We start from the raw sequence: 57,671 nt of genomic DNA, 5'->3' as shown, positions 1-57,671 counted from the left end.
TGATGTCCCCAGGATTTCTTCCATATCCTGGTACTTTATTTCATCAAAATAGCGCATGTTAAAGACCAATCGCTGCTTTTCAGGCAACATGGCAATGGCTTTTTGCAGCCGGTACTGTATTTCGTTGCCGTCAAAATAAGGATCGGTTTGCAAATTTTCAATGAGATAGGCCGTGGTTTCGTCTCCTCCTGTAAAGGTTTTTTTCTTTTTCTGGTTGAGGAAGGTCAGTGCTTCGTTGGTGGCAATTCGGAATAGCCAGGTAAATAAACCGGATTCTTCCCGAAAGCTATCAATGTTACGCCATACTTTTATAAAGGTGTTTTGAAGGACATCATCAGTATCTTCATGACAGAGCAGAATCTTTCGTATATGCCAGTATAGACGCTCTTTGTAGAGGCCTACCAGTTGACGAAAAGCAGCTTGTCGTGTTGCTTCGTCCTTCAATTCAGCGATAATCTGCTGGTCGTTATTCATGAATTACCTGATGGGTTTACTCTGATAGATTCTGTTAATCAGCAAAAGTTTAAAAGGCGCAACATTTTTTAACGTTTTATCCTATTTTCTTTAAAATGTAAAAACTTTATTGTGAGAAAATCAGTCTGTTACGATCTAAAAAAAGAGGAAGAAGTCTGCCTTTGTTAAATTATTACCCTTCCCGAAAAATCAATGACCAAAAATAGTCAAAAAGGATTAACTTTGCCCCTCAATTTTTAAGAAGAAAAAAGAATGGCTTTAAAGTGTGGAATTGTCGGACTTCCTAATGTTGGTAAGTCAACCCTGTTTAATTGTTTATCGAATGCGAAAGCGCAGTCGGCAAACTTTCCTTTTTGTACAATCGAGCCTAATGTTGGGGTAATTACTGTTCCTGACGATCGGTTAATTAAGCTGGAGGAATTAGTGCATCCAGAGCGGGTTTTACCAACAACTGTTGAGATTGTTGACATCGCCGGTTTGGTGAGGGGAGCCAGTAAAGGAGAAGGTTTGGGCAACAAATTCCTGGGAAATATTCGTGAAACCGACGCTATTATTCACGTTTTGCGTTGTTTCGAGAATGAAAATATTACCCACGTTGATACAACCATTGACCCGGTTCGCGACAAGGAAACCATCGATATTGAGTTGCAATTAAAAGATCTGGAAACAGTAGAAAGTCGGATTGCTAAAGTTGAAAAGCAGGCTCGTACTGGAAATGATCCCGAGGCCAAACGCTTGTTTAAAGTCTTGTCGCTTTATAAAGACGTGTTGTTACAAGGAAAATCGGCGCGTACCGTTGAGTTGGATGATACGGACTTGAAAGTAGCGAAGGATTTACAATTGCTGACCAATAAGCCGATTCTTTACATCTGTAATGTGGATGAGCCATCAGTCGTGAAAGGGAATGCGCATGTTGAGGCACTAAAAGAGGCAATCAAGGATGAGAATGCTGAAATGCTGATGATTGCTGCAGCAACAGAAGCTGACATTGCTGAACTGGACGACTTTGAAGAACGTCAAATGTTTCTTGAAGATTTAGGATTGAAAGAATCAGGAGTCAATAAGCTGATTAAATCAGCCTATAAGTTGTTGGAGCTGGAAACTTATTTTACTGCAGGCGTGAAAGAAGTACGGGCCTGGACTTACAAAAAGGGGTTTAAAGCTCCGCAGGCTGCAGGCGTCATTCACTCCGATTTTGAGAAAGGCTTCATTCGTGCTGAAGTAATTAAGTACAATGATTTTGTTACGCTGGGATCAGAACAAGCTTGTAAAGAAGCTGGGAAAATGGCCATCGAGGGGAAAGAGTATATCGTTCAAGATGGCGATATCATGCACTTCCGCTTTAACGTGTAAATACATTCTAAAAATATAGTTGCAAAGAGGCTGTCCATCAGGATGGCCTCTTTTTTTTTGCGATGTTATTTCGTCTGAGGGTGTTTGCTGATAAAAGGTATCTAAAGACATTTTTAAGGTGTCTGGCGCAGGATGTTCAAAAAATAGAATTGTCCGAATAATGAATAACAGGAGGCCTGTCTCTTCCTTTTTAGTGATCTTTTATGAAAATCTCAAAATGTAGGCAAAAAGACAGGTTCGCTGTCTCTTTGTAAAATATTTTACATGATATGTAGAAAAAAGATGTTTAAAATTTTTATTTTTAATCATTAGGTGTATTTTTGTCACAGTATTGAAGATAAATGATAGAAAAAACACTAAAATTTTGGCAATATGTGTGGAATCGTAGGCGTATTTGATTTAAAGACGGAGGCAACAGAGTTGCGTCCGCAGATATTGGAGCAATCAAAAAAAGTAAGACATCGGGGACCAGATTGGTCGGGCATTTATTGCGGAGAGAAAGCAATCATTGCGCACGAACGTTTGGCTATTGTCGATCCTGAGTCAGGAGGACAGCCGCTGTACAGTAGCGATAAAAAGCTTGTTCTTGGAGTGAATGGCGAGATTTATAACCATCGCGAAATTCGGGAACGAACAAAAGATATTTACGACTATCAGACCGGTTCTGATTGTGAAGTTATTTTGGCTTTATACAAAGAAAAAGGACCGGATTTTTTAGATGATTTGAATGGCATTTTTGCGTTTGCTTTGTATGATGTGGAGAATGATGCCTATTTGATTGGTCGGGACCATATTGGGATTATTCCATTGTATACGGGGTGGGACAAATTGGGCAATTTCTATGTAGCCTCTGAGTTGAAAGCTTTGGAAGGTGTTTGTTCCAAGATTGAAGAATTCCCTCCAGGAAGCTATTTGTATAGCAAGGACGGTGAAATTAAACGTTGGTGGACTCGCGATTGGATGGAGTATGAACAAGTGAAAGACAATGCTGCTAGTATCGACGAATTAAGAGAAGCGATGGAAGGAGCTGTTCACCGTCAGTTGATGTCAGATGTGCCTTACGGTGTTTTATTGTCAGGCGGATTGGATTCATCAGTAACTTCGGCTTTGGCTAAAAAGTTTGCCGGCCGTCGCGTGGAAGAAGGAGACCAAAAAGAAGCTTGGTGGCCTCAATTGCACTCCTTTGTGATTGGCCTGGAAGGATCGCCTGATTTAGCTGCCGCGAAAGAAGTGGCTGAGCATATCGGAACTATTCATCATGAAATACATTACACGATTCAGGAAGGCTTGGATGCTATCCGGGATGTGATCTATCATATCGAGACATATGACGTAACAACAATAAGAGCATCAACCCCAATGTATATGCTGGCCCGGGTAATTAAGTCGATGGGAATTAAAATGGTGTTGACCGGAGAAGGTGCTGATGAGATTTTCGGTGGCTACTTGTATTTTCATAAAGCACCGAACGCTGAAGAGTTTCACAAAGAAACGCTACGTAAACTGAGTAAACTGAATCTTTACGATTGCTTGCGGGCAAATAAGTCGTTAGCAGCGTGGGGTGTTGAGGGACGTGTTCCGTTTTTGGACAAAGAGTTTATCGACGTGGCCATGAGGTTAAACCCAGCAGAAAAAATGGCAGGTAATGGACGCATGGAAAAGTGGGTGGTTCGGAAAGCTTTCGAAGATCTCTTGCCTGAGAGTGTTGCCTGGCGACAAAAGGAACAGTTTTCTGATGGCGTGGGCTACGGCTGGATTGACACTTTGAAACAAATTGCTAAAGAGCAGGTTTCGGATGAGATGATGACCAATGCCGGTTACCGGTTCCCGATCAATACACCAATGTCGAAAGAAGAATATTTGTACCGAAGTATTTTTGAAGAACATTTCCCGTCGGATGCAGCGGCTTCTTGTGTGCCTTCGGTACCCTCAATCGCCTGTAGTACTGCAGAAGCGCTGGCCTGGGACGAATCTTTTCAGAACAATGCCGATCCTTCAGGACGTGCTGTTAGTGGCGTACATGAGCAATCAACCGTATTTGAAAAATAGACCTCAAGCTAAATCATTATCAATACGAACATTGCCTGGTAGGCAATGGCACATTTTGCCAAAAATGAGCGAGCCGGTATCGAAAGGTACCGGCTTTTTTTATTGATGTTTTTAATCCTTTTTGCAGATAGCTGCAAAATTTTCAAACAGTTTCGGATTTAAATATTCCGGATGAAACTGGAAAGTGTATAAGGCTTTCTCTTGGTGTTTCATGCCTTGATTGAGGCATTGCGATGATTGTGCGATATGAATGAAGCCATCGGGGAGTGTGACTGAATCATTGTGCATTTGATGAACGGTGAGTTGTTGGGGGAGTCCATGAAAAATGGGATCGTCAACAAGCAGGTCAACAGGCAAATCACCAGATTCGGATTCGAGTCCTCGCAAGTAGCTTCCTCCATAAAGGACAGCAGTGATATGGTGTCCGGCACAAATTCCCAGGATTGGTTTGGGGTAGTTTAAGATCCATTGAAAAAAGGGTTGGTGGTGTTCAACAATGTCGTCCCCTTGCGGGGATCCTGAGATAACAATCCCGTCGTAGGCCAAGAGGTCGGTTTGGAGGCAATCGGCGTATTCAAGAAGAGTACAGGTGACCTCGGAGTCGTTAAAATGTTGTTGAATGTTTAATACAAATTCCCGGATTTCCGGTTCGGCACTATTGATAATTAGAATTTTCATTTGATCTGTTACTTCAATTTTCCCTTCATTCAAATCATGGAGTTTTATGGCTCGAAGATAAATGAATCCGAACCAATAAAAAAAGCGAGACAAGCGGTTTGATCAACGCTGATGCTGTGAATAATTTTTTTATTTTAGCGAACTGAAATTTAGAGAGTTGCTGATTGAGTATGCAATTCTTTTAGATCAAACATTTAAGCAGGAAATAAATTATGGCGGCTTACTGGGGAGAAATAGCAGCATTGTTGACGGCTGTTTTTTGGACGGTGACAAGTATGGCTTTTGAGTCAGCAGGCAAACGTGTTGGTTCCTTGGCGGTGAATCTGATTCGCCTGGTTATCGCTTTCTTTATTTATGCTGTTTATACACAGCTAAGCCGTGGGATGTGGTTTCCTTTTGATGCAACAACTTACCAGTGGTTCTGGTTAGCCTTATCGGGTTTGATCGGTTTTGTTATTGGCGACTTGCTTTTATTTCAGGCTTTTGTTGTCGTTGGTGCCCGCATAGCCATGTTGATCATGGCACTCACTCCTCCTTTTACGGCTTTTATTTCTTATTTCATGTTGGGTGAAGTGCTTTCAGGTATGAACTGGCTGGGGATGGCAGTTACCATATTCGGAATAAGTCTGGTGATTCTGAAACGCGAAAACAGTGCGCAGAAGAATGGGCAAAAAATTAGAAAACGACTAACCTCAGCGTATTCTTTGCCGGGTATTTTGCTTGCCTTGGGCGGTGCTTTGGGACAAGCAACAGGCTTGGTATTGAGTAAAAAAGGAATGGGAACTTATGATGCTTTTGCTGCTTCTCAAATTCGGGTGATGACCGGTATTGTTGGGTTTGCTGTTCTCTTTGTATTTATGAAACGCTACGGAAGAGTGTGGGCTGCACTCAAAAATGGAGCGGCAATGAAGCGAATTACCTTGGGTTCTTTCTTCGGCCCTTTTCTGGGAGTATCTTTTTCCTTGCTGGCTGTTCAGCACACCAAAGCGGGGATTGCAGCAACAATCATGTCGATTGTTCCCGTGTTGATCATTCCTCCGGCAATTATTGTGTTTAAAGAAAAAGTGAATTGGAAAGAAGTGGTTGGAGCAATAATAACGGTATTGGGAGTAGCTATTTTCTTTATTTAACGACTAGTGTGTTGATGTTTTCAACTCTTGGGGATCATAAAGGTTGAGCTTTTTTCTTTGCGCAGCGAATGTTGGCAAGCTTATCGGATTGTTGGATGTTCAAATTTTCAGACAGCTAAGCTGAATGCCGCAGTGCTCGCTGCCTTCTGATTTCCTGCCGGTTTCCCGTCTCCTGTTTCCGATCTTCGCTTAGCTCCATGCCCTCTGCTCTCTGCCCCTTTCCCTGAGCCTGTGCCTACGCCTTTCCTTCCCAATCAGCTAGTTTTTTCTTCTTCAAATTGGTGTACCAGTTGAGCGTATTTGCCTCCTTGTTTGATCAACTCTAGGTGGTTGCCACGCTCAATAATTTCGCCTTCTTCCAAAACCAAAATCAAATCTGAATTTTTAATTGTACTCAATCGGTGGGCTACGGCGATAACCGTTTTCAGCGAGAAAATATTGGCAATGGCTTGCTGGATATACTGTTCGGTAACGGAATCAACGGCACTGGTTGCTTCATCCAAAATAATCAACTCATTATTGCTGCAAATGGCGCGAGCAAAGGAGATTAGCTGTGCCTGCCCTTTCGAAAGGTTGTCGCCATTGTCTTGAACAACAAATTGGTAGCCTCCAGGAAGTTTGTTGATAAAATGATTGGCAAATACAAAGGAGGCGGCTTGCTCTACTGCTTCATGAGTGATTGCTTCTCGTCCTAAAGAGATATTGAATTCAATCGTATTGTTGAACATGAAAATATCTTGTTGCATTACTGAAATTGTCTCCCGAACCTGGGCTAGAGGAAGGTCTGTGAGTTCAATTCCATTAATTTTTATTGAGCCTCGGTAGCCTGTGTATGTTTTGGCCAGCAGCTTGATGATGGTTGATTTGCCGGATCCTGTAGTTCCAACTAAAGCCAGTCGATCGCCTTTTTTGAGGGTGAAGGACACATTTTTAAGAACGTCGGGTGTGTCTTCGGAGTAGCGGAATGAAACGTTGTCAAACACAATTTCCTGCAGCGGAAGAGGTTCCGGAATGGTTTGAGTGTTGGCTTCTTTGGGGGCTTCTACTTCTTGCTCAAAAAGTTCGCTAATGTGTTCCAAGGCTGAAAGTGCTCGTTGGATGGTCGACATTTGCTGAGCAAATTGCTTGACCGGAATAAACAAGCGTTCCAGGGTTGTAATGAAAACGATCAAAACTCCCATGGTAAAACCATCGCTCCAAATCTGGATTGCGCCATACCAAATGACCAAGGCTGTGGCGACCGAGGTAATTCCTTCTACAATTGAGTACAGGGCCGAATCGTATACGTTGCTGTTGTTTTGAGCATCACAGTATTGCTTATTCAACGCATCGTACTTCTGCAGGGCTTCTTCTTCGGCGGCATAAAGTTGAACGGTTTTCATGCCGTTGAGGGCTTCTTGCAGGTAAGCAGCAGATTTAGCCAGGCTACTTCGGGAATTATTGTAGGCAACACGAATTTTCTTTCGCAGAAAACGCATCACCAAAATGATTAAAGGAACGACCAACAGTAGGACTAATGTTAGTTGCCAATTCAGGTAAAAAAGGTAGCCAACCAAGGCCATCGTTTTGATGCTGTCGGCTAGCAGGCCCAAAATCCCTGCCGCAAACGATTCGGAAATGGATTCCATATCGCTGGTCAGTCGTGAAAGGGTGACACCAATCGGTTTTTTATCGAAGTAGCTAAGCGGAAAACGCAATGATTTTGCAAAGAGCTCCTTGCGGATATCGACAATTGCCAAGCCACCGGATTTGCTAAAAGAGTAGCTGTAAAAGCCATCGAAAAGCAAATTGAGAAGAAGCACAGCTGCCAGTAACAGAATTTGAACTTTTAATCCTTCAAAATTTCCCGGCACAATGTAGTTGTCTATAATATTCTCAACTAACCAAAGAAACAAGATTCCGGCAACGGTGGTAATTGGGATTGATGCGATACTAAAGAAGAACCACTTTTTGTGAGGGACAAAATATCGACCAAATCGCTGGAGCAATTGCCAGTCTTTTGTTTTAAATATGTTGTTTATTGCTTTTATCATGAATTATTTGTGTCCTTGTCTGTTTTCTAGTTTTCTTGCTGCAATGTTAATATCTCGCGATAAAAATCCGATTGTTTGATCAATTCCTCGTGAGTGCCTTTTGCTGCGAGACGTCCTTCTTCCAGAACTAGCGTATAGTCCGTTTTTTCGAGCACACTAATCCGGTTTGAGATGATCAGCAAGCTTTTTGCTGAGTGATTTTCAAAAATCTGTTGAATTAAAAAACGTTCGGTATCGGTATCAACAGCCGAAAATACATCATCGAGAATGAGCAGGTCGCAAGGCGTATAAAGAGCTCGTGCCAAGCTAATACGCTGTTTTTGCCCACCGGAAAGCATGATGCCTTTTTCACCTACCAGCGTTTTTTCTTTTTTTGTGAAGCGGCTTAATTCATCGGCAAAAGCACTTTGGTAGACGACTTCTTCAAAAGGATTAACCTGAGTTGCTTTTTTAGATCCAAAAGTGATGTTATTTTCAATGGAGTCAGAAAAAAGAAAAACCTCTTGGCTGACCGTTCGTACAGCCGAACGAATGTCTTCACTTGTTAGTTTATGTGCATCTTGCTTGCCAAAGTAAACCATTCCTGAATCCGGGCGAAGGTAACCGTTCAGGCAGTTGATGAGTGTGGTTTTTCCAGAGCCTACTTGCCCCGTAATGCCAACCACTTGCCCAGGGTTTATTGAAAATGAAATATCGCTTAAAACAGGCTTGTCACCATTGTGATAGGTGAAGTTTAAATTCTTTACCTCAATCCCTTGTTCAAACAACTTCTCTTTTTCATTTTGGTCAATTGCTTGTCTTTTATCGTCGGCTCCTTCTCGGTCCATAATGGTTTGAATACTGCTGATGCCAACAAATCCTTGCTGAAAGATGGTGAGCACCCAGCCCAATCCCATGATTGGTTGGCTCAGCAAGGCAGCATAAGCAATGTATCCGGTCAGCTCTCCAATGGTAAACTGGCCATTGATAACATATAATCCACCTGCAAAAAGAACAACAATTTTCAAGATTTGTCCCAAGTTGGAAAGTAGTGGCATGATGAACGAGCGAATCCAGGTGATACGCATGGTTTCATGAAACAGCGAAAGATTCTCTTTTTGAACTTCGTCTTCGGCCCATTGGTAAATATTGTAGCTTTTGATTACGCTATTACCGGATAAGAATGAAATGGTTTTACCCGACAATTGTTGAAGGGTGTTCATCCTCAGTCGCGTATTTTTAACCATAACAGCCATGCCAATTCGTACAATAACAAAAACAACCACCATCGGAATAACACAGTAAAGTGTTAGTGTAGGCGATAGTTGCCACATCTTGTATGGCGTAAGCGAAAGAGATAGCAGGATATTTCCGATTTGCAGGATTCCAAACCCCGTAATCATCCGAACGCCGTTGATGTCGTTGTTGATACGCGAAATAATTGTTCCCGTGCTGTTTTCATCATAGTAATCCTTGCCAAAAGAACTCAGCTTTTGAAACATCTCTCCTTTGAGCTTTCGCTCAATTAGACGCGCTGGAATAAAAATTAGAATGCGCGAAAGCGTTCGAACAATAATGAGTGCTAAGGCCAGGCCAACGATGATCAGAACATTCTTTTGAAAATCTGATTCATTGCCAAGTTGCCCTAAAGCAATCAGGTCGATACTTTTCTGAATAAACTCGGGAATGGTTACTGACACCCAAACCGTGAGCGCAAGAAACAAGAGTCCGCCGGTATACCACCAGCGGTATTGATGGGTATATTTTAAAAGAAATTTGAGTTTTCCGATCATTCTACTAGTCGATCTTTTGCTTTTAATCGTTTGGGCAACTTTGTAACTGTAAATTTTGCCAGTTGTTCACCAATTTGTTAATATCTTGATTAAAGTCCTGATGATAAATTCGTAAGAGATCTTCAGCCTGCGTTATTCCGCTTGCCGTAATTTCCTTGACCGGATCCAAATAACGAACCTCATCGGATGAGCAACACACTTTCGAGCGTCTGTTGAGGCCTGCACGTGCTATCCCGTAGAGCTGACGTGCTACTTCGCCAACCTGAACCGTCCCAGAACTAGCTTTTAATCCTGCTTTTGGAACTTGAGCTCTGATTTCCTGTATAGTTTGAAGATCCCATTGCGAGATTAATTGAAGGGCTTCGTCCAAGCTGGTGGAATCGTAGAGCAAGCCTACCCAAAATGCCGATAGCGCTGCGATGTGGTGAACACAGCTGGCATCTGCGCCTCGCATTTCAATAAATTGTTTGAGCCGAACGTCTGGAAATACGGTTGAGACGTGCGTTTCCCAATCTTGCATGGTTGGGTGTAGAAAATCGTGTTTTCCATCCATAAAGTCACGGAAGCTAAGTCCTTGAGCAGGGTGGTAGGTTTCACCCCGGTAAATAAAATACATCGGAACATCAAGTAAATAGTCGACCCAACGTTCGAAGCCAAATCCTTCATCAAAAATGAAAGGCAAAAAGCCACAGCGGTCAGGATCGGTATCGTTCCATATCTGTGCCCGGTAGCTCAAATACCCATTAGGCTTTCCGGCAGAAAAAGGCGAGTTGGCAAAAATGGCGGTCGCAATGGGCTGCAAGGCTTGGGCAACCCGCATTTTCTTGATCATATCAGCTTCACTGTCATAATCGAGATTGACCTGGATGGTTGCGGTATTAGTCATCATGTCAAGCCCAAGGTTTCCCTTTGTTGGCATGTAGTCACGCATGAAAGCGTAACGCTCCTTGGGCATCCAGGAGATGTCTGGAACTTGCCAAATAGGATCAACTCCCATGGGCAGACTGAAAAAGCCAATTTGTTGGCAAATTGATCGCAGCTCTTCAAAGTGCTTTTTTGTTTCAACAAATGTCTCATGTATCGTGCTGAAGTTGCGCCCCGAGAGCTCAAATTGACCGCCGGGCTCCAAGGTAATGGAAGCGCCATCTTTCTTCAGGCCAATGCTTTTCCCTTTTTCCAAGATTGGTTGCCAACCATGACCTTCCAAGTGTTTCAGAATCGTTTTTATACCTGGAGTGTTGTCATAAGCTAAACGCTTTAGCGTTCCGGTTTGGTATAGAAATTTTTCATGCTCGGTGCCGATGCCCCATTGTTCCGGAGGTTTACACCCTTGTTCAAAGTAAGCAATGAGTTGCTCCTTTGTAAGTATGGCTTGTTGTTGTTCTGTTTCTGTCATTGTAAAATTCTAAGTTCAAAGTTGTCCGCTCATTTGAGAGTCTGGACATCTATTGTTTAATTGCTTGGCTCTTGGTTCTAATTTTTATTTTGAGTTCAGGATACTATCCAGAACATATTTTTCGACCCGCCTGTTTTTTCCGACGTAAGGAAAATCGTGCATCGAGAGCATGGCCGGAGCATTTAACTCAACAACAATATAACTTTCATCTGAAGGCACTGTGTTGAGGTCGTTGATGATGATATCGATACCCGCAATGTTGAGTTCAGCTGCTTTGGCTGCCCGAACAGCAACTTGCTTGTAGAAATCGGGCATCTCATCTGTTACATCAATGCTGTCGCCACCGGTGCTCAGGTTCGAATTTTGGCGGAGAAAAACCTGCTGGCCAAAATCCAATACCGAGTTTTCATCCAACGACATGGCTTGGAGGTGCCTGCGCACTTCATCATCAATCACAATCTTTAACAAGGGATGACGGTAGTCTGTTCCGCGTCCTTCGTTTTTCCGCTCCACCAGCTGACTAATGGTTTGTTTCCCATCGCCAGTAACATTGGCCGGAACACGGTAAGCAATGGCTCGCACTTGGCCGTCGATAACCAAAAAACGATATTCCTGCCCGCTAAAGAATTGTTCGACAATCACTCTCTTGGCATGTTTAAACGCATTTTCAATGGCTTTGTTTAGTTCTTCCTGATTGGTAATATTTGTGCTAACGGCAATGCCATGGTCTGTATCAACAGGTTTAACCACCGCTGGAAATTTCACCTGCTCCAGCTCTTGCGCCGATGGCCTGTCGGTTAGCAGAAGACCTTGGGCAACACTTAAGCCTTCACGCACCAAAAATTGACGGCTCATCCATTTGTCATTCGAGATCCAATAGGCAATCAGGCTATTGGCATCAGAAATAGTTCCCTCCAGAATGATGTATTGCTTATTGTTGTAGGTAACAGCAATTAAGTTGTTGTTGGAATCAATGATTTCGAAAGGAAGTTTCCGACGAAGGATTTCTGCGATCAGAATTTGGGTTGTTGCTTCGAAATTCTCGTATCCCGGAAGGGGCGTGAAGTTATATGTTGTTTTTTCCATATTCAATTTCTTGATTTTTAGGGAAGAACAAAATTATGAAATTAACTTGTAAATAGCTATGTAGATACTGGACAGATGACAAATGGTATTTTAAGCGTAACAAACACTTGTGGTGCCCAAAAGTTTTCATGAGTGGAACAGGATTTCCGAAAGGGGGCGGAACTTTATAATGAAAATGAAAAGGGTTAGAATGACGAGTCGAAATCCAAAATAAAATGCCTTCATCCAAGAATTTCTGGCTTATTCGTCACAGAAATGGGTAAATACCCAACGGGAAAGCCATTAAACTACGCGGAAAAGCCAAAAACTCGGGCGGATTCGTAAAATCCGGTACGGAACTGTTAAAAACCAGGTGGAAATACGACACAACCTGGTTAAATCCCATTTCTCGTTGGTTTTTGGTATTGCGCTAGGGAAAATCCCTTTTCATGGAACGTTTACTCTAAAACCGCTGAGTTGGAATTCCTTCTCTTGGGATAAAACACCTAAACAGCCAACAGTTTTAACCTAAAAAAAGGATCGCTTCAAAAAAACTTGAAACGATCCTTTTAGCCAGTCGGGATGACTAGATTCGAACTAGCGACCCCACGCCCCCCAGACGTGTACTCTAACCTGGCTGAGCTACATCCCGATTAGTTTCCTTCGCCAGAATTTGATTTCCGTTGAAGTGAGTGCAAAAGTATATAAAGACGCGAATTTTGCAAAATTAATTTGCACTATTGAGGATTTATTTCTGATAGCTTCTCTCTATCGCATCTTCGTTATTATTGATGGAGTAAATGTTGTATATATCTAGATGTTGTGTAATTTTGCTGTTCCAAATTATTAAAAAAAAAGCTAAAAATAATAGTCATGTTTAAATCATTAGATCTTAAGGAAAACGAGAAAACTCAACAGGAGCCAGTAGGTGATGCAGAGCGCGTCAAATGTTTAATTGTTGGATCTGGCCCTGCTGGTTATACCGCAGCTATCTACGCTGCCCGCGCTAATTTAAGCCCGGTGATGTATGAAGGCCTTCAGCCTGGAGGACAACTGACAACTACAACTGAAGTTGAAAACTACCCCGGATATCCGGAAGGAGTAACAGGGCCGGTCATGATGGAAGACTTCAAAAAGCAAGCAGAACGCTTTGGAACAGATGTTCGTTTCGGCTATGCAACAAAAGTTGATTTCTCGGGCGATATTCATAAAGTGTGGATTGACGGGAAAAAATTGATTGAGGCTGAAGCAGTGATTCTGGCGACGGGAGCAACTGCTAAATACCTGGGACTTGAAGATGAAACGAAATATGCCGGTGGTGGTGTTTCGGCTTGTGCCACTTGTGATGGTTTCTTTTACCGTGGGAAAGATGTTGCTGTCGTTGGTGGTGGTGACACTGCTGCAGAAGAAGCACTTTACCTGGCAGGCTTGGCTAACAAAGTGTACTTGATTGTGCGTCGTGATGTGTTGCGCGCTTCACGTGTAATGGCTGACCGCGTTAAGAAAGCTCCGAACATCGAAATTTTGTGGAAACATCAAACAAAAGGGTTGTTTGGCGATGGCGTAGTTGAAGGTGCTACCTTGCTGAAAAATAAAGGCGAAGCGAATGAAGAAGAAGTGAAAATTAAAATTGATGGATTCTTCTTGGCTATCGGGCACAAACCGAACTCCGATTTTGTTGCTGACTTTTTGGAGCGTGACGAAGTTGGTTACATTAAGACAGAGGCCGGATCGTCAAAAACAAATGTACCCGGAGTCTTTGCCTGTGGTGATGTGATGGACAGTATTTATCGTCAGGCGGTTACTGCAGCCGGATCAGGATGTAAAGCAGCCATGGATGTTGAAAGATACTTATCTGAAAAGCATGCTTAAGCAATAAAGCTTAAACAGTTTCTAAGAAGATAATAAAAGATAAAAAAATAGCCATCGATTTTTCGATGGCTATTTTTTTATGTCGTAGCAAGCTTTTATTAAGCCATGTTTGGAACTTCAGCGCCTTTATATGCACCTGATTCCAGCTTATCTCTAACTTGTTTGAATGCTTCGATTGTTTCAGTTACATCTTCCAGCGAGTGCATTGCAGTTGGGATCAAACGAAGAATGATTTCTCCTTTTGGAATAACTGGATAAACAACTACTGAGCAGAAGATGCCAAAGTTTTCGCGAAGATCCATAACCACATGAGTTGCTTCACCTACGCCTCCTTTCATGTAAACAGGAGTAACAGGAGAGTTGGTACGTCCAAGGTCGAAACCAGCTTCTTTCAATCCTGATTGCAGGGCGTTAACAACGGTCCAAAGTTTTTCACGAAGCTCTGGGCTGTTTTTCAACAAGTCCAAACGTTTCATTGCTCCAACAACCATTGGCATTGGCAACGATTTCGCAAAAGTTTGTGAACGCATGTTGTAACGTAAGAAGTTACAGATGTCCGTATCACAAGCGATGAAAGCACCAATCCCGGCCATCGCTTTGGCAAAGGTACAGAAGTGAAGATCCACTTGATCTTGAACACCAAAGTGCTCTGGTGCACCAGCTCCGGTAGGTCCCATTACACCAAATCCATGAGCATCATCAACCAACAAACGGAAGTTGAACTCTTTTTTCAGTGCAACAATTTCATCCAATTTACCAAGGTCTCCCGACATTCCGAAAACACCTTCAGTAATAACTAAGATACCGCCACCTTGTTTTTCGGCAAGTTTTGTTGCACGTCCAAGCTGAATTTTCAGGTTGTCAATATCGTTGTGCGGATACACGTAACGTTTACCCATGTGAAGACGAACACCATCCAAAATACAGGCATGTGATTCACTGTCATAAACAATTACATCATTACGACCACAAACTGCGTCGATGATTGAAACCATCCCTTGGTAGCCGTAGTTTAGAAGGAAAGAGTCAGGCTTACCAACATAAGCTGCCAATTCTTTTTCTAAATTTTCATGCTGGGTAGTTTGTCCCGACATCATTCGAGCCCCCATTGGATAAGCCAATCCCCAATCTTTAGCTGCTTCAGCATCTACTTTGCGCACTTCGGGGTGGTTGGCCAAACCGATGTAATTATTCAAACTCCAGGTTAAAACTTCTTTACCTCTGAATTTCATGCGGGCACTGATTTCCCCTTCTAGTTTTGGGAAGGCAAAATAGCCATGGGCTCTTTCCATGTGCTTTCCAATGTCGCCTCTATTTGATCGAAATTTTTCAAAAATATCCACTTCAAAAAGCTTTAAAAATTAACAATGCAAAAGTAATTTTTTTCCAGAAGTCTACAAATTTGTTAATTTATATTAAACCAGAGAGTAGATAAACAATTCTTGCTTATTTTGGCGTTAGTTTTTTAACTAAAAATGTATCTTTGCGCCATGCTTATAAAAATGAAGAATTTAATCGTATTTGCACTGTTCTTACTTGTTGCTGCAACTTCATGTAGCGATTATAACAAAGTTGTTAAAAGTACAGACTACGAATTCAAGTATAAAAAGGCTCTGGAATATTATGAAGATGAGGAATTTGTTCGCTCTTCTCAACTATTAAGTGAGTTGGTTAATATTTACCGGGGAACAAGTCGTGCCGATGAGGTTTATTATTACTATGCCAAGAGTCATTTTGGTATGGGCGATTACTTAATGGCTGGACATTGGTTCCGTACTTTGGTGAAAGATTTTCCAAAAAGTCAGTATGCCGAGGAGTCTCAATACATGATTGGATACTGTTTTTATAAAGAGTCACCAAAACCTCGTTTAGATCAACAGGTAACTCAAAAGGCAATTGATGCCTTACAGCTTTATGTAAATATTTACCCGGGGAGTGATCGGGTAGAAGAAGCCAACCGCTTGATTATTGAGATGCGCGACAAGTTGGTTTATAAGTCATTTTTGAGCGGAAGATTGTATTATGACCTTGAAAACTATAAGGCAGCAGTGGTGGCACTGAGCAATTCGTTGAAGGATTTTCCAGATACGCAATACCGTGAAGAGCTCATGTATATGCTGTTAAGAGCAAAATACTTGTTGGCAATCAGAAGTATAGAAGAAAAAAAAGAGCAACGTTTGACGGCTGCTTTGGATGAATATTTTACCTTTGTCGATGAATTTCCGGAAAGTGAACATCGGAAAGAGGTTGATAAGTTTTACAAAGAGACCGCAAAATTGCTGAATTATAACGAAGAGGCTAATTTATAAATAGATATGGATTACAAGAAAATCAAAGCAGAAAACACAACAATTCCAAGAGATTTGACTGACTTGGAAGATCAAACCGGTAATGTATACGAAACCGTAATGATTCTTGCGAAACGTTCAAATCAGATTGCTTCAGAAATGAAGGAAGAATTGAACCAGAAATTACAGGAATTTGCGTCGTATTCAGATAACTTGGAAGAAGTATTTGAAAACCGCGAACAAATTGAAATTTCAAAGTATTACGAACGTCTACCTAAACCAACTTTAATTGCATTTGAAGAGTTGAAACAAGGACAGATTTATCATCGTAATCCTGCGAAAGAAAATCGCAAAGGACTATAAAAATATTAGCCTTTTATGAGGCTCAAAGGAAAACATATCATTTTAGGATTGACCGGAAGTATAGCTGCCTACAAGGCAGCTTATCTTTTAAGGGGCCTTGTGAAAGAAGGTGCCGAGGTACAGGTAGTGATGACTCCTGCTGCCAAAGAGTTTATTACTCCGGTCACGATGTCGGCTTTGTCTGGACGTCCGGTTGCATCCGAGTTTTTTGCAGCAAACGATGGAACCTGGCATTCGCATGTTGACATGGGACAGTGGGCTGACCTGATGTTGATTGCTCCGGTAACGGCGGCAACTTTGGGCAAAATGGCTCATGGTATTGCTGATAATTTGTTGGTGACGACCTACATGTCAGCCAAATGTCCGGTTTACTTGGCTCCGGCAATGGACCTGGACATGTTCAAACATCAATCTACTCTGAATAACCTGGAAACTTTACGTTCCTATGGCGATGTCATTTTGGAACCCGGAGAAGGGGAGTTGGCTAGTGGTTTACATGGCAAGGGGCGGATGCAGGAGCCGGAACAGTTAGTTGAAGAAGTGGTTGCTTTTTTCCACTCAAAAAAAAAACTTCTGAATAAAAAGGTGCTGGTGACGGCCGGACCTACCTACGAAAAAATTGATCCCGTAAGGTTTATTGGTAATTATTCTTCTGGCAAAATGGGCTTTGCCCTTGCTGAAGAATTAGCAAAAGAAGGGGCAGAGGTTACTCTGGTGACCGGGCCTGTTCATTTGAAAACTACTCATCCCAATATTCATCGAGTTGATGTAGAGTCAGCTATGGAAATGCACAACGCATGCTTGGAGCATTTTCCAGCAACCGATGCAGCCATTATGTGTGCTGCTGTTGCTGATTATCGTCCAAAAGAACAGGCAGATAGAAAAATCAAGCGAAAAGCCGGTGAAATGAACATTGAGTTGCAAGCAACTGAAGATATTGCTGCTGCTTTAGGACAACTGAAAACACCGAGTCAACGCTTGGTAGGCTTTGCTTTGGAAACGAACGATGAAAAACAGAATGCCTTAGCGAAGATGCAGAAAAAGAATCTGGACTTTATTGTTCTAAATTCCTTGCAGGACAACGGAGCTGGATTTGGGGTGGATACCAATAAAATTACAATCCTGTCGAAAGACAATAATGCTCAGGAATTTGAGTTAAAACAAAAGACAGAAGTTGCGGTGGATATCGTTAAAAAGCTTATTGGTGAATTGACCAATGACTAAGACTTCTGTAGAAATTTGATTACTTTTACTCCACAGCTATTATCGACTTATGAGAAGACTGAGCTTGTTATTTCTGATTGTTTTATGGAGTGTCGTTACAGGTGTAGCGCAAGAGTTAAGGTGCAACGTCAGTGTGTCGGGGCAACAAATTCAAGGAGCTAACCGGAATGTGTTTCGGACTATGCAGGCCGACTTGTACGAATTTATGAACAACCGTAAGTGGACGGATCATGTCTACTCCATGGACGAACGTATTGAATGTAGTATTTACATTCGTCTTACTGAACAAGTATCAGCCAATGAGTTTAAAGGAAGTATTCAGGTGCAGCTACGACGCCCCATTTTTAATTCCGATTATGAGAGTCCTGTGTTGAATATTAAAGACAATGACTTTCATGTGGAATATGTGGAGTATCAAACCATGGAGTTTAATGAAACCTCGAACAGGGATAACCTAACCAATATCATGGCCTATTATGCTTACGTGATTTTGGGAATGGATTACGATTCCTTTTCACCGAATGGAGGTACCGAATATTATCAAAAGGCACAGCAAATTGTTAATAACTCGCAAAATGTTCGCTATTCTGGGTGGAAAGCCTATGAGAGTGAACGAAACCGCTACTGGTTAGTGGAGAACTTGCTGAATAAGTCTTATGCACCTTACCGTGATTGTATCTATCAATACCATCGCTTAGGCTTGGATCAAATGTCGGAACGGATTGAAGAAGGACGTGCTGAAATAGCTGAATCCTTGAAGTCTATCCAGAAAGTTTTTCGCTCCAGACCTTCGCTGTATATTCTGCAAATCTTCTTTGATGCTAAAGCAAATGAGTTAGTCAACGTTTTTTCAAAATCATATCCTGATGAACGAAATCGGATATTGGCTATTTTGAATGAAGTTGATCCTTCTAACGGAAGTAAGTACGATAAGATTAAGGAGGCTGCAGAGGAGTTTTAAAACCTAAAAATTGCTTCTGTGTTACAATCGTTATATATCAAGAACTATGCACTGATCGATCGGTTGTCCATCGATTTTAACTCAGGGTTTAACATTATTACCGGAGAAACGGGGGCAGGGAAGTCTATTTTGTTGGGTGCTTTGGGATTAATCCTGGGGCAGCGGGCTGATCTATCTGTTTTACGCGACAAGAGTAAGAAATGTACGGTTGAAGGAAGTTTTGAGGTGAAAAACTACCAGTTAACTGACTTTTTTGCAGCAAACGAGTTGGACTATGATGATCAGACGATTCTGCGTAGAGAAATAACTCCATCGGGGAAATCGCGGGCTTTTATTAACGATACTCCGGTGAATCTAAAAACAATTCGAGAGTTGGCACTTCGCCTGATTGATATTCACTCGCAACATCAGAATTTGGAGCTTGGAAACCGGCAATTTCAGTTGAACCTGGTTGATCTGGTCGCTCAAAACCAATCCGTTTTGAAGAGTTATCAACAGGCATTCCGCGTTTATACCCAAACCCATAATGAGTACACAGAGCTGCTGGAGAAAGCGGAGCAGGCTAAAAAGGATCTGGATTATTATCAATTTCAGTTTAACCAGCTTGACGAAGCAAAGCTTAAGCCAGAGGAACAAGAAGAGCTGGAAGCTGAGCAGAACCGTTTAGAGCATGCAGAAGATATCAAACTGACTTTTGGACAGTTGGCTGATGATTTAGAGGGAGATGAAGCGGGACTTTTAACTCGGCTGAAGGAGCATGTTAATCGCTTGGGTAAAATGGCTGATTACTTTGATCAGGCCGGAGAGTTGAATCAGCGGTTGGAGTCATGCTATATCGAGTTGCAGGATCTGGCTGGCGAGAGTCAAAGTATTGCCGAGCGCATTGAGCATGATCCGGCGAGAGTTGAATTGGTTGCTGAACGATTGGATCTAATTTATTCGTTACAGCAAAAGTTCCATGCCGATTCCGTCGCAGGCTTGATTGAAATTCGGGAGGACCTGGATCAAAAAATAGGGCAGGTGGCATCTTACGATGAAACACTGACTCAGCTCGAAGTTCAGCTGGCAAAAGAAGAAGCAGTTTTAAATAAAGCTGCCAATGAGCTTACCGAAAGTAGAATGGCTGTAACCGACAAGTTCCAGCAAGCTGTAGTGAGTATGTTGCAAAAGCTGGGAATGGCTAATGCCGTTTTTCAGTTGAGTTTTGCTAAGACCAACCAACGGGGAATGACTGGAGGCGACGAGGTTCGCTTTTTATTCAATGCGAACAAAAATGCAGAAGCTCAGGAGATCTCGAAAATTGCTTCGGGCGGTGAGATGTCGCGTTTGATGTTGGCACTCAAAAGCTTGATAACTGATAGCAAAGCCTTGCCAACGATTATTTTCGATGAGATTGATACCGGAATTTCAGGCGAGATAGCGGTAAAAATGGGGGACATCTTAAAATCGATCTCTGCACGAATGCAGGTGATTAATATTACCCACCTACCTCAGATTGCAGCGAAAGGCGATCATCATTACCAGGTTTACAAGTTTGATGAGGAGGAGCAAACTTTTACGTCCATCCGTAAACTGGAAGAGCATGAACGGGTAGATGAATTAGCTCAGATGCTGAGTGGAGATCGTCATTCAGATACCGCAAGGGAGACTGCTCGTGAGCTATTGGAGTAAAATGAATTGAAAGAAGAAAGGCTCCACTTAATTGTGAAGCTTTCAAATCTATTTTATAAACGATCTTCCAAAATCGCCTGAATTTCTTTTGGGCCGATATCGACTTTTTCTCCAATTTTCATTCCGCGTTCTTCAAAGCGGTTCGTGATTTTTTCAATCGTACTATTCGGAACTTCATAATCAGGGAGGGTTGTTTTTATTCCAACCGACTCAAAAAAGGCAATGGTTTTCTGGATGGTCTGATCAATCCGTTCATCAACGGAGCCTTCCGAAATATTCCAGATGCGTTCACCATATTGTAGAATTTTATCTTGCTTTTCTTTGCGACGAATATGCATCATTCCAGGAAGAACAATGGCCAGTGTTCGGGCGTGATCAATGCCATGGTAAGCGGTTAATTCATGGCCAATCATGTGTGTACCCCAATCTTGAGGAACTCCCATTCCAATTAAGCCGTTCAAAGCCATGGTTGCACTCCACATGAAGTTGGCAGCCGCTTCATAATTTTGGCGGTCGGCCAATACTTTTGGGCCTTCTTCAATTAAGGTGTGTAAAATGCCTTCGGCAAAACGATCTTGTAGTGGAGCATCAGCCGGGAAGGTCAGGTATTGTTCCATCACATGCACAAAAGCGTCAACCACTCCGTTGGCAACTTGCCGGTCGGGAAGAGAGAAAATAACTTCTGGATCAAGGATTGAAAACTGAGGCATGACAGCAGTTGAGCCGAAGGCCAGTTTTTCCTGGGTCGAAACGCGTGTTACCACCGAGTTTCCATTCATTTCAGACCCTGTAGCTGGGAGTGTAATTACGGCTCCGATTGGAAGTGCTTCTGTTACGATGATCTCGCTTCTTTTGGCACAAATATCCCAAGGATCATCTCCCTCATACAGCGCGGCAGCTGCAATAAATTTGGTTCCATCAAGGACCGAACCACCACCAACAGCGAGTAGATAATCGATTTTTTCGTTCTTAACAACTTCTACTGCTTTCATCAGCGTTTCATAATGTGGGTTGGGCTCAATTCCTCCAAACTCCACAATATCCATTCCTTGGGTAGCTGCCTTAACTTGGTCATAAACTCCATTCTTAAAAATACTTCCTCCACCATAGGTTAAAAGGATTTTTTTATTGGCGGGGAGTTCTTTTGAGAGCTTGGTAATTTGCCCTTTCCCAAAGCATATCTTTACGGGATTCTTAAAATCGAAATTATACATGTTTGAAAAATTTTAGGTGAAACATCAAATTTAATAAACCTTACTCACATTTGTTGTTAATAAAGTTTAAAGGTCATGGGCTAAGTCGATATCGAGAACAAAAGTTAGCTGGAAAGCTTTTTCCATTTGTTTCTCCTATTTGTTGAATTATATAGTCTTTCCTTCCCCTGACTAAGGGAACTTTTCTATTTTTGTTTTATGGAAAACATGGAACTAAAAGAACGGATTGGCAATTTGACGGATGAAGCATTGATTGATCTGCTGAGGCAGCGTAATTCCTACGAACCCATTGCAGTACAGTTTGCTATTGAAGAAGCGATCAAGCGGGGAGTGCTGCAATCGAAAGCTGATTTGGACTTAGCGCAATTTGCTGTAAGTGAAAAGTCTACAAAGTCGATCTTCCCTCACCTGACAACAGCTCTGCAATTCTCAAAAGTGTTTTCCAGCTTAACTCGCATGCTTTGCCTGATTGCAGTTGTTCCCTTGGTGCTTGGACTCCTGGAATTGACCGAAAACAATAGCAACGAGGCTGCCTTTTTATTACTAACAGGAGGCAGCTGGCTAACGTTAAGTGTGCTTTTAGCTCGACAAAAGAAAGCTGTTTTTGCCTATGCTCTTATAGGTGTATTAGTTGCTGCTTTGGGATATATGGCTCTGCAAAAAATGACTTTTTCATACCTGCAGCTTGCCGATTGGGTGGTCATTGCAGTGGGAATTCTGTTGATTGCTTATGTGCTGTTCTATTTGGCGGTGCTTGTAAATCGATATCAAGCAAAAAAGTAAGCTGCGCATTACCTTTAGTCGGGATTTTTTATAAGACAGGATGAAGCTGATAGTTTGTAAACCTAAAAGATTCCGACAACTGATCTCTGTTTACCTGTGAAAAATGGGGGTTTATCGAAAAAGTTAGCTCTAAGGGGGGCATTTTATCTACTTTTACCTAAACGATTTTGATTTGACAAGTTCAATGATTGATTGTTTTTCGAACAGATAATACCGTAAAGCAGACCTTATGAAGATAACTCAAATTACAACTTTACTTTTTCTAAGTGTTTTTGTGCTTAGCCCTTTTTTCTCCCTGGCAAATAAGGAATGGGATGATGATGATGTGCGTACCTATGATGTTGAGAACTTTCAACGAGTCGTGCTTGAAGGTGGTTATAAGGTAATTTTGGAGCAATCGGGAAAGCCAGGACTCCGAATTAAAGCCGATGAAGAATCCTTTGAATACATTGATGTTGACAGTGACAATGGGACGCTTCATGTTGAGCTAAAAGAAAAGCATTTCAATTTTGAAAGCATGATCCTCTACATTGAATTTGAGCAACTGGAGTCATTGAAAATTGAAGGAGGCGTTAAGTTAGAAACCAAGGGCTATCTTGATTTGAATGATTTTTACTTGTCGGTTGAGGGGGGAGCGAAAATTGAGATGGAAATGAAAGCCGAAGAAGTTCATTTGCAAGGAGAAGGTGGCGTGAGTTATACTTTTCGGGGAGTTGCCCGCAAGATGGATGTTCGCTTATCGGGAGCTGGACACTTAAATGCAAATGACTTTAAAACCGAAGAAGTGGCGATTGACATTGAAGGTGTTGGAGGGGCATCGGTTTATGCAACGAAATATTTAAAAGCCCAAATCGAGGGCGTTGGGAAAATACGTTATCGAGGAAATCCGCAAATAGACAAGAATATCGAGGGCATTGGTTTTGTTCGCCCTGATTAGTTTTTAGATTAGTTAGTAAATGAAATACAGGATACTGACGGTATTCTGTATTTTTTTGCGCTATAATTGGTTGTTAATGAGAGAATAAAATCGGAGCAGATTGATTTTTGTTTAGTTTTTTAAATCATTATTGTTACTTTTGAGAAACTTCAAAAAAAGAGGGTTGAAAAAGTTAACCGTATTAATTTAATAAAACTGAAAAGCGAATAAATTATGAAGCGATTTTTTTTAGTAATTGTATTTTGCCTGGGAATGGTAGCCGGTTTTGCACAGGATGCAGTGGATGCCGTTCAATTGAAGAATGATGGAAATGATGCTTTGAGAGGCAAAGATTACAAAAAGGCTCTGGAGTTATTTGAGAAATCAATTGCCAATTGGGGCGAAGAGGAAGAGGACAATGCAATGATCTACAATGCAGGTTATTGTGCGTATAAAGTGAAAGCTTATGAAAAGGCTGTCAAGTATTTTGACCAGTCTATTCAAAATAACTACAAAACTTCTACTGCTTACTTGTACAAAGCAAACTCACAACGTAAAGCAAAAGACGAAGAAGGTTTTATTGCGACATTGGAAGCTGGTATTGCAGCTAATCCCAATAGTACAAAGATGAAATCAATGCTTTCAACTTACTACTTGAAAGAAGGTAATGCCTTCTACAAAAAAGGTGCTGCCATTTTGAAACAAGCTGCTGCCGATGTTGCTGCTGGGAAATTCAAAACAACGGATGATCAGTACAAACAAGCAACAACTAAGGCAAAAGAAGAATTCAAAAAATCATTGCCTTTGTTTGATAAAGCTTTGGAGTTAACTCCTAATAATGACACTGCAAAGCAATTGAAAGCTGCAGCAAGTCAGGCGATCAACGGATAGTTATTAAAATGATTATAGTGACAAAAGCTGCTCTTCGGGGCGGCTTTTGTTAGTTTACGCCTTTTACTCGCATTGCTATAGAGTAAACAGAAGTTCGTGCGGTGATAAAGAGCGTTTGTCGATTCTTTCCGCCAAAACAAACATTTGAGGGGCGCTCTGGTACCTCAATTTCTCCAAGTTTATCTCCTTTTGCAGAAAAGACTGAAACGACCGAATTCGTCAGATAAACGTTTCCCTGATTGTCGATTGTCATTCCATCGGAACCCTCAGGTGCAAAAAAGGTCTTCTGAGCTAAGTGACCATCGGCTTCAATCGTATATTTCCAAATCTTCTTTGCGCGTATATCCGAGATGTAAAGTTGTTTTCCATCTGGAGTTCCGATTAGTCCGTTGGGCATTTCAAAACCTTCAGCTACTCGCATAAGATCTCCATTAGGCTTGAAACAATATGCAGCTCGTTGATCTTGCACTTCCTCATGACCTTCGGGCCACCATGGTCGATGGTAATAGCTATCCGAAAAGTAAATGTTTCCATTGGGGTGAATCCACAAATCGTTAGGGCCGTTTAAATGCTTGCCTTGGTATCCTTCGACTAAAACTGTTTTATTCCCTTGTTTGTCTATGCCAATTAACTTGTTGCGGTAGTCAGCACAAGCAATCAACACACTATCGGATAGAAAGTAAAGGCCGTTGGCTCTTTCGCCATCTACTTCCCATTCTGTTATTTGATCAGGCTCTTGCCATCGGTAGATTTTATTATTGGGCTGGTCGGTGAAATAAACTTCTCCTAACGAGTTAACTGCGGGGCCTTCAGTAAATGAAAAGCCTGAGGCAACTTGAGTGATGGAGCCCTTCGTTTTTATCAAATGATCGATGGCGGAAGCCATTTGTGCACGGTTTTCGAAACTGCTTGTTAGGTTTAGAATGAGCAAAATAAGGAGTATTCGCATGGTTAATTAGGTTTCGTGTGAAAGACTAAGATACTTATTTAAACCGAAATTGATTTTGAAAGGCTATCTTTGTCGGCTATTAAAAAAAAGGAGAATACGTTGTGAAACGCTTATTGGGATTGTTTGTTTTGCTTGCTTGCGTAATTTCAAGCCAAGCTCAGGAAGAGAAAAAGTTCTATTTGTGGAATACTTCATGTGTACATCTGAAGCTAAATTCGGATTATAAAATGAAGTTTAGTTCAAAAATTCATTACCTGCCAGAGGAGCATTTTCGGGATATGACTTACCTCGATTTTGCCTTATCTCGGAAAATGAATGATTGGTTTAGCTTGGGATTGGCATTTAGAGGAGCGCAAACTCGCAAGGAGACTGGAGACGTCATGGAGTATCGTCCTCAATTTGTTACAGGACTTCAATTACCAAAATCTAAAATAAAGTGTAAAACAACAAACCGGCTGGAGTATCGCACTTTTAGTGAAGGAGATGCCTATGCCAGGTATTACCACAATATTTTTGTTCGCTTTCCGGGGCAAGGAGCTTGGCCAAAACCCTACCTGGGAGAAGAGTTATTTACCAAGTTAAGTTCAGACGGAACACACTTGGCTCGTATTTACGGTGGGTTGGAAATGTTGAAACTGGACTACTTGCGTATTGATATGTACTATGTTTGGCAGCAAACCAAGCGAAACAGTGATTGGCAGGGGGCAGACGCTGTCGGAATTAACCTTCACTTTTTTATTTAAAATTGGGTGTAGTTTTGGCGACAAACAGCTTTTAAAAGAAGTAGGCGAGTTGTAGTTTCCCATTTAGGTTCCGCGATGCTCCAGGATAGTAATAACGAGGCGCATTTCCGCCAAATGAACTGGCGTTAATTAAGACCATGGAACTGTATTTTTCGTCAGTAAGGTTGTTAAGAGCCAGAAATGCTTTGAGTTGAAAATTGCCCCATTCTCTGGTGTATTGCGCTTGTAAGTTCACTACGCCATAAGCATCGGAGTATATCGAGTTATCATCCCGCAGTGGGATCTCACTGACATGTTTATAGAAAAGCTGCAAGTCAATTTTTCGCTTAAAACTGACAAGGTAACTAGCGTTGACCTGACTGCGAGGACTGCCAGTTAGTTCATTGTTTGAATAGTCGTTTTCGCCATCAACAAAGTCAATAAAAGAGTAAGGCGAATAACTTCCATTTAGTTGAAGTTGGTGGCTCCATGCGCTGGTTGGCAATGATAACTGGTAGCGCAAATCGTACTCCAAACCTGGATGAGCAGTTTTGCCGGCATTAATTCCAAAGTAAGCATCTTCTCCTACTCGCCGGGCGACTAGTAAATTTTTTACAGTCATGTAGTAAGCGGAAATATCGTAGTAAAAGCGGTCGAATAAATAGCCTCGGCTACCGAGTTCAAAATTCCAGCCACTTTCTGGTTTTATCGCGGTATTGCGATCACCATCAGGTAGTAAGGTCTCTTCTAAACTTGGAGGTGAAAAACCATGGCTAACTTGCGCATATATATTTTTTCGTTGGCTTAGTTCATAATTCATTGCCAGGCGTGGCGAGTACATGAGTTTAAAAGTGTGTTTCCCCGACTGATTACCATTCGTCAAAAACTGGTCGGTGTAATTGTACCGGGTTTGGTTGAGGTTTAGCCCTGCTGAAAGGTGCCATTTGCTAGCAAAATGATATTCTAGCTGGGTAAAAATATTGAAGTAATTACGTCGTTCTCGATTATCGGAAAGAGTATCTCTGGGAGCCCGGTCTTCGGTATTTTGGTAGGTTTCCCAATGGTAGGTTTCAAAAAACGTTTCATTACCAAGAAGAAATTTCCAATGTCCTTCGGTTGTTTTAATCATTTTTTCCAAAACCATCCTGGCACCAAGGTAATGGCTACTTTCTTTTAGAAAATTGAAAGGGCGCAACTCATCAGCTTTTCTTCGCTGTCCAAAAAGTCCAATGGTGGAATGCCAGCGGTTTTTCCATTCAGAGTCTATGGAGGCACCGAAAAGGCTCTTTTCTGAATCTTCATACCCTCGGATAGCTGCCCAATTTCCAGCGGCTTCCTGTGGGGAATCTTCAAATGTTTCAATGTTTATTGAGCTCGGAATATAGGCTTTTAAGTCAGTATGATTGGCGATGAAGTGGAGCTGGTGATTATCAATGCGGAGCTGTCCGGCATAGTTTAAGTTTTGACGGTCCGTTTCATTATTTCTCCGAAATCCTGCTGATTGAATGTTTTCCAAGGCAAGAAAATGGCTCTTACTGGAGTCGGATAATGCCATTTGGACATGTTGTTGTTGCGACTGAAAAGAGCCTATTCCATAGTCAAATAGAAATTGGTTTTGGCGTGCTTGTCTTGGCGAAAAAAGGATGGTTCCTCCCAATCCCGAGCCATAAAATCCGGATGCCGGTCCTTTGATGATTTCAGCACTTCCCAATACTGCCAGGTTTAAATCTTCGATACTTGTTTCACCAACCCCGTTGGTCAAGGGAATACCACCATAGTAGGCTCTAATTTTGTTTGACGCATAGGGAGACCGACTGCCAATTCCTCGAATGGTAAGTCGATTGGTTGTCAGACTGGCACTTTGCATGTAAATACCGGGTATCTGATTCAAGGTAAAATCGACGGGCTGGAGCGAGTTGCGTTCCAATTGCAAAGCAGGAATAATTGCGATGGCAGCTGGTGCTTCTTGTAGGCGACTTTCATAATGAAAGGCTTTTACGGTGATTTCATCAATGGCAAAAATGGAGTCTTCCAGGACTGTTTCGTTGTATTCTGACCAGTTATCCTGGGCTTGGAGGCTGTTAACTTGTAACAATAGAAAAACGGTAGCCAAGCCTACTAATAGGTGCTTCATCGCAGCTTATTTGAGTTTTTTGGGTTTGCAGACTTTTCCTTCTTTCTTAACCTTTGCGCCACATTTTTTACAACAATACTTGGGGGTTTCCGACTCCTCAAAATCTTTCTTCTTACAGGCTGTTTTACCCATTTGTTCAATTGTTTTTATCTATTGTCAGAAAAACAACAAAGCTTAGAAATTGTTTGTGGGGAGTGCTGAAATCGACGGAGATTCCGTAGGTTCATTAACAATTATCTCAAGCCGTAGGGTTTGGAGGATTTTGCTGGATTATTTATCGAAGCGTTTTCCCCACCAGGCTTTTAGGCGTTCCAAAATTTTAAGTTCTGAAGCATTGGATTGCGGTTTGTAAAGCCGTTCATTTTTTACCATTTCTGGAAGAAAATCCTGCTCAGCAAAATTTCCTTTATAGGCGTGGGAATACTTATAATCTTTGCCATAGCCCAGTTCTTTCATCAGCTTGGTTGGTGCATTCCGAATTTGAAGCGGAACGGGCAAGTTGCCAGTGCGTTTTACCAGTGCTTGTGCCGAGTTTATTGCCTCGTAGGCCGAGTTACTCTTGGGAGAGGTTGCTAGGTAAATGGTGCATTCCGAGAGGATAATTCGAGATTCGGGGTGCCCGATTTTATGCACGGCATCAAAAGCACTTTGCGCTAATAGTAAGGCGTTGGGATTGGCTAAGCCAATATCTTCGGCCGCTGAAATAATTAGCCGGCGGGCAATAAATTTAACATCTTCACCTCCTTCAATCATCCGGGCAAGCCAGTAGACTGCAGCATCAGGATCACTCCCTCGGATACTTTTGATAAAGGCCGAAATGATGTCGTAATGCATTTCTCCATTCTTATCGTAAATCGCCGGATTACTTTGCAGCCGTTCGGTCACCTTGTCGTTTGTCACCACAACTTTTTCATTTTCCTCCGCTAAAATCACCAATTCAAGAATGTTGAGTAGCTTACGTGCATCGCCTCCTGAAAAACGAAGCAATGATTCATATTCTTTAATGACAATTTCTTTTTGTTTTAGATCGGTGTCTTTGGTAATTGCCAATTCTAAAATGCGCTGCAGGTTAGTTTTGTCAAGATGCTTTAAGACATAGACTTGACAGCGCGATAATAGTGGGCTAATCACCTCGAATGATGGATTTTCAGTGGTGGCACCAATCAGCGTAACGGTTCCTTGTTCAACAGCTCCCAGTAGCGAGTCCTGTTGGGATTTACTGAATCGATGAATTTCATCGATAAATAGGATTGGGTTGGGGTGATTGAAGAATTGTTGCTTGCGGGCTTTCTCAATCACTTCCCGAACGTCTTTTACCCCTGAGTTGATCGCACTAAGGGTATAAAACGGGCGGTCGAGTGTATTCGCAATAATCTTTGCCAAAGTCGTTTTCCCAACTCCGGGAGGTCCCCACAAAATGATGGATGAGATGTTTCCGGACTCAATCATTTTACGCAAAACACCGCCTTCACCAACCAAATGTTCCTGGCCAATGTAGTCGTCCAGTTTTTTCGGACGAAGACGCTCTGCAAGGGGAGATCGACTCATAGTTGTATTTTTAATTTAAGGGTTTTCCGTTTGAATAATTCTAAAATGTCTGACAGATTGAAAAACTAACGATCTGTTGATTTTAGTTACAATAACGTTTAATCACATTGTAGGCATCTTGAATTCCTAATTCTCCTGCCTTACTCAAATCAACTGCACCACCATCAACTTCGTCAAGATAAATTTTGGTGAGTCCCCGGTTGTAGTAGGCTTCGGCAAAATCAGGCTGCAATTCAATCGCCTTGTCCAAGTTGCGGATCGCTTCTTGGTAGCGGCCCAATTTACAAAGAATGTAGGCTTTATTATAATAGGCAAACGGAAAATTTGGGTTGAGGTGGATACACACCTGATAATCATCCAAAATATTTTCGTAGTCGTTGATAAATTCCGAAGCTTGAGCTGAATTTCCTGAGTTTGTTCCAACCGGAATTGTAAGATCTTCCGAAAAATCAGGTAAGGATTCTAGTAACTTGACCATTTCTGTGCGGCAATTCGCCCGGCTAAAATGGGCCAAAGTACTTCTTTCGTTCAATTTCAACGCTTGGTCAAAGTCTTCCATTGCTTCGCTATATTCATTAACCAAAAACTTAAAAACTCCCCGGCTTAGGTAGTTTTGGGCGACCTGGTTTGTTTTTATTTTTTCATTGAAATAAAGGATGTTGTTTCTAAAATAGTCTATGAACTTGGAGGTCTCAATATTACTGATGGTCATGGTGGGCGTGTAATTATTGAAACTATTCAGTTCTTCCAACGCGAGGTTATAATACTGCAAGCGTTCGTAGTCGACCGAGTTCTGGCTGTATGATGAAATCACGAAAATATCCTGCAGTTCAATAACAATATTGCGGTTTTGAATGCGTCCATCATCAATTTCCTGCTCTTCGTCAGTTGGTAGGTTTCGGGTATCAGCCAGTGATAATCGGAAGCGCCGGCGATCGCGTTGCTCCTTGGTCTCCTCTTGTTGTTGCATGGAAGGCCGCTTGGGACTCTGAGCAGGAGTTTTTTGTTGTGTACTTTGACTTTGTTGAGCACTGCCTTGTTGTTGGTTGCTCGTTGAAGACTGTTGTTGAGACTGCTGACTTTGTTGGTTCTGAGCCAGTGCTTCCTCCATCATTCGTTTTCTAATATCTAAGCGAGGATCAAGCTTGGCTGCAACGTCGTAATCGTGTTCATAACCAGCTTCTCCTAAGACTTCTTTGGCAATTCCCCGGTTTAGGTAAGCATTTGGAAGTGTGGGATTAATATCAAGCGCCAAGTCGTAATCCATAATTGCACCCCGATAGTCTTCCAATTTTTGCTTAACAATCCCTCGGTTGTTGTAGGCAAAAGCATTTTGTGGATCAAGTTTTATTGTTTGATCGAAATCGCGCAAGGCAGCTGCGTAGTCTTCAAGCTCAAAGCGGGCCAACCCTCTAAGCAAATAGGCACTCGCATAGTGAGGTCGAATGATGATTGCCCGGTTCAAGTCGCGAATGGCTTCTTTTATGTCGCCCTTGAGGATGTTCGCGTTGCTTCGGTTGATAAAGCTATTGATAAAATTTGGGTTGATTTCCAGTGCTTTGTCGTAATCGGCAATGGCGCCCTCAATGTCTTTCAACGAAAGTTTGACAATTCCCCGATTATTGTATATCGCAGCATTGTTTGGGGATAGTTCCAGTGCTTTGTCGTAGTCGCTCAAAGCAGAGTCGTAATCTTTCAGCTCGAGAAAAGCAAGTCCTCTGTGCATATAAGCATCGGGGTAGTAGGGCTTAATTTTAACAGCCTGATCATAATCCCGGATAGCACCACGAAAGTCTTCAAGCTGATGTTTTGCAACGCCACGGTAATAATAAGGCTCGGGTAGTTGGGGTTTAAACTTAATGACAATGTTGAAGTTTTCTATGGCTCCAACATAGTTTCCAACCTGAATTCGAGTTTGACCTACACGGATGTAGTGGCTAATATTTAGCTGGCTAAAGGCCAGATTACTGATCAAAAGAAGTAAGATCGACAATTTGAGTTTCATGAGCAGTCAGTCTTTCTATGTAGTATTCGTTTTTCGTGCCGTGCAATTTACGAAGAGCAAAACGAATATTTGAATGTCTACGAATTAGTTTTTCGTATTTTTAGTGAAATTTCAAATTATTAACAAAAATCAAACCAATGAAAATGAAACAGAATTGTTTCAAGTTTTCAATTTATAAATTGTCCGAACATCTTGAAAGTTGAATGTCCATTGTTGAATAATACAATTATTTCTTAGCTTGAAAGCATGTGGCAGAAGTTGATAGTAGCTACTTTCTGCTGTCCATAGTCTAAGGTCTGAATATCTATAATCTAATCTTTAATCCAAATGAAAACACGTTGTGAATGGTGCCTTAAAAATGAATTGTATATTGATTACCATGATAAAGAATGGGGTGTTCCCTTACATGATGATCAAAAATTGTTTGAGTTTCTTTTATTGGAAGGCGTGCAGGCCGGCTTAAGTTGGCTTACCGTTTTAAAAAAACGAGAAAACTATCGAAAAGCCTATGATGATTTTGATCCGGTGAAAGTAGCTGTTTATGATGAGGCAAAGCTAAATGAGTTGTTGCAAAACGAGGGCTTAATCAGGAATCGATTGAAGATAGCTGCTAGTGTAAATAATGCGAAATGTTTTTTAGAGGTTCAAAAAGAGTTTGGAAGCTTTGATCGCTACATCTGGTCGTTTGTCGATTTCAAACCAATTGTTAATTATTTTGAAAGCTTATCAGAAGTTCCTGCAAAAACGCCTTTGTCAGACTTAATCAGTAAGGACTTAAAAAAGCGAGGTTTTAAGTTTGTCGGTTCTACCATTGTGTATGCACATATGCAGGCAACAGGAATGGTGAATGACCATTTAGTGAGCTGTTTTAGGCATGCCGAACTAAAAGATAAGAAATAGCCAAGAGAAAAGCCCCCAAGTGGTTAAATGATGAGTTGTTGCTTTTTTAAGAAGAACTAAGGTGTTGGAGGCGTTCGGTTTAGAGCAAAAAAAAGAGTAGATCTCCATCTACCCTTTTCTAACCTAACTAAACCAATAAAACTAATCAAACCTAAACTTATGAAATAAAATCTACGGCAAATATATGTTTTAAAACACAAATATGTGTTAAGCCAATATTAAAAATTGTGTTGTAGAACATTTTTTTGAAAAGCCTTATTTCGAAAAGAGCTTAAAAAAAAGAGTAGATCTCCATCTACCCTTTTCTAACCTAACTAAACCAATAAAACTAATCAAACCTAAACTTATGAAATAAATTCAGTGGCAAAGATATGCCGGGGAGCAGAAATGAGTGTTAAGCGAATATTAAAAGTTGTGTTGTAGAACAGTTCCGTATTTTTTGCATCTTTATTCTTACTGTAACTTATTGTCGCTGAATGGATGTGTAGGTGAATTGGAGATGCGTTGTTGATTGTTAATTCAAAGTTAATAGGGCTAAATCATCTTTTTTGAAAAGAAATTACGCTTGCTCGAAATAATTATCTTGGTTTTTTATATAGCCTCAGCTAGTCAATAAAAAAGGGTACAACTATTCGTTGCACCCTTGTAATATCTGGTTGGATCTGGATTACTTTTTCTTTTTCTTCTCTTCTCCGGCAATTGAATCCCTCATAGACGTATCTGCCATGATGTTTTTGTATTTCATGTAGTCCATGATTCCTAGATTTCCTGATTTGAAAGCTTCAGAAATAGCCAGTGGTACTTGAGCCTCAGCTTCAATAACTTTCGCACGCATTTCTTGTGCTTTCGCAATCATCTCTTGTTCTAGAGCGACAGCCATTGCACGACGCTCTTCAGCTTTCGCCTGAGCAATGTTTTTATCAGCACTTGCTTGATCAATTTGCAAACCAGCTCCAATGTTTTTACCTATATCAATATCAGCGATATCAATTGAAAGTATTTCGAAAGCAGTTCCGGCATCGAGGCCTTTGTCTAGAACGACTTTTGAAATCGAATCTGGATTTTCCAATACTGCTTTGTGTGTGTGCGATGAACCTATCGATGATACGATTCCTTCGCCAACACGAGCAAGAATGGTGTCTTCACCTGCACCACCAACCAATTGTTTGATGCTTGCACGAACGGTAACTCGAGCTTTTGCAATCAACTGTATTCCATCTTTGGCAACAGCAGCAACAGGAGGGGTGTCAATTACTTTGGGGTTTACCGACATTTGTACTGCTTCAAATACATCACGACCGGCAAGGTCAATGGCTGTGGCCATGTTAAAGCCCAAATCAATATTTGCTTTTTCAGCAGAGACCAGCGCATGAACAACCATGTCAACTTTTCCTCCAGCCAGGTAGTGAGCTTCCAGTTTATCGCGGTCAAGTTTGATTCCAGCCTTTGTTCCTTCAATGAGTGCGCGAACAATAATTGAGGGCGGAACCTTCCTGAAACGCATCAGGAAAAGCTGCAACAGCGAAATACGAACACCAGATACTAAGGCCGAAAACCAGAGGCCAATAGGGATAAAGTACAGGATAATGATTAGTAGGACAAAAATTCCTACAACTAATCCAAAAGTTCCAAAATATTCTATCATAACTAATCCAAAAGTTCCAAAATATTCCATTATTCTTGATTTATGGGTTCAACAATTACTTGTGTTTTCAATACTTCAATGACGCGGATTTTTACGTTTGGATCAACGAAGCCTGTGGCTGATTTGGCTTCCATAATTTGCTCGTTGATGCGTACTTTACCAGTGGGAACTAAGCGTCCAAGGGTGATTCCTTCGTCGCCTTCATGGATCGTCTGCGAATCGATTTGGTCTACATGACCATCAATCTCCGAATTGAGTAGCATTTTTTTCCCGGTTCGGCTTTGAAAAAAGCGGAAGACAACTACTGGTGCGGCAATTAAAACAACTGCCAAGGTGATAATTCCTGCCACGACCCCATAGGTGTCAAAAGCTAAGTAAACACTGGCTCCTAATAACAATACACCGCCAATTCCGGCGATGGTGATTCCTGGAATAACAACAAACTCCAACAGGAGTAATAAGATTCCAAGGAAAATCAGGAATAGAATGATTAATATGGTCATTTGCTACAGGTTAATCGATGGTGGCTGTTAGTTCACGAGCAACCAAGGCTTTCTTCATTGGACTAAGATAAGTAAAACTTCCCTTTTTAACATCACATTTCCCCTTATAATGTGTGATTAAAGTGCATTGGGTTGCTTGTTCTGCATCGTGTTCACAAACACTGATGAGGGCATCAATAACATAGTCGAAACTATGGTGGTCATCGTTGTGCAAAATCAGGAAACGAGCTTCCTCTTCTTTTGTTTTTTTTACCTGCTCTGACTGTTTTTCCGGAGATTCTTTTGCTTTCATGGTCATGGCTTTCATTCTTCTGATATCTTTCGAGCTTCTTGCACCGAAATTCGTTGACCGTCTTGATAGGCGGCAATAAACGCATCTTTTACACCTTCGGTACGTACCTGCGATTGCATTTGCAGTGCATCGTTGTATGATTTTAACTCACCGACGGTATAAACAGTAACTCCTTTTTCATCAGTATATTGGTCAATCCTTCGAATAATTGCTAGCTTCTTATACAGGCGCTGTACCCAGTCTGGCGGTGTTTTACTGTATGCACCGATCTGTATCTTATATACGACTCCTTTGTCAACAACGACCGGCTCTTCAGGTAGCATGGTTTTGACCAGGCTGTCGGGTAGCACAATTGGCTTTTGTGCTTCCAACTTTTCAATGCGTTTTTGTTCACGGGCATGTTGAATGCTATCTTCCATTTGGCGAACCTGTAGCGCAAAATCTTGAATCGATTGAGCAGATTGACCGTCCCAGTATGCTTTCTCCAGCGCACGTGCTTCAGCATAAAACTGATTGATAGCCTGTGTTTGCTGGTAAGTTTCTTTTTCAAGTTGAAGGATTTGTTCTGCAATTTTATTTTTATTGCTAGCCAGCGCAGTCTTGTACGCATTACGTAATCGACTGGTTTGTTCCTGGATATTATTCAGGTTTTGTTCGGCTTGCCAGGCTTTTACAAAAGCATTCAATGAATTTTTGCTGTTAAACTGATCAATGTTCAGGTATTTTATGGTCGCATTTACCTGAAAATTAATTAAGCTGTCAGCTAGGCCTGTCGGAATTTCAACGACTTCGGGGATTAGCTCTTCTTCTGGAGCAGCTGTTTCCTCTTGTTCTTCTGTAATTTCTTCTTCAGGCACAGGGAAAGGATTAACTTGCTGTTCGCAAAGCTCGATTAATTCTTCGATACGGGTCGAGCGTTTTTCCCTCTTTTTGGCTTCCTTGTCGTATTGCTGATAATATTGGAGTGCCTCGGAGAAATTATTTTCGGCGTGAAAACACTGCCCTAAATAGTAGAAACTCTTGGCAGGGGTATCATCTCCCAGGGCAATTTGAAGAGCATTTCTGGCTTGTTGTGAAAAATTCTCTGTTTCGACCAAACACATACCCAAATAGTAGTTTAGTTCCTTGTCCTGAGGGTATAAGTGAACCAAATCCTCAAAATAGGGAAGTGCTTCGGAATAGTTGCCGTTTTCCACAAAATCCTTCGCCAATTGCTCTGGATCATTTTGTGCCTGAGTGCTTTTAGTAAAGAAAGCAGAAATGAGCACAAACAATAAGAGAAATGAAGTTGTTTTCAAAGAAGTTGTCATGTTTTCGCACATATTAGCTAAATCGTTTTCGAAAGTAAAATTACAAAAAATGTTGAAAGCTAATTTTTCTTTAACTGTTTAGTTTTTGTTAGTTTTTCGAGCGTGAAAACGCTGATATTTATCATTAATTCAAGTATATTTGTCTAATTAAACAAAAAAAATGTATGGCATTGTTAGAAAAAGGTGAAGTTGCACCTAACTTTAAGGGACTTAATCAAAATAACGAAACCATTTCTTTGTCGGATTTTAAAGGCAAAAAGTTAATTTTATACTTTTATCCGAAAGATAATACACCTGGGTGTACGGCTGAATCCTGTAACCTGAACGATAATTATGATGCTTGGTTGGCTAAAGGCTACGAGGTCATAGGGGTTAGCCCGGACAGTGTGGCATCGCACAAAAAATTTGCTGATAAGTTTAGCTTTGGGTTTAACCTGATTGCTGATACCGAAAAGGAAATTTTGCAGGCGTATGGTGTGTGGGGTGAAAAGAACATGTACGGAAGAAAATACATGGGAGTATTGCGGACAACTTATGTGATTAACGAAGAAGGTGTTATCGAGGAAGTGTTTGCAAAGGTGAAAACAAAGGATCATACAAACCAAATAATCAAAGCTCTAGATTTATAGTAACTATGGCAAAAGAAGACACGAATGTAAATAAGGAAAAGCTGAAAGCCCTTCAGCTTACCATGGATAAAATTGAAAAAAGTTACGGAAAAGGCTCGATCATGAAAATGGGGGATCGCCCTGTTGAAGATGTTCCGGCAATTTCTTCCGGCTCAATTGGCTTGGATATTGCTTTGGGGGTCGGTGGATTTCCCAAGGGAAGAATTGTCGAGATTTATGGGCCTGAGTCATCTGGTAAAACGACTTTGGCGATTCATGCAATTGCTGAGGCTCAAAAGGCGGGAGGCATTGCTGCCATCATTGATGCAGAGCATGCGTTTGATCCATATTATGCCAAAAAGCTTGGTGTTGATACCGATGAATTGTTGATTTCTCAGCCGGATAACGGAGAACAAGCATTGGAAATTGCCGATAACCTGATTCGCTCTGGTGCAATTGATATTGTTGTCATTGACTCGGTGGCTGCCTTGACTCCAAAATCGGAAATCGAAGGTGAAATGGGTGACTCCAAAATGGGCTTGCAGGCTCGTTTGATGTCACAAGCCTTGCGTAAGCTTACCGGTACGATTAATAAAACCAAGACTTGCTGTATTTTTATCAACCAGCTGCGTGAAAAAATCGGCGTCATGTTTGGAAACCCCGAGACGACTACGGGGGGTAATGCACTTAAGTTTTACTCTTCTGTACGTTTGGATATTCGGCGGATTGGACAAATTAAAGATGGCGAAGAAGTGATGGGGAACCATACCCGCGTAAAAGTGGTGAAAAACAAGGTGGCTCCACCATTCCGTAAAGCAGAGTTTGATATTATGTATGGTGAAGGAATTTCCAAAGTGGGAGAGATTATTGATTTGGGAGTAAATTACAACATCATTAAGAAAAGTGGTTCATGGTTTAGCTATGGCGAAACAAAACTTGGGCAAGGGCGTGAGGCGGTGAAAAATATTTTGCGCGATAACCAGGAATTAGCTCAGGAGTTAGAAACGAAAATTATTGAAGCTGTAGCTACGGCTGCTGCTACGATGCAATAAAAATGAATTAACTTGCAGTTGATGTCTGGGTGAGGCTATAACTGCTTCATCCAGATTTTTTTTGAAAAATTGTAAGGTTTTTGGGAGTGAATGATAGAATAAGCGAATGTCAAAGTATTAGGAAACAATTCATTAGTAGGTAATGGTCCGGAAGCGAAATTAGAATGACTGGTTCTAGTTATTTTATCTACTTGTCGATGGGACTGCCGTCGTAATTAAAAATCCCAATAAGGTGTCTAAAATCTAACGTCTTAAATAAAAATATAAACGAATGAAAGTGTTGAAATTTGGCGGTACTTCAGTAGGAAGTGCCGAAAATATCCGGAGAGTTAAAGAGATCGTTAAAAATCAGCAGGACGATGTTATCGTTGTGGTGTCTGCATTGGGCGGAATTACCGATAAAATATTGAATGCAGCCCGAATGGCAGTGATGGGTACGGAATATTTCAACACGGAAATGACGGGAATTAAAGAACGGCACGAAGAAGTGGTGGAGGCTTTGTTTAATGGCGAACAGAAAGAGACCGTAAAAGAAACTGTCATTCATTTGCTTGATGAGTTAGATAAAGTGATTCAAGGCGTTTCAATGATTGGGGAGTTGACTCCCAAAACCTTGGATAAGATTGGCGGTTTTGGGGAGCGTTTGTCTTCGCATATTATCAGTCAGTTTATCGACGGTGCTCAGTGGGTTGATTCTTCCAAACTAATTAAAACAGACAGTGCTTTTGGCCGGGCTTTGGTTGACTTTGAGAAATCCGAAAAGTTGGTGCAAGAAGCCTTCAATGGATTTTCTGGAATTTGTGTTGCTCCGGGATTTGTGTCTAGCAACAACGCTGGAGAATATACAACTTTGGGACGTGGTGGCTCTGATTATACGGCAGCGATTTTTGCGGCAGCCTTGGATGCCCATGTGTTGGAAATCTGGACCGATGTTGATGGCTTTATGACGGCTGATCCACGGGTCATCCGGAAGGCATATACAATTGAGTCGTTAAGTTATTCCGAAGCGATGGAATTGTCGCATTTTGGAGCAAAGGTGATTTATCCGCCAACAATTTTGCCGGTGTACCAGAAAGGGATTCCGATTCAGATTAAAAATACCATGAAGCCAGAAGCGGAAGGTTCATTGATTCGGGAAAGCGAACCCAATGGGAAGGATCGGCCGATTAAAGGAATTTCATCCATTTCAAATATTAGCCTGATTACCGTTCAAGGACTAGGAATGGTAGGAGTGACTGGGATTTCCATGCGTTTGTTTGGGGCACTTGCCCGGGAAGATATCAACGTGATTTTGATTTCACAGGCTTCTTCTGAAAACTCCATCTCGTTTGCGGTAGATACACCTAAGGCTGAAGCAGCTGAACAGGCAATAAGTAACGAGTTTGAGCGTGAAATAGCTGGTCAGCAAATTAATAAAGTGGAAGTTGAGAGTGGCTTATCGATTGTGGCTATCGTTGGCGAAAACATGAAGCAAACAACAGGTATTGCCGGAAAGCTTTTCAACACCATCGGTAAAAACGGGGTGAACATCATCGCCATTGCACAGGGAGCTTCGGAGTTAAATATTTCATGGGTGGTAAAAGACGGCGATCTGCGAAAAACATTGAATGTCGTTCATGAATCATTCTTCTTATCTGAAAATGTTGAGGTCAATATTTTCATGTTGGGGATTGGTTTAGTTGGTGGAAACTTGTTGCAACAAGTTCGTCAGCAACAGGAGAAACTGATGAAGGAAAAGCACCTGAAATTGAAACTGGTTGGTGTCGCCAATTCGAAGAAAATGTTGCTCGATCGCGATGGAATTGCCATTGATGGTTTTAAGGAGCGCTTGGATGCAGAAGGAGAACAATCGGGCTTGGAAGCCTACAAGCAAGCGGTGATTGATATGAATATTTTCAACCCGGTTTTTGTTGACTGTACGGCTTCAAATGATGCCGCTGATTTGTATGCCGATTTGCTGAATGCCAACGTGTCGATTGTGACTGCCAATAAAGTGGCTGCATCTTCGGAATATGAAAATTATTTGAAGCTGAAGAAAATAGCCAAACAAAAAGGAATCAAATTCTTGTTTGAAACCAATGTTGGAGCAGGTTTACCAATCATTAATACCTTGAATGATTTAGTGAATGCAGGCGATAAAATTCAGAAGATTGAAGCAGTTCTTTCAGGAACGCTAAATTTTATTTTCAATACAATTGCTCAAGATGTTCCCATGAGTAAGACCATTAAAATGGCTCAAGAGGAAGGCTATTCGGAACCAGATCCACGGATTGACCTGAGTGGGATTGATGTGGTTCGTAAGTTGATGATTTTGGTTCGTGAGTCGGGCTATCGGATTGATAAAGAAGATGTGGTCATTAATAAGTTTATTCCTGATGAATTTTTCGACGGAAGTATGGAAGACTTCTGGGATGGAGTATCCAATCTTGATGCGGATTTTGAGCAACGCCGTCAAAAGCTGGAGTCGGAAAATAAATGCTGGCGTTTTGTGGCCAAATATGAAGATGGAAAAGCAGAAGTTGGCTTGCAGGAGATTGAACAAGGACATCCCTTCTTTGATTTGCAGGGAAGTAATAACCTGGTGATGTTCACAACGGAGCGCTACCATGAGTTCCCAATGATTATTAAAGGCTATGGGGCAGGTGCCGAGGTAACGGCAGCTGGCGTCTTTGCTGATATTATTCGGGTTTCGAATGTGTAATGCATGTTGTTCAGCTTGTCATAGGAATGCAGCGGAAGGGGAAATGTGATGCTGAAAGCCTGAACGAGAAATCGATTCTCATAAATCAAATTGATCGTATAGAAACTTAATCATACAAAATGAGCATGTAAGGGGTACACTTGGGGGAGTGATTGAAGTACATGTGAGTTTTTGTCTGCCGACAGGCAGGTATCTGTTACCTTCAAAATTAAACATTAAACAGATGAAGTATATAATTGTATTAGGAGACGGAATGGCTGATGAGCCGTTGGCTAACTATGGTGATAAAACTCCGTTACAAATGGCTAACACCCCGGCCATTGACCAATTAGCAAAAATGGGGACTTGTGGCCAGTTGGTTACGGTTCCTGAAAACATGCATCCTGGAAGCGAGATTGCCAATCTTTCGGTTTTAGGGTATGATGTTGCTCAAGTATTTGAGGGCCGTGGAACTCTGGAAGCAGCCAGCATCGGTGTTGTCTTGGAACCCGGAGACTTGGCCTTACGATGCAACCTGATTTGTGTTGAGGGCGAACAAATTAGAAATCACTCTGCAGGTCATATTTCAAACGAAGAAGCTCATGAGTTAATCGATTACTTGAATGAGCAACTTGGCTCTGAAGAAATTGTGTTTCACAAAGGAGTTTCATACCGGAACTTATTGGTAGTTAAAGGAGGAAGCAAGCAATTGGATTGTACGCCTCCTCACGATGTGCCCGGACAAGCTTTTGAACAACACTTGGTAAAAGCAACAGCTGATGAAGCTCAAAATACTGCTGAGAAATTGAATGAACTTATTGCCCGTTCGATGGAGCTATTGGCGAGTCATCCGGTGAACCAAAAGCGGAAGGCTGCCGGGAAAGATATGGCGAATAGTATTTGGCCGTGGTCGCCGGGCTATAAACCCCAAATGCCAACCTTAAAAGAGTTGTTTGGAGTTGAAAAATCTGCGGTTATTTCTGCTGTCGACCTGATTCAGGGAATTGGCGTGTATGCTGGCATGGATGTTATTAAGGTGGAAGGTGCCACTGGGCTTTACGATACCAATTATGAGGGCAAAGCCGAAGCAACAATTCAGGCCTTGAAGGATCATGACTTGGTTTATCTGCATATCGAAGCCAGTGATGAAGCTGGCCATGAAGGAGATGTTGAGCTTAAAACCCGGACGATTGAATACCTGGATCAACGAGTGGTTCGCTATTTAATTGAAGAAACAGCAAAAATGGATGAACCTGTAGCGATAGCCGTATTACCCGATCATCCTACTCCATGTGCAACAACCGTTCATACCAAAGATCCGGTGCCATTCTTGATTTATAAACCGGGTATTGATGGCGATCAGGTTGAGGCTTACGATGAGTTCACGGTTCGAAAAGGCAGTTATGGACTGCTTCGTGGAGCCGAATTTATGCGGGCTTTATTGCAGCAAAACGAGGAAGCAGCTTCTTAGTTTCAGATGCCAAGAAACAAGTTGTCTGAAAATCCAAACATCCAAAAATCTTTACTAAAAATGAAATACTACAGTACCAATAAAACAGTTTCTGGAATCTCATTGAAAGAGGCTGTAACTAAAGGACTCGCCGATGATAAAGGCTTGTTTATGCCCGAACGAATCGAAGCATTTCCGCCATCATTTTTTGAAACAATTCACCAATTATCGTTTCAGGAGATTGCTTTTGAGGTAGCCAAAAAGTTTTTTGGCGAAGATATTCCCAATGATGATTTGAAAACGTTGGTCGATGACACCCTGAACTTTGATTGTCCGATAGCTCATGTCAACGATAATATCTTTGCCTTGGAGTTGTGGCATGGTCCAACCCTGGCCTTTAAAGATGTTGGTGGCCGTTTTATGGCGCGCTTGCTTGGCTATTTTCTGCAGGGAAATGAAGAGCAGGTGAATGTGCTGGTTGCTACTTCTGGAGATACCGGAAGTGCTGTTGCTAATGGCTTTTTGGGTGTTCCGGGGATTCACGTTTATGTGCTTTATCCTAAAGGCTTGGTAAGCGAAATTCAGGAAAAACAGTTCACCACTTTAGGGCAAAACATTACCGCGATTGAGGTGGATGGAACTTTTGATGATTGCCAGCGCTTGGTGAAAACAGCCTTTTTAGATGAGGAGTTGAAAAGCCAGCTAACACTTACATCTGCCAACTCCATTAATGTGGCACGTTTTTTACCACAGGCATTCTACTACTTCAATGCTTATGCGCGTTTGCGCGAGCGTGGATTGACTGAAGACTTGGTTGTTGCTGTTCCCAGCGGAAATTTTGGAAACCTGACAGCTGGCTTGTTTGGAAAGAAAATGGGGCTGCCCATTAAGCGGTTCATTGCTGCCAATAACGAGAACGATATTGTTTACAATTATTTGAAAACCGGTCAGTATGAGCCTAGGCCGTCGGTAGCTACAATTGCCAATGCCATGGATGTTGGTGATCCGAGTAATTTTGCCCGAATTCTGGATTTATACGATCACTCACATGAGGCTATAAAAGCAGAAATGACAGGCTATCGCTATTCCGATGCTGAAATTCGGGAAGTGGTTAAAGACGTGTATCATAAATATGGCTACCTGACAGATCCTCACGGAGCTACGGCCTATAAAGCCTTGGAGGAAAGTTTACAAGATGGGGAAGTTGGTGTTTTTCTGGAAACGGCACATCCCGCAAAGTTTACGGAAACTGTCGAGAAAATAATTGGACTTGGAAAAGTTAACTTGCCCGAAAAGCTAGCTGCTTTTATGAAGGGCGAGAAGCAGACTGTTCCACTCAGTAAAGATTTTGAGGCATTCAAAAAGTACCTGTTAGCGAGAAGTTGATCAACGAAACTGCACTCTATTTGGTGCACATGAAATACTTGGAAGCAGTGGAAAACAATCGTTTTTTTACTGCTTTCTTTTTTCTTAGGCTTTTGGTGTTTTCACTCAACAGGATATTTGGTTATGTCTGGCTCACTTGATTCAAAAAGCCCGGTTTCGAAAAAATGATTGGCCATTTTTAAAGCATCTCCTTTCGAGTGCTTGGTTGCTCTTAAGGTAAACCATTTTTCCATAAATTCATTTTGCTTCACCAATTCCGTATTTGTTTCTGCGATCACTCTTTTTAGAGCTGTTAAATCTGTTTCGTCCATTACCTTTACATAGAAAAGGCTGCTGTAGCTATTTACACATCGGTTGCCAATTGGTTCCCAAATTAGATTTTGGCAGTTGTCACTTTGGATTGTGTAGTGTACATAGGAAACTAGACTTCGCTCTTGTATTGCTGAGATGATCGTGGTAATTTCCTCACAGCTTTTTGACGAATTAAGCTTTAGAGGGATCTCTTTGTATTTGTAGCTTGGTTGAGCGTAGATTGTGTAATTGTAGTCTTGGTCGAAGTCGCTTAAAGTCGATATAAAGTTTTGAATTTCATCGTCTGTATAAGTCGTATCACAAGCAAGAAGGACATAATTTCCTGAAAGCTCTCCTAAGTAATCTTCACTTCCGTTGTAGTATTTAAAGTCGGTGTAATTACAACTGGTCTGAAGAGATTCATTTTCATCAACACAGCTTGCGAAAAGAAAGGGCATTAAAATCAAAAGCAGGAAATACTTTTTCATAAGTTCTTTTTTCGTTAGATGGCAAATAGTATAATTAGGTTGCGTAGGATTGCCATTAACTTGAAGCTTATTTACAAATAGCGGGCAGTCTGGTTTTTGTAGTTGAGGTAGTCTTGTTGAAATGTACTTGTTAGAAATTGTTCCTCCCGGAGGATAATGATGTGGTGAGCTAGGAGGCTAAAGATAATCAGTGCAGTAATCAGCAAGCTTGGAATCAAAAGAAAACAAGCGGTGTTGAAAAAAATGAAGCTGGCGTACATGGGGTTGCGGCTAATTTTATACACGCCACTGGTTTGTAAGGCATGCTGGCGAGTTGGAAGCCCCACGCGCGTAAAGATACTCATGGTGTAATAAGCCGGAATTAACAGGAGGTTTCCTGCTAGCAGAAAGATCAAAGCCAGTAATTTCTGAACATCCGGAATTTCTGACTGAATAAGTATGGGCAGGTAGCTGAAAAAATTAGGGAAAACACTGGCCACAGCGGGACCTGCCAGCAGTAACGAGATTGCAAGTTTTGTGGCAAAAAACACCCATTTGTTAATGGTTGGTTTGCCCCATGCTCCCTGTCCGTTTCTTAGAAGTTGGTACCCCAACAGCAGCGTGCTGATCAAGGGAAGAAAGCTCAATAAAATTAGTCCTGCCTGTAGTAGTTGCATTAGATTTCGCCTTTGTAATCGTAGCCAATTTCTGTTAACACGCGTCCCACTTCGTTTAGGTCGAATTGCTTTCCTTTTAATCGAACTTCCGAGGTGTTTTTATCTGCAAAAACTTCATCAACACCATCTAGTTTCGAAAGGTTTCTGACCACGCTGGCTTCACAGTGCGAGCAGGTCATTCCTTCAACTTTCAATGTGGTTAATTTCATGGTGTTTGTTTTTTGCGACTTTTCAAAACGCTCATAAAAATAACCAAAAATAAGCGATCCAAACAAAAGGATTGTTGAGCTTACTTGCAACCATTGGGGAAGCATTTCATGACCTTCCTCGCCATGGATGTGGACTAGCTGTGACATAAATAAGTCGGCAGGGATAAGCCAGTTTATTAACAGACCAAACAGGATTGCTCCTCCGGTGATGGTCGCAAGGTAAACGGCTAAGGACTTGCGTCCCATGGTATTGCCAATAACTGTCATCGTAGCGACGTTGGTTGCCGGCCCGGCCATTAGAAAAACCAAGGCAGCACCAGGCGAAACACCTTTTAATAACAAAACGGCCGCAATGGGTATGGAACCTGTTGCACAGATGTAGAGAGGGATTGAAGCTGCCAGAATAATCAGTATTTCGAGGAATCCCCAGCCCCTGAACGAGCTGAAAAAGTCATCGGGTAAGATCACTGAAATAAAAGCAGCAATCAGAAATCCAATGATGAGCCACTTGGCAATATCTTGCAGTAATTCAACAAAGGCGTAGTGGGTTGCTCGAACAAAAGCATTGCCTTTAGGTGCTTTTTCTTCATGACATCCACAACTGTCGTCCTTGCAGCTAGCCGCATCCGGTTGTTTTCCCAGTGCTTGGGTATCCAGTTTAAAATTGGCGTATGGATTTTGAGGAGCAGGCTTTTCTTTGACAAGCAGGTTGGTTAAAATTCCTCCAGCAATACCGGTTATAAAGGCGACGATGGGGCGTAGCAAGGCAAATGGCCAACCCAGCATGGAGTAGGTGGCTAAGATTGAATCAACTCCGGTTTGAGGCGTGGAGATCAAGAACGAGTTGGTTGCTCCTTTGGAGGCGCCATTGCGAAAAAAGGAAATGCCTGTGGGAATAACCCCGCACGAACAAAGTGGCATTGGGATACCCAACAAGGATGCATTGACAGCAGATTTTGTTGTTGGTTTGCCTAGGTACTTTTGCACCTTGTTTTGAGGGAAAAATATTTTGAGCAGGCCCGCAAATATAAGTCCCAGCAATAACCAGGGGGCCATTTCATTAACTAAATAAATTAGTTCTTCCAGGTAATTGATTATAAACTCCTTCATCACATCTCCTTTACACTATTAAAAGCAATGCAAAAGTAGAATTGTTTAGATCGAAAAAGAAGTAAAAGATGAAAAAGTTTGATTTGGGCTTGGCAGCTCGAACCGTTCATTAAATAGCAGGCCTATTCTTAAACTTTTATCTGTTTCTGTTTCAATTTTTCCTCTTGGTCCTTCGCCTTTGCCTGTGCCTGCTCTTTTTTCTTTGCCTTTGCCTGTGTCTGTGCCTTTTTTTACCTCTGCCTTTCTTACGCCTTTTCAACGTATAGCTGGGCCGCTTCTGCTTTAATCACAATGACTTCATCTCCGCGATCAATCATTCCCAGTCCGGCAACGGCATCATAAATTTTTCCTTCAATTTTAACTTTTCCTGAAGGGCGTAAAACGGTGTAGGCAACGCCTTTGTGTCCAACCAAGTATTTGTAGCTGGTATCAACGCCTACAAAACCTTCTTCTTTTTCCTGAGTTGAGTGCAGCGACAAGTTTTTAAAAGCGCCTGAGTTAGCCGTAAACAACCTTTTGCTGAGTACCAAGCTGAGCAGAAAACCTCCAAACAAGGCAACAATAACCGTGGTGAGGGCGGAGAGTATTTTTTCAGGATGAACACCTTCAAAATTGAAGTTGATGTTATCAAGCAAACTGAGCACAAGCCCGGTAAAGCTCAGCGTAATTCCGAGTAGTCCGGCAATACCAAAGCCCGGGAGGACAAAGATCTCAACGGCAATCAGAATCAGTCCGACAATGAACAACATGATTTCCCAATTAGCAGCAAGGCCTTCGAGGTAGAGTGGTGCAAAGTAGGCAAAGGCAGCAGCGATGGCAATAATCAGTGGGAAGCCTATGCCAGGGGTTTGCATTTCAAAATAAATACCTCCCAGGATAGCCATGATTAGTAAGCCGGAAACCATTGGGTTAACCAGGAAGCCAATGAGTTTTTCCAAAGCGGTCGGCTTGTATTCAACCAGTTCGTAATCTTCATAGCCTATTTGTTCCAGCACCTCGGGAACATTTTCTGCAATTCCTTCGCAAAAGCCATATTTCATAGCTTCCGATGGGGTGAAGGTCAATATTTTGCCAGTGTCAATAACGCCCGGGATGTAAATGCTTTCATCAACCATGGCCTCGGCAATTTTGGGGTCACGGAACCATTGGAAGGTGGTATCCTGCCCGCTAATGATGGTGTCGCCACCATGAGACTCGGCCGTTGCCCGCATAATGGAGCGCATGTAAGATTGGTATTTGTCCGGCATCTTTTCGCCCGTTTGGTTCACCACAGTTGCTGCACCAATCGATGCTCCTTTGCGCATAAAAATGCTGTCGCAGGCCACTGAAATCAGGGCACCGGCGCTGGCTGCATTGTTGTCGATAAACACATAAACCGGACGTGTGCTATTTAAGATCTTGGTACGAATGGAGTCGGCATCGAGAACGGTGCCTCCATACGTATTCATATGGATTAAAATTACATCGGCATCAAGACTATCTGCTTCCTCAAAGGCCTGCTGGGTTTGTCGCCATACTGCCGGTGCAATATTTTCTTTGATATTGAACTTGTAAATCAACGGCTTTTGGCCTGTTGTTGTAATCGTGTCCTGCGCCAATGCGGGATTTAAAACAGTCAATAAAAGAAGGATAAGCCAGAGTAGTCCTGATTTCATAGTTGCCAATTTAAATTGCGTATGCTCAAAGTTACGTATTTTTTGGTGTGTTGCGCGTTCGTTCAGACACTTCCTTGTTTTGCGGAACATTTTTTAGCTATTTCTGCGGAACACGGATGAGCTGGCTGGTATCATACCCTCGTTTTTGAGCTTCTTGAACCAGCTGCTGGTACGTTGTTTCTTCCAGTTGAGGCGTCCGGCTTAAAATCCATAAATACTTGGGGCTTGAACTTCCAATTAAGGCATAGGAATAATCGTCGGCAAGCTCCAGAATATTATAGTCGGCATAAAAGAACAAGAAAAAGGCCACTTTCAGTTCTCCGGGCTTTTCCGGATTAGGCATCTTGGCCTTGCCTTTGGCTTCTTCGTAGGGGCCGTTCAGGCTGTTTTTGTAGCCAGCGTTAATCACATCAATTTTTCCATCGTCGCGTAAATGGTAACTAGCCGTAACACCAACCAAATCTTTCTCAAAAGAATGTGGGAAACGGGCAATTTCATACCAAGTGCCCATATAGCGCTCAAGATCCAACTCTTTGATGGTGGTTTTGTCAATGACCGACTGCTTGGGTTGACAGGAAAAAAGAAGGGTAACAAGAAACATGATACGAATGACTTGAGTGTGCATAAACTTTGCTTTTGCGTTAGCTGACTATCATTAAAAGTAAGGATTTTTACTGTTTATTCAAGGGGAAAAGAGGCGTTTCAGAACTTTTTTGCTCTTACTTCCGTTGAGTTTGTCGTATTGAGAGTGTGCAAAAAACTGTACCTTGGCGTTCGAGTAGGCAAACCCGCTATTGATAAGAGATGCAACGGGCGTGGCAATTAGCTTACACACAGGAGTGTAATTAGAAGTGGGTTTCCCGTCTGACCGCGCAAGCCGGACAGGTGGGCGTTGCGATAAAAAAATAAACAGTTATAAACATCCATGGCAAGGAAAATTGACACAAAGGCTGATGGTTAACAACTTACCTTATCTGGTGTCTTGGGTCTAATGTCTTGGTTTTAAGGATAAACGCATGAAAATTTACAGAGACTACATAAATAAGTACGACGCCAAGCTGCAGCAAGTAAGTAAGTTGTTGAGTCGTATTTCCTTACTACGCTTATTTATTTTTGTTCTTTCATGCGGCATTCTGATCTACTTGTTTAATCTCCGGTTGTTTACGTCTATTCTGATTGTTTTGCCACTGTTGCTGGTTGTTTTCGGTGCTTCAGTCAAATATCACAACAAAATAGCTTTCCTAAAAAAACATACTGCATTCCTGAAAGAGATCAATGAAGCCGAAGTTTCAAGAGAGCAATCGACGCTTGGAGGCTTTGATCCCGGGCAGCAGTTTGTTAATCCGGATCATCCGTATACCTCCGATCTGGATATTTTTGGTCAGCATTCCATTTTTCAGTTGGTTAATCGAACAACAACAGAGTCCGGGACGATGCGTTTATCGGAATGGCTGTCGGAGCCGGCACCGAACAAGGAAATTCATGATCGGCAGGAAGCTATCCGCGAGTTGGCTCAAAAGCTGGATTGGAGGCAGGATTTTCAGGCCTCGGGGATGCACTTTCAAAATAAGAAAAGTGATTATTCTAAATTGTTAGCATGGGTAGAGGCTCCCATCGTGCTGTTAAAAAATAGAGCGATCTATACCGCGCTCGCCATATTCCTTTCAATCCTGGCGTTACTTGGTTTCTATTTTTCCATCGCCAATATCGGCTCCCCTAATCGGTTTGACTATATCATTCCCTTTCTTGCTGTTTTTGTAATCAATATCCTTGTCTTAAGAAAAGTGGATTCCCTGGCCGAAGATATCGTTAAAACGTCTCAAGAAAATATCAAAACCCTTAAAGGTTACCAGATCTTGATTGATAAGATTGAACGGGAAAATTTCAAGTCCAAAAAATTGTGCGAATTGCAGGCTGTTCTGAAGAAAAGCAAGTATTCGGCGTTCAATGAAATTAAGAAGCTGTGTCGCTTATTGGAATTTTCACAGCAACGGGGCATCAAAAAGATTCCGGTAGGTGGAAATTACCTTTACCCACTGTTAAACCGTTTCCTGCTCATTGATATTTACGTGATTATTGCCACCGAAAAGTGGAAGTCAAAAAATAAAGTGTTTTTGAAAGGGTGGGCTGAAGTCGTAAGTGAGTTTGAAGTGATCAACAGTTTTGCCGGTTTTTGCTATTCCAACCCTGCCTATACGTTCCCGGAGATAAGCGAGGACGACAACTACGTTCAGTTTGAGGACCTGGGGCATCCGTTAATCAATTCGGAAAAGCGGGTATGTAATGATTTTCATTCAGAAGGACATGGGCAGGTAGTGATGGTTACGGGCTCCAACATGGGAGGAAAAAGCACCTTTTTAAGAACGGTAGGCGTTAACATTGTGCTGGCCCTGGCTGGCGCTCCTTGCTGTGCAACAAGCGGACGGGTGTCGAACCTTAAGCTGTTTTCAAGTATGCGTACCCAGGATAATTTGAAGGAAGGAATTTCTTCTTTTTATGCCGAATTGGGGCGAATTGAAAAGATGCTGCAACTCATCGCAAGTAGTCAAAACGTTTTTTTCCTGTTGGATGAGATGTTTAAAGGAACAAACTCCGAAGATCGGCATCGTGGTGGCTTTTCGTTGATTAATCAAATCAGTGAGCTTGAAACATCAGGCATTATTGCAACACACGATATTGAACTGGCCAAACTATCCGGAAGTAAAAGCTTAGTGACCAACTATAGTTTTAACAGTGAAATTAAAAATGGCTCCATGTATTTCAGCTACAAACTTGAGCCGGTTATTTGCAATGATTTTAACGCAAGTGAACTGATGGAAAGAAGCGGAATTAAAATATTAGCCAATCTCCCCAGTTCTTCGGAGCCTATCGTGAATTGTAAAGAAGTTAGGGCTTCACTTGAAGTGAAACCCTCATTGTCCAAAACAAGGTTTGCCGGGCTTGTATGAAAGTCGTAATTTAAAGCAACCAATTTCGAATCAAGCCGTGGAATTTGAAACCGACCATATTTTTCCTATTTTCAATCGGGGAAACAACTCGCAATGCCTGTTCTTTACGCGTGACAACTACTTGTTCTTTATTGAAAAAATCAGAACTCATGTTTTACCTCATGCTGATATTTTAGCTTGGTGTTTGATGCCAACACACTTTCATTTGATGGTGCATGTGAATGATTTGCATATGGAGCGTATTGAGCGTATTGAGCAGGTGACTCGAAGTCACCTGCTCAATAGAACACGTTCGTTTAATGATTCAATTGCTATTTTGTTGCGATCCTATACACGGGCTATTCAGAAACAAGAAAGCCGCACAGGCAGCCTTTTTCAAAACAGAACTAAGGCGATTTGCTTAACCTGCAATGATGGTATTTCTCCTGCCTGGTTTCAATGTAAGTATGGAGCGATGATTCATGTTGACCATCCCGAGAAAGCCTATCCTCAAGTCTGTTTTGATTACATTCATGCGAACCCGGTAAAAGATATGCTCGTCAATGAAATGGAGGAGTGGGAGTTTTCTTCAGCCCGTGATTATGCCGGCTTACGAAACGAAACGCTGGTAAATAAAAAACGAGCCCAGGAATTTGGCTTGGTTTATCGCTAAGAGCCGATCGGGTGATTTCTTTGCTGGAGTCGTTGAATGGCTTGCATATGAAGCTTAGTGATCAGGTGACTTGGAGTCACCTGATCACTAGGAAGTGAGACGCTAACATGAGCCCATATGATGCTACTGAGGGCCTCACTCGAAGTGAGACCCTCAGTAGTTAAAGGCACCTGGGAACTAGAAGAATAAATTTACTGTTCGGTTTCGCTCAGGACTTCCTGGTTGTCTTTATCTTTGGGTTTGCCGGTTGGGGTGTCGTAAATAATGTAGTCGTTGTATTTGGCCTGATTGGTATCTTCCCAAATCTGTTTGCCGGTATTGCAGTATTTCACCAGCAAGGCATAAATTTCGTTGGCTTTTTCCACGCGGTTTTCGGTGGCAATGTCGCGGTCGGCAATGGCGTCTTCCTGCTTGCTTAGTGCTTGTTCGTAGGTATCCAGCCGGGAGTTCAGTTCGGTCAGTAGTTCTGGTGTCAGCCCTTCGCTTTCCAGCTGGGGTAACATGGTTTCGGCTACCCGGTGCACCCGCCGGGTCACATAGCTCAGCTTCCCACCGTCCAGGTCGCTGACGCCTGAAACGCCAAACTTCCGGTAGTTGCCCGATTGTGCACCAAACTTGTTTTCCACGCGCTGCATAATTTCGGCAATGGCATCGCGCAGCTGGATGGCTGCCTCGTCTTTTTCCTGGGTGGCACTTACCTGCACCCCTACCAGCTCATCATCGGTCGGAATGTTGGCAAAGTCAGTCAGCATGGCTTTCAGGGCGTTGAGCTTTTCTTCGGTAACCCCATACTTAATAAACTCAACCAAATCGCGTAACATAAAACCGATCTTGGCCATGGCAAAGGTATAAAGAGCAGAGAGAGCAATGTTGAAGTTTACGGTAACTGTCTTTTTTCTCATTTTTGTAATTTTTAGATTTATAATTCGCTGGTCCGGTCAGACTACTTTTTCAGGATAAGCTTCATCGGAGGGCTGTTTGTCAGGTGTCGCGAACTCCGATTCGCGATTGACTACCCTTAAGGGTTATGGCTTGGCTTAAAGATGCTGCCTGAAGCGTTGAACGTTTACTTCGGGGCGTTTGAAACCCCTCATTTTTAGTTGAAATACCAGGCCGACAAGTTGAAACACAATTCCGGGAAGTTCAAACACTCAGCCGGGAAGTTCAAGCACTTAGCGGAGTGATTAAAACACAAAACCGAGTAGTTGAAACACCAAACCGAGCACTTGAAACACTCAGCGGAGCCGTTGAAACACAATTCCGAGCACTTAAAACACTCCTTTTTTGCTCGGCTGAGTGTCCGGAGCACTTTTTTTAGTATACAGAGCACTTTTTTCAGTGTACCAAGCACTAGGCCGGGCAGTTTAAGCCCCCGGGAAACCAATTGAAGCAGTCGGTTGGCTTGTCAAAGAACTTTTTTGGGTGAATCCAATGCTTTGGAGAGTCATTTCAAGCACGAAGCGAGTCTCCAAGCTTCAGGGGGATGTCTTTTCAGGCGTGTTTTCTGGTTTTACGGTTAACTGAATAAATAAGCAGCTGATTTGAAACGACTTATTAAAAATAATCATTATGAACAAGAAAGGGAAGCGGCAAAGCCTACTGTCTCCCAATAATTTTATGTTTTTCAGCATAATACCAACAAATACCTGCTTTAGAAAAGTCTGAAAAAGAAGATAATAGCAAAGGTTTAAATCTGGTCCCGAGTCCTGCCCTGCCCGACAAACAGCCCGAGCGCCCTAAAACTGAGCATTCCCGTACTGTTTAGTTTATGAAAAGGCGTATCTTGGGGAGTTGGTGAGAATAAGCCTTAGCAGCGAGGAAGCTTGGTGAGTGGCGAAGGGGCTTGGATCATGGTCTTGTTATAAACGGCTACCAGGCGATGCAATCGCGCGGTAGCTTGGGGACTTTGAACTGTAAAACCATAAAATATGAACATATCCAGCAATATATGGTGGGTAGAGTTGAAAAATATGAACAGATAAGTAAGTTAGGCAACATGCAATATGAAAGACGAACTTGAACAATATTTAATAGAGTTAGAAAATGAAGGTGATAAGTTGATTTCAATCGGGAAACAACTTTTAGAAAATATCGGAATGACTGAATTTTCTCTTTTTTGCACAGCAATTTTGAATCGAACAATCAATTTGAATAGAGGCTTTATAACTTTGATAAATGATTCAAATTACATTGCGGCTGCACCACTCGTGAGACTAAATCTTGACAGTTTATTGCGATTGTTTGCATCATCACAATCGGAATTTGATTATGAGACTTTCGCTCAAAAAGTAAGAAGGGGCGAAAAAATTAGCAACTTGAAGGACAAGACTAGAAAGAAAAAATTGAAAGATTTCGAATTAGTCGAAAGGCTCAAAGAAATAAAAGGGTTGAGCTGGGTCGATGATGTTTATAAAGCAGGAAGTGGATTCGTACATCTCAGTATAAATCATATTAACTCATCTTATTCTATTGATGGTGAAATTATGACAGGAGGAATAAGAAAAAATGATGAATTTATTTCAAACACTGAAAAAATAGCAGCAGCACATTATATGACTCAAGCATCAAGGGGGATAAGAGTTTTCATCGGTGATTGGATTAATATAATGAATAAGAAATAAAGCACGATTGCCTAACAAATTGCAAATTGCATTGCGGGTGCAGTGGTGTGCGTTGTCTCTGCTCCTTTCTTGACCGTCATGTCCTACCGGACACAGACGCTCTTCGAAATCCGCAACGACAACTTGCAAGTGACCGTTAGCGGTAATAATAACTAAAAACCTACATTATGATATTTGAAGCAAGACAATCACTAAAATCTCAATTACTTGAAATGCCTGAAACAGGAATGGGCTACCAAATAATTGATGCCATTCAAGAAGGAAAATATTCTTCACAAAGATTTGTTGTTTATAATACAGAATTAGTTGTCAATCTGGACTCTGATTTTGATTTATACAAAAGAAAAATAATCAATGAAGGATACTCTTCTATAAAAGCAAGTTCACCTTATTTGGAACTAAAAGATTTTCAATTCGTCTCCCGTTCCAAGATTTTAGAATTCAGAGTATTAGTTGAGTCAAAAATGACAGAAAAAGGGAGATTCACTGGAGGTAGTGGTGCAACTGATAATAAAGAAGAATATGCAAATGGGGAGGAAATTTTTGTTAGACTTTCTGCATATGAAGACGATAAAAGAATTGACTTTGACAACAAGAAGTTAAAAAGTGGTAGTTATACAACAACCTACGTTGACTATCAAACTTGCAAAAGATATAATGATGACCCAGTTGACAGATATGCTTTGCCAAATAACGAAGAAATAAAATGGGCTTTTTACATACAACCCAAATCTTACGATAAACTTCAAAGAGGAATTGTACAACCAGCTTTTGGTCACGACGGCGGAGGAATTGAAGCTTATTTTAAAAACGGGACTTCAAACAATACGTTCTTCAGAAAAACTGCTTATTAATGAGCCAAAAGAATATTAAACTTCAAGACAAATTTGTCGAGTATTTGGAAACTCAACCAGAACAAGGAATGGGTTATCAAGTTGTTGACTTATACTTGAAAAACGGAATTATTTTACAAAATCGAGTTGTAATTAATTCCACATTTTTACAGTTAGAAACGGATGAAGATTTAAACACAGATGATATAGTTAAAATTGAAATTACTACCGCTAACAAATTGTAAATTGCATTGCGGGGTTCGTGGTGTGTCGTTCGCTGGATTCTCGCAACATCGTTCCGTCCTGCCGGACAGGAACGAGCTCCGAAATCCGCAACGACCACATAGTGTGCCGAGAAGCGATGAATCGGCAAAATAAAGTTCATTGCATACTGTAATTGAGATGGTGGAAGTTGCAAACGAGCAACAGGACACTGGTGTCGCCTTACAGGAGGGGGCATCAAACCACCTAAAGGTGCTGTGTTTAAGAGGCATGGTGCTGAGCGTTTAGGAAAAGATATAGCACGATTATATCAGGTGTGAATATAGGAGCTGAACGCAAGTGAACCCTTGAAGAGGAGTCGAGAAGTGGCCACATTCTGTCAAAAGTTGTAGCGTATGTTATGCAACGATAAGTACAGCGGGGACCTGTTTACTGGCTGTGCGGCAGGCGTCTTTCAGGCGGTAGGACTTATATCCGGGCTTATTTACGGAACTCGGGAACCAGTCACATTGATGGTAAGCGAAAGGCACAACAGGCACACCCTGAAGGCCGAATAGTAATGCGATGTACTGGGACGGACTGAGCCGTAGTAGTGATGAAGTTTCTGTAATGGGAATGGAGCGAAGGGGTTAGCTGATATAGTTAAATCTTTTGCCAACCTGAAAGGGGATGAGCTTTATAGAACAAGCTATATTAGAAGAGCCGTATGACGGGAGACTGTCAAGTACGGTTCTGTGAGAGGCTGGGGGTGAAATTCCCCCGGTCTACTCGACCAAGTGACCGTTAGCGGGCAATTAAAACCGAGATATAGAGTCGGAACATGCCGAAAAAAGACTTTAAACAGAAGTAGGTGCCAAATTAAATTTAATTAATCATGGGAAAAACAGGACAATCAGGACAAGGAAATGCTGGGGGTTGGCCATCAACAACAGGTGGCAAGTCTGGTGGTGGAAGAAGTAACAACTCATCAGGAGGAGGAAAATCTTCTGGCAGTGGAAAATCAGGTGGAGGCTCTAAAGGTGGTGGTAAAAAATAATTTGTATGACTTAAAATACGGATAGGTAAAATTTTCTGTCCGTATTTCAATTTTTAAAGTCTAATGTAAAGAGGTTATTTAATGAGACAAATTTATGGACAACTAACGGCTGAGTTGAAAAACCATACAACTCCTAAAACTGTTGGAAAAGACCCTGGATACAGAATTAATTCTTTTAGGGAACTAGTTGAACAAGTCGCTAAACTATCATATCTGAATAAAGATTATTTGCTTTTTTATCGAGGACAAAAGAATGATTATCAAAATAAAGCAGGTGTTTCAACTTTCTATCCGACAATATACAGAGGAGAATATTTGACTCAGCAAGAATTAAATTACAGATTTGACTTACTTAAAAGTGCTTGTAAACTGTTGGTTCAGGAGTTCAAAAGCCAAAAGATTGAAGGATATCACGAACTACAAAGGAAAAAATATATTCAGTGGAGTGTATTGCAACATTATGAAGTAACTGGAACTCCCTTGTCAGACGTTACTCAATCTTTGAGGGTGGCTTGCTCTTTTGCTCAGTTGTATAACGAAAATGAAACTGCATTTATTTATGTTTTTGGACTTCCTTATTACTCAAACAGGATTTCTATAAACTCAGAACACGACTTAGTAAATATTAGACTGTTAAGTATTACGCCTCCATCTGCATTAAGACCATACTTTCAAGAGGGTTACCTTGTAGGAACTGAGGATATTACTAACGAATACGTAAATAAAGGAGAATTAGACTTAAACCAAAGATTGATTGCAAAATTTGAAATTCCAAACTCTGATGAATTTTGGAATGCAGAATTTGATAGAATTCCTGAAAATGCTTTATATCCTGACAATGACATCATCAAAGATATTTGTGATAATTTAAAACTTGATTTACAGCCAGAAGTCGAGGACAGTGATTTAGGATTGTTCTTGAAATTATGGACTGAAATTGAATCCATCATCTTGGAACGAGCTAAAAAATATCAAAGAAACGTATTCAATATGAGAAAAGCTCTTTTCATCTTAATGGAAAATGAGGAGCAAACTTATAACTATTTGAAAGAACTCGACTATCTAAGGAATTTTAGGAATAAATTAGTACACAATCCAGCTTCAATACGAAAAGATGACATTCGGAAAATGACAGAAAATTTAGAGTATTTGATGAATGAATTAAAAAAAGCCCATAACATTTTGTATAAGTAATGGCAGGCTATGTGGTAAATGTCAAGTTTCGCAGCCCGCTCAAACTGCGTAGCGGTTTGACAGGGAATTACCACGCAACCATCTCCCCCTTCTATGTTGTAATCCAAACTTAGGGAGTATTATTTTGAAACTATTTTCGCTATAACTTTTTAAATCTAAGTATATTATCTTTATTTCTTGTAAAGAGGAAGAGGACGCAGGCTCTGCTGGGGAGCAACCTGTCAGCAATACTCTTTACGGATACACTGTATAAGGGGAGGTTCTCGGACCTTCCTTTTACTTATACAGGAATCCTCAATGGCTAAAGAAAACCCAATATGGTTTCTATAGCTTACGCTGATAAATATCCCGTAAAAACAACCTTCTATCAGTAGACAAATACTACATTTCCCTGTTTCAGTTTTTACAAGTAAAGCGCCGCAATCTCGTTAAGCAGACC

At 41.6% G+C, this 57,671-nt stretch carries 49 protein-coding genes and 1 tRNA gene (1 of these 50 running past the window's edge); 27 read left to right on the top strand and 23 right to left on the bottom strand.

Annotation, left to right across the window (positions count from 1 at the left end):
• Positions 1–474: the 5' portion of an RNA polymerase sigma factor gene (locus tag BM156_RS19675; protein ID WP_093921620.1), read on the bottom strand. Its footprint begins 72 nt before the window's first position; 474 of the gene's 546 nt are visible here — the first part of the coding sequence; the start codon lies at positions 472–474; its stop codon lies beyond the left edge, outside the window.
• Positions 475–726: 252 nt separating this feature from the next.
• Between BM156_RS19675 and ychF the strand changes: the two genes are divergently transcribed.
• Together ychF and asnB are read left to right on the top strand one after the other, a co-directional pair.
• On the top strand, positions 727–1,827 hold the full coding sequence (gene ychF / locus BM156_RS19670; RefSeq protein WP_093921619.1) for a redox-regulated ATPase YchF: 1,101 nt from the start codon (positions 727–729) through the stop codon (positions 1,825–1,827).
• A 372-nt stretch (positions 1,828–2,199) separates the two neighbouring features.
• Positions 2,200–3,876 (top strand): asparagine synthase B, encoded by a 1,677-nt coding sequence (gene asnB / locus BM156_RS19665; RefSeq protein ID WP_093921618.1) that lies wholly within the window; start codon positions 2,200–2,202, stop codon positions 3,874–3,876.
• Positions 3,877–3,987: 111 nt separating this feature from the next.
• On the opposite strand, the gene BM156_RS19660 is transcribed toward asnB, so the two are convergent.
• Positions 3,988–4,554, bottom strand: a complete 567-nt coding sequence (locus BM156_RS19660) for a type 1 glutamine amidotransferase (RefSeq protein WP_170847022.1) — start codon at positions 4,552–4,554, stop codon at positions 3,988–3,990.
• Positions 4,555–4,766: 212 nt separating this feature from the next.
• On the opposite strand from BM156_RS19660, the gene BM156_RS19655 reads away from it, so the two are divergent.
• Entirely contained in the window at positions 4,767–5,684 is a 918-nt protein-coding gene (locus tag BM156_RS19655) for a DMT family transporter (protein ID WP_093921616.1), read from the top strand.
• Between the two features lie 254 nt (positions 5,685–5,938).
• Here the strand turns inward: BM156_RS19655 and BM156_RS19650 are convergent, their stop codons facing one another.
• From BM156_RS19650 to BM156_RS19630, 5 genes are all read right to left on the bottom strand, one after another.
• Positions 5,939–7,717: an ABC transporter ATP-binding protein gene (locus BM156_RS19650; protein ID WP_093921615.1), complete on the bottom strand. Its 1,779-nt coding sequence runs from the start codon at positions 7,715–7,717 to the stop codon at positions 5,939–5,941.
• Between the two features lie 26 nt (positions 7,718–7,743).
• Complete coding sequence (locus BM156_RS19645) at positions 7,744–9,489, bottom strand: ABC transporter ATP-binding protein (RefSeq protein ID WP_093921614.1); 1,746 nt, start codon at positions 9,487–9,489, stop codon at positions 7,744–7,746.
• A gap of 22 nt (positions 9,490–9,511) precedes the next feature.
• A complete protein-coding gene (locus BM156_RS19640; protein ID WP_093921613.1) occupies positions 9,512–10,885 on the bottom strand; it encodes a glutamate--cysteine ligase in 1,374 nt (457 codons plus the stop codon).
• Between the two features lie 84 nt (positions 10,886–10,969).
• A complete protein-coding gene (locus BM156_RS19635; protein ID WP_093921612.1) occupies positions 10,970–11,971 on the bottom strand; it encodes a glutamate ligase in 1,002 nt (333 codons plus the stop codon).
• Between the two features lie 556 nt (positions 11,972–12,527).
• Positions 12,528–12,602, bottom strand: a tRNA-Pro gene (locus tag BM156_RS19630).
• 221 nt (positions 12,603–12,823) lie between these two features.
• Here BM156_RS19630 and trxB point away from each other — a divergent pair.
• Entirely contained in the window at positions 12,824–13,822 is a 999-nt protein-coding gene (gene trxB / locus BM156_RS19625; RefSeq protein WP_093921611.1) for a thioredoxin-disulfide reductase, read from the top strand.
• A gap of 98 nt (positions 13,823–13,920) precedes the next feature.
• Here trxB and BM156_RS19620 read toward each other — a convergent pair whose 3' ends face one another.
• Positions 13,921–15,114: an aminotransferase class I/II-fold pyridoxal phosphate-dependent enzyme gene (locus tag BM156_RS19620; protein WP_244525767.1), complete on the bottom strand. Its 1,194-nt coding sequence runs from the start codon at positions 15,112–15,114 to the stop codon at positions 13,921–13,923.
• Between the two features lie 210 nt (positions 15,115–15,324).
• Here BM156_RS19620 and BM156_RS19615 point away from each other — a divergent pair, with 210 nt between their 5' ends.
• The 5 genes from BM156_RS19615 to recN are packed head-to-tail and all read left to right on the top strand — an operon-like array spanning position 15,325 to position 20,329.
• Positions 15,325–16,131 carry an outer membrane protein assembly factor BamD gene (locus BM156_RS19615; RefSeq protein WP_093921640.1) on the top strand — a complete coding sequence of 269 codons (807 nt, stop codon included), beginning with the start codon at positions 15,325–15,327 and terminating at the stop codon, positions 16,129–16,131.
• A gap of 6 nt (positions 16,132–16,137) precedes the next feature.
• Complete coding sequence (locus BM156_RS19610) at positions 16,138–16,473, top strand: DNA-directed RNA polymerase subunit omega (protein ID WP_093921609.1); 336 nt, start codon at positions 16,138–16,140, stop codon at positions 16,471–16,473.
• A 15-nt stretch (positions 16,474–16,488) separates the two neighbouring features.
• On the top strand, positions 16,489–17,697 hold the full coding sequence (coaBC, locus tag BM156_RS19605) for a bifunctional phosphopantothenoylcysteine decarboxylase/phosphopantothenate--cysteine ligase CoaBC (RefSeq protein ID WP_093921608.1): 1,209 nt from the start codon (positions 16,489–16,491) through the stop codon (positions 17,695–17,697).
• A gap of 49 nt (positions 17,698–17,746) precedes the next feature.
• Positions 17,747–18,658: a type IX secretion system protein PorD gene (gene porD / locus BM156_RS19600; protein WP_093921607.1), complete on the top strand. Its 912-nt coding sequence runs from the start codon at positions 17,747–17,749 to the stop codon at positions 18,656–18,658.
• A gap of 18 nt (positions 18,659–18,676) precedes the next feature.
• On the top strand, positions 18,677–20,329 hold the full coding sequence (gene recN, locus BM156_RS19595; protein ID WP_093921606.1) for a DNA repair protein RecN: 1,653 nt from the start codon (positions 18,677–18,679) through the stop codon (positions 20,327–20,329).
• A gap of 53 nt (positions 20,330–20,382) precedes the next feature.
• Here recN and BM156_RS19590 read toward each other — a convergent pair whose 3' ends face one another.
• Complete coding sequence (locus BM156_RS19590) at positions 20,383–21,543, bottom strand: iron-containing alcohol dehydrogenase (RefSeq protein WP_093921605.1); 1,161 nt, start codon at positions 21,541–21,543, stop codon at positions 20,383–20,385.
• A gap of 207 nt (positions 21,544–21,750) precedes the next feature.
• Here BM156_RS19590 and BM156_RS19585 point away from each other — a divergent pair, with 207 nt between their 5' ends.
• The 3 genes from BM156_RS19585 to BM156_RS19575 all read left to right on the top strand — a co-directional run bounded on the left by BM156_RS19585 (position 21,751) and on the right by BM156_RS19575 (position 24,133).
• On the top strand, positions 21,751–22,326 hold the full coding sequence (locus BM156_RS19585) for a hypothetical protein (RefSeq protein WP_093921604.1): 576 nt from the start codon (positions 21,751–21,753) through the stop codon (positions 22,324–22,326).
• A 229-nt stretch (positions 22,327–22,555) separates the two neighbouring features.
• Complete coding sequence (locus tag BM156_RS19580; protein WP_093921603.1) at positions 22,556–23,263, top strand: head GIN domain-containing protein; 708 nt, start codon at positions 22,556–22,558, stop codon at positions 23,261–23,263.
• A gap of 213 nt (positions 23,264–23,476) precedes the next feature.
• Positions 23,477–24,133 carry a tetratricopeptide repeat protein gene (locus tag BM156_RS19575; RefSeq protein WP_093921602.1) on the top strand — a complete coding sequence of 219 codons (657 nt, stop codon included), beginning with the start codon at positions 23,477–23,479 and terminating at the stop codon, positions 24,131–24,133.
• A 49-nt stretch (positions 24,134–24,182) separates the two neighbouring features.
• Here the strand turns inward: BM156_RS19575 and BM156_RS19570 are convergent, their stop codons facing one another.
• On the bottom strand, positions 24,183–25,082 hold the full coding sequence (locus BM156_RS19570; protein ID WP_093921601.1) for an SMP-30/gluconolactonase/LRE family protein: 900 nt from the start codon (positions 25,080–25,082) through the stop codon (positions 24,183–24,185).
• A gap of 101 nt (positions 25,083–25,183) precedes the next feature.
• Between BM156_RS19570 and BM156_RS19565 the strand changes: the two genes are divergently transcribed.
• On the top strand, positions 25,184–25,825 hold the full coding sequence (locus tag BM156_RS19565) for a DUF2490 domain-containing protein (protein ID WP_093921600.1): 642 nt from the start codon (positions 25,184–25,186) through the stop codon (positions 25,823–25,825).
• A 31-nt stretch (positions 25,826–25,856) separates the two neighbouring features.
• On the opposite strand, the gene BM156_RS19560 is transcribed toward BM156_RS19565, so the two are convergent.
• The 3 genes from BM156_RS19560 to BM156_RS19550 form a co-directional block, all read right to left on the bottom strand.
• On the bottom strand, positions 25,857–27,938 hold the full coding sequence (locus tag BM156_RS19560; RefSeq protein WP_093921599.1) for a TonB-dependent receptor: 2,082 nt from the start codon (positions 27,936–27,938) through the stop codon (positions 25,857–25,859).
• A gap of 270 nt (positions 27,939–28,208) precedes the next feature.
• The gene (locus BM156_RS19555) at positions 28,209–29,486 is read right to left on the bottom strand and encodes a replication-associated recombination protein A (RefSeq protein ID WP_093921598.1); all 1,278 of its coding nucleotides are present in this window, start codon (positions 29,484–29,486) and stop codon (positions 28,209–28,211) included.
• An 82-nt stretch (positions 29,487–29,568) separates the two neighbouring features.
• Entirely contained in the window at positions 29,569–31,491 is a 1,923-nt protein-coding gene (locus BM156_RS19550; RefSeq protein ID WP_093921597.1) for a tetratricopeptide repeat protein, read from the bottom strand.
• Positions 31,492–31,818: 327 nt separating this feature from the next.
• Between BM156_RS19550 and BM156_RS19545 the strand changes: the two genes are divergently transcribed.
• Complete coding sequence (locus BM156_RS19545) at positions 31,819–32,391, top strand: DNA-3-methyladenine glycosylase I (RefSeq protein WP_093921596.1); 573 nt, start codon at positions 31,819–31,821, stop codon at positions 32,389–32,391.
• A gap of 667 nt (positions 32,392–33,058) precedes the next feature.
• Here the strand turns inward: BM156_RS19545 and floA are convergent.
• Genes floA through BM156_RS19525 form a run of 4 tightly spaced genes read right to left on the bottom strand, consistent with a single transcriptional unit; the run spans position 33,059 to position 36,141 of the window.
• Positions 33,059–34,066: a flotillin-like protein FloA gene (gene floA / locus BM156_RS19540; RefSeq protein ID WP_317614674.1), complete on the bottom strand. Its 1,008-nt coding sequence runs from the start codon at positions 34,064–34,066 to the stop codon at positions 33,059–33,061.
• Positions 34,066–34,539, bottom strand: a complete 474-nt coding sequence (locus BM156_RS19535; RefSeq protein ID WP_093921595.1) for an NfeD family protein — start codon at positions 34,537–34,539, stop codon at positions 34,066–34,068. The genes floA and BM156_RS19535 overlap by 1 nt, the downstream gene beginning before the upstream one ends.
• Positions 34,540–34,549: 10 nt before the next feature.
• Complete coding sequence (locus BM156_RS19530) at positions 34,550–34,831, bottom strand: ATP-dependent Clp protease adaptor ClpS (RefSeq protein ID WP_212733563.1); 282 nt, start codon at positions 34,829–34,831, stop codon at positions 34,550–34,552.
• An 11-nt stretch (positions 34,832–34,842) separates the two neighbouring features.
• Positions 34,843–36,141: a tetratricopeptide repeat protein gene (locus tag BM156_RS19525; RefSeq protein WP_170847021.1), complete on the bottom strand. Its 1,299-nt coding sequence runs from the start codon at positions 36,139–36,141 to the stop codon at positions 34,843–34,845.
• Positions 36,142–36,305: 164 nt separating this feature from the next.
• Between BM156_RS19525 and bcp the strand changes: the two genes are divergently transcribed.
• The 5 genes from bcp to thrC all read left to right on the top strand — a co-directional run bounded on the left by bcp (position 36,306) and on the right by thrC (position 43,317).
• Positions 36,306–36,770 (top strand): thioredoxin-dependent thiol peroxidase, encoded by a 465-nt coding sequence (gene bcp / locus BM156_RS19520; protein ID WP_093921593.1) that lies wholly within the window; start codon positions 36,306–36,308, stop codon positions 36,768–36,770.
• A 5-nt stretch (positions 36,771–36,775) separates the two neighbouring features.
• Positions 36,776–37,801 (top strand): recombinase RecA, encoded by a 1,026-nt coding sequence (gene recA, locus BM156_RS19515; RefSeq protein WP_093921592.1) that lies wholly within the window; start codon positions 36,776–36,778, stop codon positions 37,799–37,801.
• Positions 37,802–38,072: 271 nt separating this feature from the next.
• On the top strand, positions 38,073–40,502 hold the full coding sequence (thrA, locus tag BM156_RS19510) for a bifunctional aspartate kinase/homoserine dehydrogenase I (protein ID WP_093921591.1): 2,430 nt from the start codon (positions 38,073–38,075) through the stop codon (positions 40,500–40,502).
• 223 nt (positions 40,503–40,725) lie between these two features.
• Positions 40,726–41,952 (top strand): cofactor-independent phosphoglycerate mutase, encoded by a 1,227-nt coding sequence (locus BM156_RS19505; protein ID WP_093921590.1) that lies wholly within the window; start codon positions 40,726–40,728, stop codon positions 41,950–41,952.
• Between the two features lie 60 nt (positions 41,953–42,012).
• Positions 42,013–43,317 carry a threonine synthase gene (gene thrC / locus BM156_RS19500; protein WP_093921589.1) on the top strand — a complete coding sequence of 435 codons (1,305 nt, stop codon included), beginning with the start codon at positions 42,013–42,015 and terminating at the stop codon, positions 43,315–43,317.
• Between the two features lie 101 nt (positions 43,318–43,418).
• Here the strand turns inward: thrC and BM156_RS19495 are convergent, their stop codons facing one another.
• From BM156_RS19495 to BM156_RS19475, 5 genes are all read right to left on the bottom strand, one after another.
• Positions 43,419–44,096 carry a hypothetical protein gene (locus BM156_RS19495; protein WP_093921588.1) on the bottom strand — a complete coding sequence of 226 codons (678 nt, stop codon included), beginning with the start codon at positions 44,094–44,096 and terminating at the stop codon, positions 43,419–43,421.
• A gap of 71 nt (positions 44,097–44,167) precedes the next feature.
• The gene (locus BM156_RS19490) at positions 44,168–44,752 is read right to left on the bottom strand and encodes a methyltransferase family protein (RefSeq protein WP_093921587.1); all 585 of its coding nucleotides are present in this window, start codon (positions 44,750–44,752) and stop codon (positions 44,168–44,170) included.
• Positions 44,752–46,071 carry an SO_0444 family Cu/Zn efflux transporter gene (locus BM156_RS19485; RefSeq protein ID WP_093921586.1) on the bottom strand — a complete coding sequence of 440 codons (1,320 nt, stop codon included), beginning with the start codon at positions 46,069–46,071 and terminating at the stop codon, positions 44,752–44,754. The genes BM156_RS19490 and BM156_RS19485 overlap by 1 nt, the downstream gene beginning before the upstream one ends.
• A 245-nt stretch (positions 46,072–46,316) precedes the next feature.
• Positions 46,317–47,726: an NfeD family protein gene (locus BM156_RS19480; RefSeq protein WP_093921637.1), complete on the bottom strand. Its 1,410-nt coding sequence runs from the start codon at positions 47,724–47,726 to the stop codon at positions 46,317–46,319.
• 97 nt (positions 47,727–47,823) lie between these two features.
• Positions 47,824–48,351, bottom strand: coding sequence for a lipocalin family protein (locus tag BM156_RS19475; protein ID WP_093921585.1), 528 nt, complete (start codon positions 48,349–48,351; stop codon positions 47,824–47,826).
• A 391-nt stretch (positions 48,352–48,742) separates the two neighbouring features.
• Between BM156_RS19475 and BM156_RS19470 the strand changes: the two genes are divergently transcribed.
• The gene (locus BM156_RS19470; protein WP_093921584.1) at positions 48,743–50,674 is read left to right on the top strand and encodes a MutS-related protein; all 1,932 of its coding nucleotides are present in this window, start codon (positions 48,743–48,745) and stop codon (positions 50,672–50,674) included.
• 37 nt (positions 50,675–50,711) lie between these two features.
• Positions 50,712–51,326 (top strand): transposase, encoded by a 615-nt coding sequence (locus BM156_RS19465; protein WP_139218342.1) that lies wholly within the window; start codon positions 50,712–50,714, stop codon positions 51,324–51,326.
• Positions 51,327–51,517: 191 nt separating this feature from the next.
• On the opposite strand, the gene BM156_RS19460 is transcribed toward BM156_RS19465, so the two are convergent.
• Positions 51,518–52,228, bottom strand: a complete 711-nt coding sequence (locus BM156_RS19460; RefSeq protein WP_093921582.1) for a hypothetical protein — start codon at positions 52,226–52,228, stop codon at positions 51,518–51,520.
• A 1,101-nt stretch (positions 52,229–53,329) separates the two neighbouring features.
• Here BM156_RS19460 and BM156_RS19455 point away from each other — a divergent pair.
• The 6 genes from BM156_RS19455 to BM156_RS19440 all read left to right on the top strand — a co-directional run bounded on the left by BM156_RS19455 (position 53,330) and on the right by BM156_RS19440 (position 57,232).
• On the top strand, positions 53,330–53,947 hold the full coding sequence (locus tag BM156_RS19455; RefSeq protein WP_093921581.1) for a hypothetical protein: 618 nt from the start codon (positions 53,330–53,332) through the stop codon (positions 53,945–53,947).
• A 167-nt stretch (positions 53,948–54,114) separates the two neighbouring features.
• Positions 54,115–54,801, top strand: a complete 687-nt coding sequence (locus BM156_RS19450) for a hypothetical protein (protein ID WP_093921580.1) — start codon at positions 54,115–54,117, stop codon at positions 54,799–54,801.
• Complete coding sequence (locus tag BM156_RS19445; protein WP_093921579.1) at positions 54,801–55,025, top strand: hypothetical protein; 225 nt, start codon at positions 54,801–54,803, stop codon at positions 55,023–55,025. The genes BM156_RS19450 and BM156_RS19445 overlap by 1 nt, the downstream gene beginning before the upstream one ends.
• Before the next feature lie 139 nt (positions 55,026–55,164).
• Positions 55,165–55,290, top strand: a complete 126-nt coding sequence (locus BM156_RS20890; protein WP_262987315.1) for a hypothetical protein — start codon at positions 55,165–55,167, stop codon at positions 55,288–55,290.
• Positions 55,291–55,876: 586 nt separating this feature from the next.
• Positions 55,877–56,038, top strand: a complete 162-nt coding sequence (locus BM156_RS20735) for a hypothetical protein (protein ID WP_170847020.1) — start codon at positions 55,877–55,879, stop codon at positions 56,036–56,038.
• Positions 56,039–56,119: 81 nt separating this feature from the next.
• Entirely contained in the window at positions 56,120–57,232 is a 1,113-nt protein-coding gene (locus BM156_RS19440; protein ID WP_093921578.1) for an FRG domain-containing protein, read from the top strand.
• The last annotated feature ends 439 nt before the right edge of the window (positions 57,233–57,671 follow it).

The organism is Sunxiuqinia elliptica (assembly GCF_900113005.1).
Lineage (GTDB): Bacteria > Bacteroidota > Bacteroidia > Bacteroidales > Prolixibacteraceae > Sunxiuqinia > Sunxiuqinia elliptica.
The sequence above is the reverse complement of the archived record's forward strand: the minus strand, read 5'-3'. Positions and strand labels throughout refer to the sequence as shown.

Bases quoted from the DNA above. Each gene is read 5' to 3' on its own strand.
- floA (WP_317614674.1), bottom strand. From the start codon at position 34,066: ATGGAATATTTTGGAACTTTTGGATTAGTTATGATAGAATATTTTGGA.
- BM156_RS19475 (WP_093921585.1), bottom strand. From the start codon at position 48,351: ATGCACACTCAAGTCATTCGTATCATGTTTCTTGTTACCCTTCTTTTT.
- BM156_RS19460 (WP_093921582.1), bottom strand. From the start codon at position 52,228: ATGAGAAAAAAGACAGTTACCGTAAACTTCAACATTGCTCTCTCTGCT.
- thrA (WP_093921591.1), top strand. From the start codon at position 38,073: ATGAAAGTGTTGAAATTTGGCGGTACTTCAGTAGGAAGTGCCGAAAAT.
- porD (WP_093921607.1), top strand. From the start codon at position 17,747: ATGAGAAGACTGAGCTTGTTATTTCTGATTGTTTTATGGAGTGTCGTT.
- BM156_RS19495 (WP_093921588.1), bottom strand. From the start codon at position 44,096: ATGAAAAAGTATTTCCTGCTTTTGATTTTAATGCCCTTTCTTTTCGCA.
- BM156_RS19575 (WP_093921602.1), top strand. From the start codon at position 23,477: ATGAAGCGATTTTTTTTAGTAATTGTATTTTGCCTGGGAATGGTAGCC.
- BM156_RS19560 (WP_093921599.1), bottom strand. From the start codon at position 27,938: ATGAAGCACCTATTAGTAGGCTTGGCTACCGTTTTTCTATTGTTACAA.
- BM156_RS19650 (WP_093921615.1), bottom strand. From the start codon at position 7,717: ATGATAAAAGCAATAAACAACATATTTAAAACAAAAGACTGGCAATTG.
- BM156_RS19455 (WP_093921581.1), top strand. From the start codon at position 53,330: ATGAAAGACGAACTTGAACAATATTTAATAGAGTTAGAAAATGAAGGT.
- BM156_RS19550 (WP_093921597.1), bottom strand. From the start codon at position 31,491: ATGAAACTCAAATTGTCGATCTTACTTCTTTTGATCAGTAATCTGGCC.
- BM156_RS19525 (WP_170847021.1), bottom strand. From the start codon at position 36,141: ATGACAACTTCTTTGAAAACAACTTCATTTCTCTTATTGTTTGTGCTC.
- BM156_RS19450 (WP_093921580.1), top strand. From the start codon at position 54,115: ATGATATTTGAAGCAAGACAATCACTAAAATCTCAATTACTTGAAATG.
- BM156_RS19445 (WP_093921579.1), top strand. From the start codon at position 54,801: ATGAGCCAAAAGAATATTAAACTTCAAGACAAATTTGTCGAGTATTTG.
- BM156_RS19555 (WP_093921598.1), bottom strand. From the start codon at position 29,486: ATGAGTCGATCTCCCCTTGCAGAGCGTCTTCGTCCGAAAAAACTGGAC.
- BM156_RS19635 (WP_093921612.1), bottom strand. From the start codon at position 11,971: ATGGAAAAAACAACATATAACTTCACGCCCCTTCCGGGATACGAGAAT.
- BM156_RS19470 (WP_093921584.1), top strand. From the start codon at position 48,743: ATGAAAATTTACAGAGACTACATAAATAAGTACGACGCCAAGCTGCAG.
- bcp (WP_093921593.1), top strand. From the start codon at position 36,306: ATGGCATTGTTAGAAAAAGGTGAAGTTGCACCTAACTTTAAGGGACTT.
- BM156_RS20735 (WP_170847020.1), top strand. From the start codon at position 55,877: ATGGGAAAAACAGGACAATCAGGACAAGGAAATGCTGGGGGTTGGCCA.
- BM156_RS19440 (WP_093921578.1), top strand. From the start codon at position 56,120: ATGAGACAAATTTATGGACAACTAACGGCTGAGTTGAAAAACCATACA.
- coaBC (WP_093921608.1), top strand. From the start codon at position 16,489: ATGAGGCTCAAAGGAAAACATATCATTTTAGGATTGACCGGAAGTATA.
- BM156_RS19590 (WP_093921605.1), bottom strand. From the start codon at position 21,543: ATGTATAATTTCGATTTTAAGAATCCCGTAAAGATATGCTTTGGGAAA.
- BM156_RS19480 (WP_093921637.1), bottom strand. From the start codon at position 47,726: ATGAAATCAGGACTACTCTGGCTTATCCTTCTTTTATTGACTGTTTTA.
- BM156_RS19545 (WP_093921596.1), top strand. From the start codon at position 31,819: ATGAAAACACGTTGTGAATGGTGCCTTAAAAATGAATTGTATATTGAT.
- BM156_RS19585 (WP_093921604.1), top strand. From the start codon at position 21,751: ATGGAACTAAAAGAACGGATTGGCAATTTGACGGATGAAGCATTGATT.
- BM156_RS19645 (WP_093921614.1), bottom strand. From the start codon at position 9,489: ATGATCGGAAAACTCAAATTTCTTTTAAAATATACCCATCAATACCGC.
- ychF (WP_093921619.1), top strand. From the start codon at position 727: ATGGCTTTAAAGTGTGGAATTGTCGGACTTCCTAATGTTGGTAAGTCA.
- trxB (WP_093921611.1), top strand. From the start codon at position 12,824: ATGTTTAAATCATTAGATCTTAAGGAAAACGAGAAAACTCAACAGGAG.
- BM156_RS19485 (WP_093921586.1), bottom strand. From the start codon at position 46,071: ATGAAGGAGTTTATAATCAATTACCTGGAAGAACTAATTTATTTAGTT.
- recA (WP_093921592.1), top strand. From the start codon at position 36,776: ATGGCAAAAGAAGACACGAATGTAAATAAGGAAAAGCTGAAAGCCCTT.
- BM156_RS19620 (WP_244525767.1), bottom strand. From the start codon at position 15,114: ATGGAAAGAGCCCATGGCTATTTTGCCTTCCCAAAACTAGAAGGGGAA.
- BM156_RS19640 (WP_093921613.1), bottom strand. From the start codon at position 10,885: ATGACAGAAACAGAACAACAACAAGCCATACTTACAAAGGAGCAACTC.
- BM156_RS19490 (WP_093921587.1), bottom strand. From the start codon at position 44,752: ATGCAACTACTACAGGCAGGACTAATTTTATTGAGCTTTCTTCCCTTG.
- BM156_RS19655 (WP_093921616.1), top strand. From the start codon at position 4,767: ATGGCGGCTTACTGGGGAGAAATAGCAGCATTGTTGACGGCTGTTTTT.
- BM156_RS19505 (WP_093921590.1), top strand. From the start codon at position 40,726: ATGAAGTATATAATTGTATTAGGAGACGGAATGGCTGATGAGCCGTTG.
- BM156_RS19535 (WP_093921595.1), bottom strand. From the start codon at position 34,539: ATGACCATATTAATCATTCTATTCCTGATTTTCCTTGGAATCTTATTA.
- BM156_RS19570 (WP_093921601.1), bottom strand. From the start codon at position 25,082: ATGCGAATACTCCTTATTTTGCTCATTCTAAACCTAACAAGCAGTTTC.
- asnB (WP_093921618.1), top strand. From the start codon at position 2,200: ATGTGTGGAATCGTAGGCGTATTTGATTTAAAGACGGAGGCAACAGAG.
- BM156_RS19580 (WP_093921603.1), top strand. From the start codon at position 22,556: ATGAAGATAACTCAAATTACAACTTTACTTTTTCTAAGTGTTTTTGTG.
- thrC (WP_093921589.1), top strand. From the start codon at position 42,013: ATGAAATACTACAGTACCAATAAAACAGTTTCTGGAATCTCATTGAAA.
- BM156_RS19615 (WP_093921640.1), top strand. From the start codon at position 15,325: ATGAAGAATTTAATCGTATTTGCACTGTTCTTACTTGTTGCTGCAACT.
- BM156_RS19610 (WP_093921609.1), top strand. From the start codon at position 16,138: ATGGATTACAAGAAAATCAAAGCAGAAAACACAACAATTCCAAGAGAT.
- BM156_RS19660 (WP_170847022.1), bottom strand. From the start codon at position 4,554: ATGAAAATTCTAATTATCAATAGTGCCGAACCGGAAATCCGGGAATTT.
- BM156_RS19530 (WP_212733563.1), bottom strand. From the start codon at position 34,831: ATGAAAGCAAAAGAATCTCCGGAAAAACAGTCAGAGCAGGTAAAAAAA.